The sequence below is a fragment of the Paenibacillus chondroitinus NBRC 15376 genome (genome assembly GCF_004000765.1).
Lineage (GTDB): Bacteria > Bacillota > Bacilli > Paenibacillales > NBRC-103111 > Paenibacillus_E > Paenibacillus_E chondroitinus.
Map to the genome: position 1 here is coordinate 115,344 of NZ_BILW01000016.1, position 47,596 is coordinate 162,939.

Annotated in this window: 43 protein-coding genes, 1 pseudogene and 1 other annotated feature (1 of these 45 running past the window's edge); of the genes and pseudogenes, 23 read left to right on the forward strand and 21 right to left on the reverse strand. The window is 48.0% G+C overall.

Translation table 11 applies throughout. The features are described from left to right. The 3 genes from PCH02S_RS18950 to PCH02S_RS18960 all read left to right on the forward strand — a co-directional run. Positions 1–1,158, forward strand: partial view of a B12-binding domain-containing radical SAM protein gene (locus PCH02S_RS18950; protein WP_127455505.1) — the 3' portion only. The gene continues 606 nt to the left of window position 1, outside the view; 1,158 of the gene's 1,764 nt are visible here — the last part of the coding sequence; the start codon falls outside the window, past its left edge; it ends in the stop codon at positions 1,156–1,158. 141 nt (positions 1,159–1,299) lie between these two features. Next, positions 1,300–1,722 (forward strand): pyridoxamine 5'-phosphate oxidase family protein, encoded by a 423-nt coding sequence (locus tag PCH02S_RS18955; protein ID WP_127455506.1) that lies wholly within the window; start codon positions 1,300–1,302, stop codon positions 1,720–1,722. 96 nt (positions 1,723–1,818) lie between these two features. Continuing rightward, positions 1,819–3,318, forward strand: coding sequence for an IMP dehydrogenase (locus PCH02S_RS18960; RefSeq protein WP_127455507.1), 1,500 nt, complete (start codon positions 1,819–1,821; stop codon positions 3,316–3,318). An 87-nt stretch (positions 3,319–3,405) separates the two neighbouring features. Here PCH02S_RS18960 and PCH02S_RS18965 read toward each other — a convergent pair whose 3' ends face one another. The 4 genes from PCH02S_RS18965 to PCH02S_RS18980 form a co-directional block, all read right to left on the reverse strand. After that, the gene (locus tag PCH02S_RS18965; protein WP_127455508.1) at positions 3,406–4,371 is read right to left on the reverse strand and encodes a type I phosphomannose isomerase catalytic subunit; all 966 of its coding nucleotides are present in this window, start codon (positions 4,369–4,371) and stop codon (positions 3,406–3,408) included. Positions 4,372–4,451: 80 nt separating this feature from the next. Continuing rightward, positions 4,452–5,030 carry a class I SAM-dependent methyltransferase gene (locus PCH02S_RS18970; RefSeq protein ID WP_127455555.1) on the reverse strand — a complete coding sequence of 193 codons (579 nt, stop codon included), beginning with the start codon at positions 5,028–5,030 and terminating at the stop codon, positions 4,452–4,454. 40 nt (positions 5,031–5,070) lie between these two features. After that, complete coding sequence (locus tag PCH02S_RS18975) at positions 5,071–5,658, reverse strand: c-type cytochrome (RefSeq protein ID WP_164819624.1); 588 nt, start codon at positions 5,656–5,658, stop codon at positions 5,071–5,073. Positions 5,659–5,743: 85 nt separating this feature from the next. Continuing rightward, positions 5,744–6,703, reverse strand: a complete 960-nt coding sequence (locus tag PCH02S_RS18980) for a TIGR01212 family radical SAM protein (RefSeq protein WP_127455510.1) — start codon at positions 6,701–6,703, stop codon at positions 5,744–5,746. Between the two features lie 152 nt (positions 6,704–6,855). Between PCH02S_RS18980 and PCH02S_RS18985 the strand changes: the two genes are divergently transcribed. The 3 genes from PCH02S_RS18985 (at position 6,856) to trmB (ending at position 8,844) form a co-directional block, all read left to right on the forward strand. Continuing rightward, entirely contained in the window at positions 6,856–7,467 is a 612-nt protein-coding gene (locus PCH02S_RS18985) for a WGxxGxxG-CTERM domain-containing protein (RefSeq protein ID WP_127455511.1), read from the forward strand. Positions 7,468–7,833: 366 nt separating this feature from the next. Beyond that, positions 7,834–8,034, forward strand: coding sequence for a hypothetical protein (locus PCH02S_RS18990; protein ID WP_127455512.1), 201 nt, complete (start codon positions 7,834–7,836; stop codon positions 8,032–8,034). 75 nt (positions 8,035–8,109) lie between these two features. Next, positions 8,110–8,844 carry a tRNA (guanosine(46)-N7)-methyltransferase TrmB gene (trmB, locus tag PCH02S_RS18995; RefSeq protein WP_127455513.1) on the forward strand — a complete coding sequence of 245 codons (735 nt, stop codon included), beginning with the start codon at positions 8,110–8,112 and terminating at the stop codon, positions 8,842–8,844. Positions 8,845–8,925: 81 nt separating this feature from the next. On the opposite strand, the gene PCH02S_RS19000 is transcribed toward trmB, so the two are convergent. Together PCH02S_RS19000 and PCH02S_RS19005 are read right to left on the reverse strand one after the other, a co-directional pair. Beyond that, a complete protein-coding gene (locus PCH02S_RS19000) occupies positions 8,926–10,053 on the reverse strand; it encodes an MGDG synthase family glycosyltransferase (RefSeq protein WP_127455514.1) in 1,128 nt (375 codons plus the stop codon). Between the two features lie 5 nt (positions 10,054–10,058). Beyond that, positions 10,059–10,586: a phosphatase PAP2 family protein gene (locus PCH02S_RS19005; protein ID WP_127455515.1), complete on the reverse strand. Its 528-nt coding sequence runs from the start codon at positions 10,584–10,586 to the stop codon at positions 10,059–10,061. An 811-nt stretch (positions 10,587–11,397) separates the two neighbouring features. Here PCH02S_RS19005 and PCH02S_RS19010 point away from each other — a divergent pair. The 4 genes from PCH02S_RS19010 (at position 11,398) to rplT (ending at position 14,002) form a co-directional block, all read left to right on the forward strand. Then, positions 11,398–12,633, forward strand: coding sequence for a glycosyltransferase family 2 protein (locus PCH02S_RS19010; protein ID WP_127455516.1), 1,236 nt, complete (start codon positions 11,398–11,400; stop codon positions 12,631–12,633). Between the two features lie 30 nt (positions 12,634–12,663). Next, positions 12,664–12,809 (forward strand) — a sequence feature (ribosomal protein L20 leader region). A 50-nt stretch (positions 12,810–12,859) separates the two neighbouring features. Next, on the forward strand, positions 12,860–13,360 hold the full coding sequence (gene infC, locus PCH02S_RS19015; RefSeq protein ID WP_127455517.1) for a translation initiation factor IF-3: 501 nt from the start codon (positions 12,860–12,862) through the stop codon (positions 13,358–13,360). Positions 13,361–13,390: 30 nt separating this feature from the next. Further along, positions 13,391–13,594 (forward strand): 50S ribosomal protein L35, encoded by a 204-nt coding sequence (gene rpmI, locus PCH02S_RS19020; RefSeq protein ID WP_127455518.1) that lies wholly within the window; start codon positions 13,391–13,393, stop codon positions 13,592–13,594. A gap of 48 nt (positions 13,595–13,642) precedes the next feature. Next, positions 13,643–14,002: a 50S ribosomal protein L20 gene (gene rplT / locus PCH02S_RS19025; protein ID WP_127455519.1), complete on the forward strand. Its 360-nt coding sequence runs from the start codon at positions 13,643–13,645 to the stop codon at positions 14,000–14,002. Positions 14,003–14,057: 55 nt separating this feature from the next. Here rplT and PCH02S_RS19030 read toward each other — a convergent pair whose 3' ends face one another. Genes PCH02S_RS19030 through PCH02S_RS19040 form a run of 3 tightly spaced genes read right to left on the reverse strand, consistent with a single transcriptional unit; the run spans position 14,058 to position 17,981 of the window. Beyond that, positions 14,058–15,179, reverse strand: a complete 1,122-nt coding sequence (locus tag PCH02S_RS19030) for a GerAB/ArcD/ProY family transporter (protein ID WP_127455520.1) — start codon at positions 15,177–15,179, stop codon at positions 14,058–14,060. A 33-nt stretch (positions 15,180–15,212) separates the two neighbouring features. Further along, a complete protein-coding gene (locus PCH02S_RS19035) occupies positions 15,213–16,436 on the reverse strand; it encodes a Ger(x)C family spore germination protein (protein WP_127455521.1) in 1,224 nt (407 codons plus the stop codon). A gap of 24 nt (positions 16,437–16,460) precedes the next feature. Further along, entirely contained in the window at positions 16,461–17,981 is a 1,521-nt protein-coding gene (locus PCH02S_RS19040; RefSeq protein ID WP_246069155.1) for a spore germination protein, read from the reverse strand. A 517-nt stretch (positions 17,982–18,498) separates the two neighbouring features. Here PCH02S_RS19040 and ilvB point away from each other — a divergent pair. The 6 genes from ilvB to PCH02S_RS19070 all read left to right on the forward strand — a co-directional run bounded on the left by ilvB (position 18,499) and on the right by PCH02S_RS19070 (position 25,735). Then, positions 18,499–20,244, forward strand: a complete 1,746-nt coding sequence (ilvB, locus tag PCH02S_RS19045) for a biosynthetic-type acetolactate synthase large subunit (RefSeq protein WP_127455523.1) — start codon at positions 18,499–18,501, stop codon at positions 20,242–20,244. After that, on the forward strand, positions 20,244–20,735 hold the full coding sequence (gene ilvN / locus PCH02S_RS19050; protein ID WP_127455556.1) for an acetolactate synthase small subunit: 492 nt from the start codon (positions 20,244–20,246) through the stop codon (positions 20,733–20,735). The genes ilvB and ilvN overlap by 1 nt, the downstream gene beginning before the upstream one ends. A gap of 167 nt (positions 20,736–20,902) precedes the next feature. Next, positions 20,903–21,895 (forward strand): ketol-acid reductoisomerase, encoded by a 993-nt coding sequence (gene ilvC / locus PCH02S_RS19055; RefSeq protein ID WP_127455524.1) that lies wholly within the window; start codon positions 20,903–20,905, stop codon positions 21,893–21,895. A 330-nt stretch (positions 21,896–22,225) separates the two neighbouring features. After that, a complete protein-coding gene (locus PCH02S_RS19060; RefSeq protein WP_127455557.1) occupies positions 22,226–23,773 on the forward strand; it encodes a 2-isopropylmalate synthase in 1,548 nt (515 codons plus the stop codon). A gap of 90 nt (positions 23,774–23,863) precedes the next feature. Then, the gene (locus PCH02S_RS19065; protein ID WP_127455525.1) at positions 23,864–25,060 is read left to right on the forward strand and encodes an aminotransferase-like domain-containing protein; all 1,197 of its coding nucleotides are present in this window, start codon (positions 23,864–23,866) and stop codon (positions 25,058–25,060) included. A 219-nt stretch (positions 25,061–25,279) separates the two neighbouring features. After that, the gene (locus tag PCH02S_RS19070; protein WP_127455526.1) at positions 25,280–25,735 is read left to right on the forward strand and encodes a DUF2269 family protein; all 456 of its coding nucleotides are present in this window, start codon (positions 25,280–25,282) and stop codon (positions 25,733–25,735) included. 92 nt (positions 25,736–25,827) lie between these two features. Here the strand turns inward: PCH02S_RS19070 and PCH02S_RS19075 are convergent, their stop codons facing one another. After that, positions 25,828–26,685 carry an SDR family oxidoreductase gene (locus PCH02S_RS19075; RefSeq protein WP_127455527.1) on the reverse strand — a complete coding sequence of 286 codons (858 nt, stop codon included), beginning with the start codon at positions 26,683–26,685 and terminating at the stop codon, positions 25,828–25,830. 100 nt (positions 26,686–26,785) lie between these two features. Continuing rightward, positions 26,786–27,205 (reverse strand): Rrf2 family transcriptional regulator, encoded by a 420-nt coding sequence (locus PCH02S_RS19080; protein ID WP_127455528.1) that lies wholly within the window; start codon positions 27,203–27,205, stop codon positions 26,786–26,788. A 230-nt stretch (positions 27,206–27,435) separates the two neighbouring features. On the opposite strand from PCH02S_RS19080, the gene leuB reads away from it, so the two are divergent. The 3 genes from leuB (at position 27,436) to PCH02S_RS19095 (ending at position 30,016) form a co-directional block, all read left to right on the forward strand. Further along, entirely contained in the window at positions 27,436–28,515 is a 1,080-nt protein-coding gene (gene leuB, locus PCH02S_RS19085) for a 3-isopropylmalate dehydrogenase (protein ID WP_127455529.1), read from the forward strand. A 487-nt stretch (positions 28,516–29,002) separates the two neighbouring features. Further along, the gene (locus PCH02S_RS19090; protein ID WP_127455530.1) at positions 29,003–29,551 is read left to right on the forward strand and encodes a peroxiredoxin; all 549 of its coding nucleotides are present in this window, start codon (positions 29,003–29,005) and stop codon (positions 29,549–29,551) included. A gap of 81 nt (positions 29,552–29,632) precedes the next feature. Continuing rightward, a complete protein-coding gene (locus PCH02S_RS19095) occupies positions 29,633–30,016 on the forward strand; it encodes a glycine cleavage system protein H (protein WP_164819625.1) in 384 nt (127 codons plus the stop codon). 202 nt (positions 30,017–30,218) lie between these two features. Here PCH02S_RS19095 and PCH02S_RS19100 read toward each other — a convergent pair whose 3' ends face one another. The 8 genes and pseudogenes from PCH02S_RS19100 to PCH02S_RS19130 form a co-directional block, all read right to left on the reverse strand. Beyond that, positions 30,219–32,183, reverse strand: a complete 1,965-nt coding sequence (locus tag PCH02S_RS19100) for a glycoside hydrolase family 15 protein (RefSeq protein ID WP_127455532.1) — start codon at positions 32,181–32,183, stop codon at positions 30,219–30,221. Between the two features lie 193 nt (positions 32,184–32,376). Beyond that, complete coding sequence (locus tag PCH02S_RS19105) at positions 32,377–34,392, reverse strand: 1,4-alpha-glucan branching protein domain-containing protein (RefSeq protein WP_338112932.1); 2,016 nt, start codon at positions 34,390–34,392, stop codon at positions 32,377–32,379. A 39-nt stretch (positions 34,393–34,431) separates the two neighbouring features. Next, positions 34,432–35,346, reverse strand: a pseudogene (locus tag PCH02S_RS36995) (1,4-alpha-glucan branching protein domain-containing protein); the annotation flags it as partial. Further along, positions 35,301–35,861, reverse strand: coding sequence for a DUF4912 domain-containing protein (locus tag PCH02S_RS19110; RefSeq protein ID WP_127455534.1), 561 nt, complete (start codon positions 35,859–35,861; stop codon positions 35,301–35,303). The pseudogene PCH02S_RS36995 and the gene PCH02S_RS19110, both read right to left, overlap by 46 nt. Before the next feature lie 121 nt (positions 35,862–35,982). Further along, positions 35,983–36,195, reverse strand: coding sequence for a hypothetical protein (locus tag PCH02S_RS19115; RefSeq protein ID WP_246069161.1), 213 nt, complete (start codon positions 36,193–36,195; stop codon positions 35,983–35,985). Positions 36,196–36,268: 73 nt separating this feature from the next. After that, positions 36,269–38,677 (reverse strand): sugar phosphate nucleotidyltransferase, encoded by a 2,409-nt coding sequence (locus PCH02S_RS19120; protein ID WP_127455536.1) that lies wholly within the window; start codon positions 38,675–38,677, stop codon positions 36,269–36,271. A 96-nt stretch (positions 38,678–38,773) separates the two neighbouring features. Further along, a complete protein-coding gene (locus tag PCH02S_RS19125) occupies positions 38,774–41,608 on the reverse strand; it encodes a 1,4-alpha-glucan branching protein domain-containing protein (protein ID WP_127455537.1) in 2,835 nt (944 codons plus the stop codon). A gap of 9 nt (positions 41,609–41,617) precedes the next feature. Further along, positions 41,618–42,028, reverse strand: a complete 411-nt coding sequence (locus PCH02S_RS19130; RefSeq protein WP_164819628.1) for a DUF4912 domain-containing protein — start codon at positions 42,026–42,028, stop codon at positions 41,618–41,620. A 220-nt stretch (positions 42,029–42,248) separates the two neighbouring features. Here PCH02S_RS19130 and PCH02S_RS19135 point away from each other — a divergent pair, with 220 nt between their 5' ends. Continuing rightward, a complete protein-coding gene (locus tag PCH02S_RS19135) occupies positions 42,249–42,671 on the forward strand; it encodes a hypothetical protein (protein WP_127455539.1) in 423 nt (140 codons plus the stop codon). Positions 42,672–42,743: 72 nt separating this feature from the next. Here the strand turns inward: PCH02S_RS19135 and PCH02S_RS19140 are convergent, their stop codons facing one another. Further along, the gene (locus PCH02S_RS19140) at positions 42,744–43,601 is read right to left on the reverse strand and encodes a LytR/AlgR family response regulator transcription factor (RefSeq protein WP_246069162.1); all 858 of its coding nucleotides are present in this window, start codon (positions 43,599–43,601) and stop codon (positions 42,744–42,746) included. 352 nt (positions 43,602–43,953) lie between these two features. Between PCH02S_RS19140 and PCH02S_RS19145 the strand changes: the two genes are divergently transcribed. After that, positions 43,954–44,325 carry a hypothetical protein gene (locus tag PCH02S_RS19145; RefSeq protein ID WP_127455541.1) on the forward strand — a complete coding sequence of 124 codons (372 nt, stop codon included), beginning with the start codon at positions 43,954–43,956 and terminating at the stop codon, positions 44,323–44,325. Here the strand turns inward: PCH02S_RS19145 and PCH02S_RS19150 are convergent. Beyond that, positions 44,296–44,937 (reverse strand): helix-turn-helix domain-containing protein, encoded by a 642-nt coding sequence (locus PCH02S_RS19150; protein WP_127455542.1) that lies wholly within the window; start codon positions 44,935–44,937, stop codon positions 44,296–44,298. The two genes, PCH02S_RS19145 and PCH02S_RS19150, sit on opposite strands and share 30 nt — an antisense overlap. Before the next feature lie 196 nt (positions 44,938–45,133). Here PCH02S_RS19150 and sigI point away from each other — a divergent pair, with 196 nt between their 5' ends. Then, entirely contained in the window at positions 45,134–45,913 is a 780-nt protein-coding gene (gene sigI, locus PCH02S_RS19155; protein WP_127455543.1) for an RNA polymerase sigma factor SigI, read from the forward strand. A gap of 29 nt (positions 45,914–45,942) precedes the next feature. After that, a complete protein-coding gene (locus PCH02S_RS19160; RefSeq protein ID WP_164819629.1) occupies positions 45,943–47,367 on the forward strand; it encodes an anti-sigma-I factor RsgI family protein in 1,425 nt (474 codons plus the stop codon). The last annotated feature ends 229 nt before the right edge of the window (positions 47,368–47,596 follow it).

Sequence of the window (47,596 nt, forward strand, 5' to 3'; positions counted from 1 at the left end):
TATTTTGATATGGAACGGACGAAGTCGGATCTTCTGTATTTAATCGATTCAGGCGCGAAGCTTATCAAGTTCGTCGATCGGACGTTTAATATCAAACGGGACTACGCGATGGAAATTTTTGAATTTCTGATTGCCAATCACCGCGGCGTCGTGTTCCAATTCGAGATTACGGCAGACATTATGCGGCCGGAGGTTCTTGATTATTTGGCTGAAAATGCGCCGCCGGGCACGTTCCGTTTTGAAATCGGCGTGCAGTCTACGAATGATACCACCAATGAGCTGGTGCAGCGCAGACAAAACTTCATGAAGCTGAGCCGAACCGTCTCCAAGGTGAAAAACAGTTTCAAGATCGATCAGCATCTCGATCTGATCGCTGGTCTTCCTGAAGAGGACTACCAGTCATTCCGTAAGACGTTTAATGATGTTTTTGAGCTAGGGCCGGAAGAGCTGCAGCTTGGTTTCCTCAAAATGCTGCGCGGCACCGGGATGCGCAAAGACGCGCATAAATATGGCTACGTGTATATGGATCATGCGCCGTATGAAATTCTGGGCAACGACATTCTCCCGTTCACGGATCTAATCCGCATCAAGCGGGTAGAGGACGTGCTCGAGAAATATTGGAATGCGCACCGCATGGACCATACGGTCAAATATTTGATCGCTCATGAATTCGACTCAGCCTTTGATTTCTTCCAAGAGTTCGGAGACTACTGGGAAGGCCGCGGCTGGCAGAAAATCGGGCATCAGCTGGAAGATCTATTTACCCGCCTGCGCGAGTTCCTCCTGGGGCGTGAAGCGAAGAACATGCCTGTTATCGAAGCTCTCATGAAGCTGGATTATTTCCTGGGGCATAAGTATAAGCCGCGTAAAATCTGGTGGGATTTCACATTGGAGAAATCCGAGCAAAACGCTTACCTCAAGCTTCTGTCCGAGCAGCCGGAGCTTGCAAGCGGCGACTTCCATCTGCTTCGCATTAATGAAAAAGATCTCCACAAGCATGCGATGCTTGAGGTGCTGCCTTTCGCTTTGCAGACGTATCTGCAAACGGGTGAGATCGACAGCTCCAGTCAGGAGCTGCTTATCGTACACTTCCCGCCGGATGCCCAGCTTCCGGCTAGCTGCTACAGTATGCCGCTGCACATGGCGGCGACTGTCTAGAAAAAAGCTCCACGCCCTTCGTCATGATGAGGGGAGCGGGGCTTTTTTCGCATAAAAATAGGCCTTTTCAGGGTAATCTAGGGGAGTTGACCCATAGGCTGCTTGCTAAACTAGCACCTGATCTGAAAGGAGATTTGCTGCATGATTGAAACGAAGAATAAATTGGAAGAACAGATTGAACAAGTTCTCGACGCTAATAAAATTTGTTCGTTTGCCACGGTTGAGGGAACGAAGCCAAAAGTGCGCTATATGGCGCTGCATCATGAAGGGCTGACCTTGTATCTAACTACGAATCGGAAGACGGATAAAGTGGACGAGGTGAAGGACAATCCCAATGTCCATATCCTGGTTGGGTATGATGGGAGGAAGTCCTCTGACATTTTGCAGATTCAAGGGACAGCGACGATAAGTAAGGATAATACGCTGCGTGAAAAGCTGTGGACAGACGAGATGGCAAAATGGTTTGACGGTCCGCAGGATCCCAACTACGTCGTTCTAGACATCACGCCTTCGTACATGGAATATATGAGCAGTGGCACTGAACCGCAGATCTGGAAGGGGTAAATATACGTTTTCCTGAAAAAACCATTGACCACAGGTGAGGTTCAATGATACGATTGAAAAAATTTACCTATGGATCGATGAGGAGGAAATTGTAAAGTGGCTACGTATTACTTGGAACCATCCCGCACATTCAGCGAGTTTCTGTTAATTCCTAACCTGACAACAAAATCTTGTACACCAGCGAATGTTAGTCTTAAGACACCGCTTGTCAAGTTCAATAAAGGCGAGGAGCCTGCAATCTCGCTGAATATCCCGTTTTCATCTGCTGTCATGCAAGCCGTATCCGACCATGGAATGGCAATTGCTTTGGCGCGTTGTGGCGGGATTTCATTTATTTTTGGCTCGCAGTCGATCGAAGCGGAAGCACAGATGGTACGGAAAGTGAAAGGGTACAAGGCTGGCTTTGTCGTAAGCCGCTCTAACTTGACGCCCGATCATACATTAAGCGATGTGCTGGCATTGAAAGAAGAGACGGGGCATTCCACAGTAGCGATTACGGACGACGGTACAGCGAACGGCTTGCTGCTGGGTATTGTAACTGGCCGCGATTACCGCAAAAGCCGTGATCCGCTGGATCGTCCGATTCGTGAGTTCATGACGCCTTTTGATAAACTGATTTACGGAAAGTCGGGGATTACTTTATCGGAAGCAAACAATTTAATTTGGGATCACAAGCTGAACTGTTTGCCGATTGTCGATGAGCAATTGAAGCTTGAAACGCTTGTTTTCCGCAAGGATTACGATGAGCACAAAGAAAATCCGATGGAGCTTCTTGATGCTAACAAAAGTTATATTGTTGGTGCGGGAATCAATACCAAGGATTATAAAGAAAGAGTTCCTGCTCTTGTTGAGGCGGGAGTCGACATTTTAGTTATCGATTCCTCTGATGGTTACAGTGAATATCAGCGTGAAACGGTTCAGTACGTGAAAGAAAACTTCAACGTGAAAATCGGGGCCGGCAACGTTGTCGACCGTGAAGGCTTCCTCTACCTCGTGGAGTCGGGTGCGGATTTCGTGAAAGTAGGAATCGGCGGCGGTTCGATTTGTATCACACGGGAACAAAAAGGAATTGGCCGCGGTCAAGCTTCCGCCATCATGGAAGTCGTCGAAGCGAGAGACGAGTATTTCAGAGAAACAGGGACATATATTCCGATCTGTTCCGATGGTGGTATCGTGCATGACTACCACGTTACGCTAGCTCTAGCTATGGGCGCTGATTTCGTGATGCTCGGCAGATATTTCGCTCGTTTCGATGAAAGTCCAACCAGAAAGCTGAAAGTAGGCAACAACTTCGTGAAAGAGTATTGGGGCGAAGGCTCCAATCGTGCCCGCAACTGGCAGCGTTATGACACAGGCGGCAAAAGCAAGCTTTTATTCGAAGAGGGCGTGGATTCCTATGTCCCTTATGCGGGTAGCCTGCAAGAGAACTTGGATAAAACGCTTGGCAAAATTAAATCCACCATGTGCAACTGCGGATCGCTAACTTTGGATGAGCTGAAAAGCAAAGCCAGAATTGCGCTTGTTTCGGCAACCAGCTTAGTAGAGGGCGGCGCACATGACGTTATTTTAAAAGAAAGCTCCCTGTCGGAAGAATAGGCGGCACTCCTCAATAAAAAAGCGCTCCACCACATCGAATTGATGTCGGTTGGAGCGCTTTTTGTATGTGGCTGGTACCCGTTAAGATTAAGGCAAGTAGCTGCGAATTACCGTCATGTTTCCTTCCAGTGCGTAGCTGCCCAGATCAGCAGGAAGCAGGAAGCAGTCGCCCGGCTTGGTGGAGATGCTGCCATCCTCCCATTGAAGCGTTCCATTTCCGTCAGCAATGACGAGAATTAGGAAGCTTTCAGGTGATGTGCTAAGCTCCCACTTAGGTCCTACTAAACCTTTTTCGACGATGAAAAAAGGAGACTTGGCTAGCGTCAGCCATGCGCCGGTTTCGCTTAGGTTCGTTTTCATGCGCGTGGAGCCTGAACCTTCATAGGCAATAACGTTCAGTGAGTCTTCAATATGAAGATCACGCGGTTTGCCATCCAATCCCGGACGGTTGTAGTCATACAGACGGTAAGTCGTATCGGAGTTTTGCTGAATCTCCGCCACCAATACGCCAGCGCCAAGCGCATGAACAGTACCGGCAGGGATGTAGAAGGAATCGCCGGCTTCTACAGGAACTTCCTGCAGGCAGTCCAAAATACGATTTTCGCTAATGGCTTGCGCCAAACTTTCGCGTGTAACGCCTTCCTTCATGCCATATATAATTTTGGCGCCGGGTTTGGCGTCTAGGATGTACCACATTTCGGTTTTGCCTAGTTCTCCCGCGGCCAAATGTTCATAGTGATCATTGGGGTGAACTTGAACGGACAGATCGTCCTCACAATCCAAAAGTTTAATCAGGAGTGGAAAACGTCCGTTTTTTTCGGAGAAGCCTTTGGTGCCGAATAACGTTTTACCGTATTTTTCGCGGATTTCGTCCAACCCAAGGCCTTCAAGCTCTCCGTTAATCACTTTCGTTGTTCCGTTCGGGTGATCGCCGATCATCCAGCCTTCGCCAATCGCGCCTTCCGGCAGCTGAAATCCAAACTTCTCCAGGGCTCTGCCTCCCCAGACACGTTCTTTCATTTCAGGTTGAAATTGAAGCGGGTATGATTTCACTGCTATCCCTACTTTCTCTCTATGTATTTAATTGGTAGTAAAGGAGTAAACCTACTACTCTCTAGCATTATACCATGGGTCTATCTTTTTTCTAGAGCCAAGAGATAGGGGGCATGCGCACTAGTATTCATAAATTGATAGCGCAGCACCTGATAGGCTGCGAGCGGCAGCTGCTGTGCCCAGGCTTCGACGGCTGCAGCTTCTTCAGAGCCACCATCGTGCCCGCTATACAGCACGATGGTTACAATGCCGCCTTTGCGAAGCAGGCGGAGCGCGGCTTCCAAAGCAGGAATTGTCGATTCCTGCTTCGTGATCGTTGCCGGATCGGCCCCTGGAAGGTAGCCGAGGTTGAAGGTGACCGCGGCTACCTTGCCGTGGCGGTCCTCCGGCACAGCCGTCTCCATGAGCGCGTGGCTGCATAGGCTCATGTGCACAGAAGAAGATGCGTCCGGGAGTTCTTTCTCCAGACGCATCTTCGTTTGATCCAGCGCTTGCTGCTGGATGTCAAAGCCGTACACGCGGCCGCGGCGTCCCACCAGCTTCGCAAGGAAGACGGTGTCAACGCCGTTGCCGAGTGTCGCGTCAATGACGGTATCGCCTGGTTGAACACGCTGGCCGATTAGTTGATGAGCGTAACCTAAAACAGAAACAAAACCCATATGAAGTAAGCCTCCATGCTGATGTGCCGGTGAGCGACAGTTATTTTTTGGCTGCCAGCCAGGTGGCCAGCGTTTCGATCTCTTCGGCCTTAAAGGTTTTCTGGAAAGGTGGCATATCGCCACTGCCCTTGATGATTTGCTGCACAATCTCATCTTTGGTTTTGCGCGAGCCGACCTTCGTCAGGTTCGGCCCGAAATCTCCTTCAAGGCCAGCCCCGTGGCAGGCCATGCAGTTGTTCTTGAACAGCGCCTCTGCCTGCGCTGCTGCGGTAGTTCCCCCATCCGCAGCCTGCGGCTTCGCGGATGGCGTAGGCGCCGCGCTCGCAGGCGCGGGCGTCGGTGTAGGCACCGGCGTCGGCTTCGCCGTAGCCGACGCCACAGGCGCAGCGGTTGCTGCCGCTGCGCTAGGTGTCGCCGCCGGCACCGGTGTGGCCGGCGCTATGGTCGCAGCCGCTGGCGTGGCCGCGGCTGTTGGTGTCGCCGCCTGCGCCGTTGGGGCAGGCGTTGCACTTGCCGTCGCGGACGGCGACGGCGATACAGAAACCGGCGCCGATGTTTCCGGCGCCGCTCCGCATCCTGACAGGACTAGCATGAACCCAACAAAAGCTGCTCCAACCCTTTTCTTCATCGCACCCATCTCCTTCATATAAGCTCTCACTATATAATAGGAAACGGTTCAAAATCGAAATGGGTTTGATCCCAGCCGTTATTTATTAGTTGGACTTGCCTTTCCAATACTTGCCTTGCCATGTATTTCTTTCTGCTAATAGTTTATCGAAGCTATTTAGCACTTCCCACTTTTTAAGGCTCCACATCGGTCCGATCAGCAAATCGCGAGGAGCATCTCCGGTTAGCCGGTGAACGATCATTTCCGGTGGCAGAAACTCGAGTGTATCGACAATGAGCTTCACATATTCGTCTTTTTCAAGAAATTGGAGCAGTCCGGCTTCATATTGTTTCACCATAGGTGTTTTACGCATTAAATGAAGTAAATGAATTTTGATGCCCTGCACATCCATTTGAGCGACAGCTCTGCCGGTGTCCAGCATCATGTCATGGGTTTCCCCAGGCAATCCGTAAATAATGTGCGCACACGTGCGGATATTATGCTTCCTGAGTTTAGCCACAGCATCCAAATAGCACTGAGTGTCATGTGCACGGTTGATCAACTGGGACGTTGACTCATGAACGGTCTGCAAGCCCATTTCGACCCAAAGATAGGTTCGCTGGTTCAGCTCAGCCAAGTATTCAATGACATCATCCGGCAAGCAATCGGGCCGCGTTGCAATGGATAAGCCTACTACGCCTGGCTGTTGTAAAATAACTTCATAATACTCGCGAAGCTGCTCCACGGGTGCATACGTATTGGTATAAGCTTGGAAGTAGCCGATATATTGGGCATCCGGCCACTTTTGGTGCTGGAGATCTCTGATCTTGTTAAACTGCGTAACGAGATCGTCGCGGCGGCTTCCAGCGAAATCGCCTGAGCCACGCGCACTGCAAAACGTGCAGCCGCCGGTTGCAATATTGCCATCGCGGTTCGGACAAGTGAAGCCTGCGTCCAGCATGACTTTAAACACTTTGCCGCCGAACGCTTCGCGCATTTCATAATTCCATGTATGGAAACGTTTATCCCCCCAGAGCTGAGGCGATTCTTGTATCATTGTAGACATCAGATTAGAACTCCTTTCCTTCCACCCTATTGTAGCGAAAAATAAACATGAAAGCGACCCCTGCCTTTCCACCAACTTCCCCGTTAAAAGAGGGCTGATCGGAGCATGATAACTTTGCATGACGATCATATGCCGAGAGGGGAAATGAAAAAGTGAAAAAGTTTCGTACAGTGACATTGGCGGTAGCTTTGACGACAGCATTGAGCTTTGGGGCAGTTGGGGCGCACGCTAACATGAGTACACCGACAATGAACACTCATACGGGTACTTCAGGGACTATGGGGACGGGGACTACGACGACATCGGGCTATACGGGCAGTACTTACGACGCTACGACGGGGACTAGCGTCGGAACAGGTTTGTTGAACGGAACGGGAACGATGACCAACACGAATACGTACAATGGAGTGGCAACTCCGATTACAAGTCCAAATGCTGTGGCTCCAACTGCTCAACCACACAGAATTGATGGCTTGTACAGACATGACGGAACAACGACTAACACGTATACGGGAAAAAGTACCGGCACGGGTACTGGCGTTTTAGGCCAAATCAATGGCTATGGCAATAACCTTATGGATCGGATGAGCACGACAAGCACAACGGGAACGAATCGCGGCAATTATGATACGTCATCTTATCGCGCTTATGCGACCACGACATCTGACAGAAGTATGAATTGGGGATGGCTTGGATTGTTAGGATTAATAGGATTGGCGGGATTAAGAGGTGGCAATAGAAACAGAGACGAGAGTTATAAATAACGAGTAGATAATGGCGCCTTCCTGACGGAGGGCGTTTTTTCTTGTACATTGCATTTTATACATCAAAATGCTTGATTTGACGGCGAATGCAGTCTTTCATTGCACAAAATACATCGATTTGTTGCGAAAAGGTGAGATATAAGCAGTTTAATGCCTATATCGTTGTATGAAGTACAACATAGGGACCGGCTAAGGCCCAATTACAGCTAAATGATTGCAAAAAATACAACATTGAACACTGCTGTAACGCCCTTACACTTCAGCACGGATCTGAATAAGTTTTCTCTCATGATCTGCCATTCATAAACCTATCTCTCCAAACCGAAACTACCATTAAAAGCTGAATAGGAGAGCAGGTGAAAATTCATGATGACTTCTACTTTATCGACAGACACTTTGTCCGTTGAACTTACTGTGAAGGAAGCTCAAGCGTTAAGCAGCGGGGTGAAATTTGTGGCCGATCCGAATGTATCCAAGGAAGCCAGACAAAAACTGATTCGTTCCCTGGATCGCAAGTTGTTCCCCGCCACCTCCAAAACCATCAATTATCACGAACTGGAAGTGTAATTCCCTTTGATTTTTTCCCAAGAATGGTCTATGATTTGTATTCGATAGCTTGTACGTGTAGGAGGCAAATAATAGATGCGGTTACGGGGAAGAAAAGGAATTCGAGAAGATATTGAACGCCAGAAGGAACTCGTTGTTCTCAATGCCAAAGATTATAAAGGCAAGTGGGCGGAGTTATTTGGCAATAATAACCCTATTCATGCTGAGCTTGGGATGGGGAAAGGGCGTTTCATCAGTGAAATGAGCAAGAAATACCCCGATATTAATTTCATTGGCGTCGATATGTATGATGAGCTGATCCGCAAAGCGAGTGAGAAGGCGAAGATCGCTCATGAGATTCATACCGAGGAAGAGTCTGAATCAGAATCAGTGACTATCCCGAATTTGAAGCTGATGCTGTTCAATATCGAACATATTGAAGAAGCTTTTGCTGAAGGGGAGCTGGAGCGGGTTTATTTGAACTTCAGTGATCCGTGGCCGAAGAAAAAGCATGCTCGCAGACGGTTGACACACCCAGGTTTCGTGGCCAAATATCAGCAAATTTTGAATGCAAATGGCGAGATTCATTTGAAAACCGATTCACAATCGCTGTTTGAATTCTCGTTGAACTCTTTTGCCGACATGGGTTTAAGAATGCGCAATATTTCCTTGAATCTGCATGCTGAAGGGTTTCACCCGGATCATGTTATGACGGAATACGAAACGAAATTCGCCACAAAAGGCATGAATATCCATCGTTGTGAAGTGGTGATTGGTCAGGACGTGCTGGCCGCTCATCTCGATCAATTGAACAAGGCGAAAGCGGAATAAACTTATCGTTAATCAAAAAAAGAGGCTCTCCTTGGTCATTCGACGACTTTAGGGGCAGCCTCTTTGTACGTTTCATGATGGTTAGCCCATCACTTGAAGAATAACCTCTGAACAATCCGCTGAAGGCGTGTTCATTCGTTGACGGTAATTCCATACCCGTCTGGCCTGAACATCCGTGTAACGGCTGACGAGCATCGTCAACCAGTTCGAGATCGTATCTGCGGACCGGATCGGTTCACCGAAACCTTTTTCGGTAAAGTAGTGCACGTTCTCTTCTTCCTGTCCTGGGATCGGATCATAGAAAAGCATCGGAATAGACTTGGCAAGGCCTTCTGAACAGGTCATTCCACCTGGCTTGGTAACCAATAAGTCTGAAACTTCCATTAATTTATCAATGTCTGGCGTAAATCCGAGCAGGCGAATGTTCGGGTGCTGATACCGTTCGTCAGCGGAAAGTTTCGTTAATATTTTGGCATTGTTTCCTAGGCAAAAGATGAACTGCACGCGGTCTCTCCATTCAACGAGATGTTCGCTGAGCGAATCGCCCCCGATTAGCCCCCAACCGCCGCCCATGACGAGTACAGTAGGCATCGCGGCTAGTTGGAACTGCTGTCGGATGATGGCTTTATCGTGCGCCACACGGAAACTCGGGTGGACAGGAATCCCTGTAATTTCGACTTGAGCCGCGGGTATTCCCCGGCCAAGCAGCTTGTTTTTGACATCCTCTGTCGAGACCATATATTTATTCACTTCACGACTGACCCATGTTCCGTGTACGTCATAATCGGTGATGACGGTGCACAGCGGAATGGCAAGGCCTGCTCGTTTGAGCCGGGACACGACAACGCTGGGAAAAGGGTGTGTGCAGACGATGGCTTGGGGAGCCCAGTTCTGGATAATCTCCGCGGTCTGTGCATAAAAAATGCGGTGCAGTGCTAGTTGCGTCAACGGATTTAACGATTTCTTGTACTGAGAGCGGTATAACCGGCCATAAAGCTTGGGATTTGTGGTCAGCGTCTTTTTGTAAGCCTGGATAATCCATGGCGCAATAGTCGGATGCAGGAAAGACCCCAGTTCCAATACACGTGTTTCAATCGTTGTGCAGCGCTTTTCTAAGCTTACAGCGAGTGCATAAGCTGCTTGCGTATGACCTGCTCCGAAACCTTCAGAGAGGATGAGAACCCGCTTTTTACCCTGCCCAGCATCCATTCATTTTACCCCCATAGAGCTACAGTTGTTAGTGATGCTGCCGTACCGATCAAGCTGCCGACTAAACAATCCGAAGGATAATGCAGCCCTAGGTAGATACGTGATAGACCGACGATGAGAGCAAGCGGCAAAAGTATGATGCCAAGAAGAGGCATGGCTGCAATGAACGGAATGATGATCGAGAAAATAGCGGTTGTATGTCCGGACGGAAAAGAATGATCCGTTAATGGATTTTTATACGTGATCGTTTGAGGATGTACGAGATAAGGGCGAAGCCGCGGATATTTCTTTTTAATGATAGCAACCGGAATATGACTGATGGTTAAGGCGATTAGCGCTTGAAAACCAGCGGTTTGCAATGCTCCTTGCCCAAATAAAGCACAGCAAAGTGAAATCACGATCGTCGCCGTAGCTCCTCCTAAATGCGTAATTCTAGAAAAGAAGTGATCGAGGAAGAAGTGCTGAATACGTTGATTCACAAAGTGGAACATGCGTGTTTCATGATGCTGAAGCCAGTTCACGACTCTGCTCATGAGTAATAGCCTCCTTCGAAACTTGAGATATCTGTTATTTCAAATTATAAAGATCAATTATTAAAGGGAGATTAACGCAGTAATAAATTTTTAGAAACCATACGTTTACACTTTTAAGCTCGGGTAAAAAGAAGGAATGATGGAAATAATGGTAGAGTATTCCTTTCATTTTACCCTAAATATCGAAGGGCTATCCCGTTCCATTGGGCCTAGAGCGATTGTTTTGTAACCCCTTTCAAATTGGGATTTATTGGATTTGATGTCGACACAGCGCAGTTCAGGCTGAAAATGAACGAAAGAAAGTCAGTGCTTAGGTCGTATGGCATCGACGTTGCGAAGTCCGTTATGCTGTAAGTCGGGTGTTATGGTTCTTGTGAATGAGTTTTTCTGAAGACGGACTCTCTGCGTGGAAACCCAGCGAATGTTATGAAGGATACCTCAGAAAAGCTCGCAGGAACGGTTGCTTGATCGAGCCCGGCAAAAGTTGTCAGGGGAAGCTCGGGTGAATTATAATAAACCCGAAACACATGAGGGGTTGCTGGTTGGTCTAAATGGTGAACTTTTTGTACACAATAAAATGAAAAACGTTGAAAACAGGACTTTAACGATCTGATTTCAAGCACATGCGGCAAAGTATGTGTCCGTTCCCCTTAAATCTCTGAGAACTGGCTATTTTTCGGTTTTTGTAGACTTTGACAAATAGGGGGAAAGAGAGGAAAATCAAGAACGGTTAATTCACCTGTACATAATTGCGCACTATGCGTATAAAAAGATAGCTTGTGTGCATAAACAAAAAGGGGGACTTTGCTTCATGCTTGACAAGATTGTGCTTACGTTTCAGATTGGCTTGGCGCTCGTAGGTGCGTATCAGTTTTTCTTAACCTTCTTCGGATGGTACCGTCCAAGAAACAAACAGAAATTTGCGCCGCAAAAATCGTTTGCTGTCCTGGTTGCAGCTCATAACGAGGAGCAAGTCGTTGGCGCATTGATCGAGAATCTGAAGTCTTTGGATTACCCCAAAGAGCTCTACGACATCTTCGTGATTTGTGATAACTGTACGGATAACACGGCTGCAATTACGCGCAGTCATGGCGTTTATGCCATGGAGCGCCACAACCCGAACCTGCGAGGCAAGGGGTATGCGATCGAATGGATGCTGAAGGAGCTTTGGAAGCGCGAACGCCAGTATGACGCGGTTGTCATGTTCGATGCCGACAATCTCGCCAGTCCGGACTACCTGATTCACATGAACAATGATCTTTGCTCCGGCTCCAGAGTTATTCAGGCTTATTTAGATAGCAAGAATCCGAACGATTCTTGGGTTACAGGTTCTTACGCAATTTCGTATTACTTTGCAAACCGTTTCTGGCAGATGCCCCGCACGAACTTGGGTCTTGCCAACTACCTAGGCGGTACGGGCATGTGTTTTGAGTCCAAGCTGTTGAAGCAGATTGGTTGGGGAGCTACCAGCCTTGTTGAGGATTTGGAGTTCTCGATGCGTTGTATCAAGATGGGAATCAGACCGACTTACAATTACGAAGCGTTCGTTTACGATGAGAAGCCGCTTACGTTCAGGGCATCTGCCAAACAGCGTTTGCGCTGGATGCAAGGACACTTTGACGTGGCTAAACGTTACTTCTTCCCGCTATTGTGGCAAGGGATCAAAGAAGGCAGTTGGACGAAGATTGACGCGGCTATTTACTCCGCTAACGTATATAACTTTTTCTTCGGAGCGATTATCACCGTGCTGCTGTGGATCAAATCCATAACGCCGGGCTGGTCCGAGACGCCGATGCTTGCTGACATCAATCCGGTTTTCTTTAACTCTGTAAGTTTCGCTATTTTCGTGCTGCTGCCAATCTCTATGATGATTGAGAAGGCGCCGCGCCAAGTTTATAAATATTTAATTTTATATCCTGTATTTATGGTCTCATGGTGGCCGATTACGTTCTTTGCGTTCTTTACGCAAAACAACAAGCAATGGAGCCACACGGAGCATACACGCGTCATTCGCCTGGATGAAATGAAAAGCAAACAAGTCAGTTGACTTTTCTACACCAAGATGATATTATACTTCAAGTAAAAGCAGAAGCGCCCGCTTCTCACCTGACCAACTACGCTGTTGGCTGGTTTGAATGAATCATCATGAATGCTCAATAGGTTGCTTAAACCTGTTATTGATGAAGATGTGGGCCGTTACCGTGCCCACATCTTTTTTATATTGGATAGAGGTACATACTTTCTGGAGGTGGAACACTATTAGCAAAGACCATATGATTAATGATGAGATTCGTGTGAAGGAAGTACGCCTGATCGGGGCGGACGGAGAACAACTCGGCATTACGCCGATTCGCGAAGCTCTTCAAATCGCACAAGACGCGAACCTGGATTTGGTAAATGTGGCACCAACGGCGAAGCCGCCGGTATGCCGCATTATGGATTACGGTAAATTCCGTTACGAAACACAGAAGAAAGAGAAAGAAGCTCGTAAGAACCAGAAGATTGTGGATATCAAAGAGATTCGCTTAAGCGCGACAATCGATGAGCATGACTTCCAAACGAAGCTTCGCAATGCGATTAAGTTCCTTGGCGATGGCGATAAAGTAAAAGCCAGCGTCAGGTTCCGTGGGCGCGAAATAGCGCACTCGGAGATTGGTCGCAGAGTGCTTGAACGTCTGGCTACTGAAACAGCCGACATTTCCTCACAGGAGCGCGCTCCTAAGCTTGAGGGAAGAAGCATGATCATGATCTTAACGCCGAAAGCAACTACTTAGGCGGTATACTAAATTAGGAGGAACAACACCATGCCGAAAATGAAAACACACAGCAGCCTGAAAGGCCGTTTCAAAATTACTGGCTCAGGCAAAGTGATGAGATACAAACAAGGTAAGAACCACTTGCTTTCCGGTAAATCATCGAAGCAAAAACGCGTTTTGTCCACGAACCCAGTTATGGCTCCTGGCGATGTACGTCGTTTGCAACAACAACTGACACTAATCAAAGGTTAATTTTTTAGCATTCGAACATTATTTATACATCCCAGGAGGTAGTTAACAATGGCAAGAGTCAAGGGCGGATTTATTCGCGCTCACCGTCGTAAGAAAATTTTGAAATTGGCAAAAGGTTATTTCGGTTCCAAACACCGTTTATTTAAAACTGCTAAAGAACAAGTAATGAAATCTTTAGTGTATGCTTACCGTGACCGTCGCCAAACGAAACGTAATTTCCGCAGACTGTGGATCACTCGTATCAATGCAGGCGCTCGTCAAAACGGCTTGAGCTACAGCAAATTGATGCACGGCCTGAAATTGGCTGGTATCGACATCAACCGCAAAATCTTGGCTGATTTGGCTGTAAACGATGCTAAAGCGTTCAACGATTTGGCAACAGCTGCAAAAGCAAAAGTAAACGCGTAAGCTTTGCTTCGCGTACTGAAAGCTTGTCCCCGCAAGGGGGCAAGCTTTTTTTATTTCAACATGCATTCTCGCGGGGGGCTGGGGTTTCCCCTGATGGTGGATTTTTCTTAAGCTTGCGGAATAAAATGGCGATGAACATGGCGAGAGGGAGCAGAATTTGAAAAATGGGGAACAACTTAACGCTCACCGCTAGACCTAACCAGATGTGATAGGTGTAGTTAGGCTCAAGAAAGGAAGAGGCGAAAATCACAGCGCCGACTATGCCAATAGACAGCTTGGCTCTGCAGCCTGTGAGCTGGGAAACCCCATAAGAGGCCGCCCAGAAGAACGCAGTGAGTTTGACGAATAGGCCGAGAAAAAGCAGCAGAGTCACGAAGACATCCAGCCGTTCAAAAATATCGCCAACCTGGATTAACTGCACGGTCTGTAAAAAGGGCAAGGTGCTGTTGCCAATCAAGGAAGGGCCAAGCACCAACACATTTATCATATTCATCCCAACGAGGAATACCGCTACCCCAAGATAGGTGAAAGTGCTGATACGTTTCACTTTATTGTTGTCTGCCATGAGGTGCCAAAACATCAGAAAGACGACCATTTGGCCAAAAGGGAAAGAGACCAGATCGGGAAAAGCTGCCGTTAGAATGGGCTTGATGCCTTTTTCCATAATGGGTTGTATCCGCTCAAGCTTGACTAATTTGGAACCAAAAATGAGGAGACAGAGGATGCTATAGCTAAAAAGTATGGGTAATATTAAACTTTCAGCAACGCGGCAAAAGGTTTCAATGCCCATAATGATTGTATAGGCGGCCAGCAGGATGACGAGCAGCATGACGACAAATTTGGGTGTTCGCGTGAGCAGGGTGACGCTCGTGATTTCGCCGAAGTCTCGCACGTTTCTCATGGATTCATAAGCAAAATAAATAAGAAAGCAGCAGCTTAGAATACCGCCTGCTAATTTGCCGAAGCAGATCCGCATTAAGAAGATGAGAGACTGATTTGGCGCGATGCTTTGGATATAGAGGAACATCCGCAGCAGGATTAAGCCAATGATTGCCGCGACGATCATAGCAACCCATGAATCCTGTTTCGCTTTGCTGCCAATGGCAAATAAAGGTGTGCTGCCGATTTGGAAAAGAATAATCATAACGGCAATCTGGTAGTTGCTGATTCGTTCCATGCGGTTAGACTCCTTCTTCTTCCGAGTGTGCCATTAGTGATTGTCGTTCTCAATAAGCTGCTTCACGGACTTGCTGTTCATGCCGATGTTCTCAATGTCAATTTGGAAAGAGGACTCCATCTGGATTTGGGCAAAATACTCTTCCCAGTCTGGCTTTAACTTCTCCCAAGCTTTCGGATCCTTTCGATGGATGAGACCTGCAAATCCAAGGACATCCGCTTTCATGCTTTGGGCTTTACGCAAGGAAATTGACATAAGCTCCGAGATGGTTTCTCCGATAAGCTTCTCCATTTCGCGACTGCCCTCCGGCTTTGAGGCATCAATCAGACATCCATTTTCAAGCAGTTGTCCGCTAGCTTTTACCGCAGCCTGGATGACCCACTTTCCTTGGATATTTACGGGAGTCAGCTTGGTTGAAGCCTTGGTAATCCGTATGGCGGAGCGAGATTTCTCACTTTTCTCCGTGCATCCGAAAAATAAGGTGGTCTGACTGATCTCTCCTTTCAGCCAGCTGAGTCCGTAACCTTCATGCCCAGTCATCCAGCCAACGAGCTTATCTTTTTGAAAAACGCCAATACGTCCCATTTTGAGCTTGGTATCGAAATTGGTGCCCTTTAAATTTTCAATCGAAGTCGATTCGACACCTTGGCCTGATATAAACACTTCCGGTATTGTGGAATAACCCGAATCACTAGCCATTCTCATCGCGAGCTGATAAAGCATGACTTGCTTGAGGTTGCCATCGGTTTTGTCCTCGTTGAGCACCATGTTTCTCAAGGCTGCGCCTGGTATTTTTTCTAACGGTAAAATTTGCTCCAGGATTTTTCGCCCTTCGTCTCTGCTCACGAGCAGGCTTACAGTTTCCCTGGAGTTGGCGCTTCTTAAATAAACGTCGATGATGGGAGAAATGCCTTTGCGAGCAGCGCTTTCGCCAATGACGACGACTCGGTTATGAGCGAAGAACATCGTACGGGGCATTTCTAAACTGGCTCTTTGAACAGCAGATTGGATGGAATCCCCGTTCGTAGAAAACACCAATACAGGAGCCTGCTGAATCGCCATTCCACCCGTGCTGGAAATGGACTGAGGAATGACGACTTGATAAGAGACTTTCCAGTGATCATCCTCCCAATCGACGGCGGTTGCTGCGGTGATGGCGATCTTGTTTAGCTCAGTTCGGTCCCAACAGCTCGTGCATAAGCAGCAAATAACGAAAGAGATCAGGCCTGTCAACACCACTCGGCGTTTGGTTCGCATGCATCCAGTCTCCTCCGTGTGCCGTTATTTTTTCTTTGGATTTTTTGCTGTTGGACGCTGTCTATAAACATTTTTGGTCAGCGCCAACGGTCGCTTGATTAACTTCCACCATGGAAGCCGGATGAAGATATCTTTCACATTCGACGGAATAAACGGAGAAATCGGCGCCATGTACGGAAGGCCGAACGATTTAATTGAACACATGTGAATAAGAATGAACATACAGCCGAATAAAATGCCGAATAGTCCGAGCAAACCGGCTAGCATCATTAGCATGAAGCGGATGAGTCGTGCTGCTACAGCCAAGTTAATCGCGGGCGTGACAAAATTGGAGATGGCTGTAAATGACACAACGATGACCATCGCTGCGGATACGAGACCGGCTTGTACGGCTGCTTGTCCGAGGACAAGCGCGCCTACAATGGAGATGGCGGGCCCGACAACGCGGGGCATCCTCACCCCTGCTTCCCGCAGTACCTCGAACGTGATCTCCATCAGGAAGGCTTCCACAAGCGCAGGGAAAGGCACACCTTCCCTCTGCGCAGCGAGGCTGATGAGCAGTGTTGTGGGCAACATCTCCTGATGGAACGTGGTAATCGCGATATAGAGAGACGGGAGCAGCATAGAGACGAAAAAAGATGCGTAGCGGATCAGACGCACGAAAGATGCGATATCATATCGCTGGTAGTAATCCTCACTGGATTGCAGGAACTTAAAGAACGTCACGGGAGCCATTAAGGCGAAGGGTGTTCCATCGACCATAATGATAATTTGTCCTTCGAGCAAACCGGCTGCTGCAGTGTCAGGTCTTTCGGTGTTCATCATGGTGGGAAAAGGCGTATAGCCCTTATCCTCGATAAATTCTTCAATATACGCGCTCTCCAGAATGCTGTCCGTATCTATGAGCTTAAGTCGTCTGCGCGCTTCAGCCAGCACTTTTTCATTGGAGACGCCTTCCAGATAGGCCAAGATGATCTCCGTCCGGGTGTAACGTCCAATCTTCATGCTTTCAAAGCGAAGATCAGCCGACTTGACTTTTCTGCGGAGCAGAGTCAAGTTTGTTCGGATGTCCTCTGTAAAGCTTTCCTTCGGTCCACGAATCACAGTTTGCGATTGCGGTTCTTCGATCGCTCGTTTCTCCCAGCCGTTCGTGCAGGCGAAAAAGGCCTCGTCGAATCCATCGATTAAAATAACGGTGCTGCCCTCTAAAATAGCATCCAGCAGCTCACTGTCATATTTGGCTTCATAAAGTTCGCCAACGGAAACGGTTTGCTGCAGGATTTCGTGAACTCCGCAATATTGCTCGCTTGTCTGCTCAGTTGCTTGAACATTTAATAAGGGCTCTATGAGGTGCTTATGGATAGATTCTGATTGGACAAGCCCATCTATGTAGAGTAAAGCAATAGAGAGGTGATCCTGTGTAACCTGCATATCGAGCAAGCGAATAATGATGTCCGGAGAATTGCCAAGCGCTTCTCTCAGTCTCGAGATGTTCGTATGCAAATCGGTCGATAAAGGGAGAGCGGGTTTCTGAGAAGATGTCATCAGCGAAGCCCTCATTTCCTGAATTGGTAGTATATTCCCTCACTTTCGTTTGTTTTATTCGATATGCTATTGACTAATGCTCCGGGGATGCATATAATAATCTCTAATATCATCTTAACGGATGGTGTTCACGAATAAATCGGCTATGAAGAGGAAGAAGTCATAAGGGCACTTATGCGCAGAGAGCGTTGGGCTTGCTGAAACCATCGCCTTAATCCCTTACGTACGAAGTCACCTCGGAGCTGTTTTCCTGAAGACTTACGGCATTGTCTGTAAGCACTAGGGAGAATCGGAAAAGCACACGTTATCGTGCTGAGGGTATTGTTCTAGGCGAACATACCTGCTAAGGCTGTATGCTGTGAGGCATGTAGCAAATTTGGGTGGTACCACGGAAGCTTAAACCCCTTTCGTCCCGTTTAACACGTTACGTGCGTGTACGGGATGAACAGGGGTTTTTCTTATTGTCTAAGAAAGCTCGAAGTATAACATGGACTTACTTTTTGAGAGGAGGATCACAATGAATGTTCAAACTGAACCAAAGAGGTCAAAAGAAGAACTGATTGACAAGCTGATGAAGCCGGATCTGATCACAGGATCTGAGATTTTGCTAAGAAGCTTATTGCTGGAGGGTGTGGATTGCGTCTTTGGATATCCGGGCGGCGCTGTTCTGTACATCTACGATGCGATGCATGGCTTTTCCGATTTTAACCACCTACTGACAAGACATGAGCAAGGAGCCATTCACGCTGCCGATGGATATGCACGTTCCACAGGCAAGGTTGGCGTATGTATCGCTACATCAGGGCCGGGGGCTACGAATCTCGTCACGGGGATAGCTACCGCCTATATGGATTCTGTTCCGCTCGTTGTTATTACAGGGAACGTTGCAACGAACTTTATCGGTACGGATGCTTTCCAAGAGGCAGATATTACGGGGATTACAATGCCGATTACGAAACATAGCTACTTGGTTCGTGATGTAGAAGATCTGCCGCGCATCATTCATGAAGCGTTCCATATTGCGAACTCAGGTCGTAAAGGTCCGGTTCTCATTGACATACCAAAGGATGTCTCCGCTCATAAAACGATATTTAAGCCGGTAACCGAAGTAAACATCCGCGGCTATAATCCGACTGTTCAGCCTAACAAGCTGCAAGTTGACAAGTTGCTCAAAGCGATCGAAGAAGCTGAACGTCCAGTGATCATCGCAGGTGGCGGCGTTGTCTACTCAGACGCTTCCAAAGAGCTGATCGAGTTCGTGAATGCTACGCAAATTCCGGTAGCAACTACGCTGCTTGGACTCAGCGGATTCCCAAGTGCCCACGAGCTATGGCTCGGTATGCCGGGGATGCACGGAACGTACACGGCGAACACAGCCATTCAGAATGCGGATCTCCTGATTTCCATCGGTTCAAGATTCGATGACCGTGTGACAATGAACTTGGACGGTTTTGCACCGAAGGTGAAAACAATCGCACATATCGATGTGGATCCTGCGGAAATCGGCAAAAACGTCAAAACGGATATCCCGTGTGTTGGCGATGTGAAAGCTGTTCTTGCTTTAGCGAATCTGAAAGCGAAGCCTGCGAAAAGCGAAGCTTGGATTGCTGAAGTTCAAGCGAACAAAGAGAAGTTCCCGCTTAAATACGGTGATACAGAAACCGAATTGAAGCCTCAATACGTGGTTGAAATGATCAGCGAAACGACAAACGGTGAAGCGATTGTAACAACTGACGTTGGTCAGCACCAGATGTGGGCTGCTCAATTCTACAAATTCAAAAACCCTCGCTCCCTGGTAACGTCCGGTGGACTTGGTACGATGGGCTTTGGATTCCCATCCGCGATTGGTGCGCAAATGGGGAACCCGGATAAACTGGTTGTATCCATCAATGGCGACGGCGGCGTTCAAATGTGCGCGCAAGAGCTTGCGATCTGTGCAATTCACAACATTCCGGTGAAAATTGTTATTTTGAATAACCAAGTACTTGGCATGGTTCGTCAATGGCAGGAAATCATCTATGACAACCGCTACAGCCATATTGATTTGGCCGGCAGCCCTGATTTCGTGAAGTTGGCTGAAGCTTACGGCGTGAAAGGCCTGCGTGCCACGACGAAAGCAGAAGCAAGAAAAGCTTGGCAGGAAGCGCTTGATACACCTGGACCGGTCTTGATTGATTTCGTCGTACCAAAAGGAGAGAACGTGTTCCCGATGGTTAAAGCGGGCGATACAATTAGCGACATGTTAATGGGGGATTCGGAATGATGACGACAACTAAACATACAGTTTCCGTACTCGTAAACAATCAGCCTGGTGTTCTGCAGCGAGTATCCGGTTTGTTCGGACGCAGAGGCTTTAATATCGAAAGTATTACTGTAGGGGAGTCCGAAGAACTCGGACTTTCCCGAATGGTTATTGTAACAACGGGGGATGACAGCACTTTGGAGCAAATTTCCAAGCAGCTGTACAAGCTGATTGATGTCATTAAAGTCATCGACCTCAGCTCCAACCCGATGGTCGCTAGAGAATTAGCACTTATTAAAGTAAATGCTGAACCTATCATGCGTCCTGAAATACTCGGAATTGTCGAAACATTCCGTGCCGCGGTTGTCGATATTGGTCCATCTTCAATTATCGTGCAAGTTGTCGGAGATTCAGATAAAATAGATGCTATGGTAGAATTGCTTCGTCCATACGGTATCCGTGAGCTCTCCCGTACGGGAGCAACGGCGATGATTCGGGGCTCAGTTAAATAAATAATAGTCAACAATGTGAAAAAGTAGGGAAAGCCTCCTTGAGTGGGGCTTTGAGCGATGGACTCTTTAGCGCTTTAAAAGGCTAGTTGTTCAGAGTTAATCGTTGAAACACCCACTCAAGGGGTAGACAATACGGATTCATCATATTAAAGGAGGATTTATACGAAATGGCAGTTACTACTTACTATGAAAAAGATGCAGACTTAGCGGTACTTAAAGGCAAAACGATTGCAGTTGTTGGTTATGGTTCCCAAGGGCACGCTCAAGCGCAAAACTTGCGTGACAGCGGTTTGAACGTAATTATTGGTCTTCGTGAAGGCCGTTCCTGGAACGCAGCAAAAAATGACGGTTTCGAAGTTGTATCCGTTGAAGAAGCAGCAGCACGCGCTGATGTTATTCAAATCTTGATGCCGGATGAAACGCAAGCTCGCGTATACCGTGAGTCCATTCAACCGAACATGAAAAAAGGCGCAGCTTTGATGTTCTCCCACGGGTTCAACATCCATTTTGGCCAAATCGTAGCTCCTGAAGGTACAGATGTATTCTTGGTTGCTCCTAAATCCCCAGGTCACATGGTACGTCGTACTTATGTTGAAGGCTTCGGCGTTCCTGGTCTGATCGCGATCGAGAAAGACGCTACAGGCAACGCAAAAGCAATCGGACTTGCTTATGCAAAAGGTATTGGCTGTACGCGCGCAGGGGTTATCGAAACTTCCTTCCGCGAAGAAACAGAAACGGATCTGTTCGGTGAGCAAGCAGTTCTTTGTGGCGGTGCTTCTGAACTGGTTAAAGCAGGTTTCGAAACATTGGTTGAAGCTGGATATGCGCCAGAAATGGCTTACTTCGAGTGCTTGCACGAATTGAAATTGATCGTTGACATGATGTATGAAGGAGGAATCTCCTCCATGCGCAGCTCCATCTCCAACACAGCGGAGTATGGTGACTATGTAACAGGACCTCGCATCATCACAGCTGAAACGAAAAAAGAGATGAAAGCTGTTCTTGCTGACATCCAACAAGGTAAATTCGCTCGCGACTTCATCTTGGAGAACCAATCCAACTTCGCGTTCATGAACGCGACTCGCCGCAACGAAGCTCAACACCCAATCGAAGTTACGGGTGCTCAATTGCGCGAAATGATGCACTGGATCAAAAAGTAATGTAATGCCTTATTCAATCATATAGTTATTCATCCCACAGGGAGTGATTGCGGAGAATTTCCCAGTCACTCCCTGTGAATACTATGTAGACGAGTAAAAATTTAGGCGTAAATTTTTAAAACCTTCTTCGAAATGCCCAGTGGAGAGCTCAGTGTTTGTCGGAGAAGCGAAGCGTTCGTATTTGAAAACATGTCCCGACCTTTTGTTTAATTAAGATGAGGGGACATGGTTTCAAGAAACGATCGGAGACAAATACTGAAGATCGCAACGGTCAGCAGTTTGAATTAGGTTTTAACTCATTTACTAGAAATCTTTTAGGAGGTGACCATGGTGCGCAAAATCTACATCTTTGATACAACGCTCAGAGACGGAGAACAATCGCCAGGCGTGAACCTGAATACACAGGAGAAGGTCGAAATCGCGCTTCAACTAGAGAAGCTGGGTGTCGATCGGATGGAGGCCGGCTTCCCGGCTGCATCACCTGGTGACTTGGCAGGCGTTAATGCTGTAGCAAGAGCGATTAAGAACGCCTCAGTAATCGGGCTGTCCCGCTCGAAGGAGACTGACATCGAGGCTGTCCGTGAAGCGCTGCAGGGCGCTCAGGACCCATGCATTCATTTGTTCCTGGCGACGTCCCCAATCCATCGGAAGCATAAGCTGAAGATGGAGAAGCACCAAGTGCTGGAGACAGCGGAAGCTGCGATTAAATATGCGAAGAAGTATTTCAGCAAAATCGAGTTTTCACTCGAGGATGCCGGACGTACGGAGCTTGATTTCATCGCAGAAGTAACGGCAATGGCGATCCGCGCCGGCGCTTCGGTCGTGAATATTCCGGATACAGTCGGTTATATGACACCGTACGACTACGGGAATATTTTCAAAATGCTGAAGGACACGGTCCCAGGCATTGAGAAAATCCAGCTGAGCGCGCACTGCCATGACGATCTTGGCATGGCGACAGCTAACGCGCTAGCGGCGGTTCTGAATGGTGCCGATCAAATCGAAGGCACCATCAACGGCATTGGCGAGCGAGCAGGGAACACCTCGATCGAGGAAGTTGTCCTGGCGCTGGAAACACGCCAGGACTTCTACCAAGCGAAAACATCGCTTGTGTTGAACGAGATCTACCGCACCAGCCGTTTGGTCAGCAAGCTGACCGGCATGGTGGTGCCAGGCAATAAAGCGATCGTCGGCGCTAACGCGTTCGCGCATGAGTCCGGCATCCATCAGGATGGGATGCTCAAAGAGAAAACGACCTACGAGATTATTTCCCCGGAGACCATTGGGGTCAAGGAAAGTAAGCTCGTGATGGGTAAACACTCCGGCCGCCATGCGTTCCGTGAGAAGTTGATCGACCTCGGCTACGACCTCGCAGACGAGCAAGTGAACGTGGCGTTCGGCAAGTTCAAGGATTTGGCCGACCGCAAGAAGCAGGTGGAAGACGAAGATATCCGCGCGCTGATCGAAGAGAAGTTGATCGAAACGCCGGAAATTTATGCGCTTGGCACGCTTCAAGTGGCTTACGGCAATCAAATGACACCGACAGCGACTGTGCACATTCGTTTCCAAGACGGCGGCGAAGTAACGGAAAGCGCTGTGGGTAACGGTTCTGTTGATGCGATTTACAATGCCATTGACAAAGCGACGAAGGAAGAAGTCGAGCTGGATGACTACTCCATCAAGTCTGTCTCTCACGGGAAAGATGCGCTCGGGGAAGTGCATGTCGTTCTGAAACAGAACGATGTGTCCGTTCAAGGACGCGGCATCTCCACAGATATTCTGGAAGCAAGCGCCAAGGCTTACCTGGACGCTGTGAACAGACTTATTGATAAACGCAAAACCCCAACAAGCAATAGAAGCAACGTTACGTTGATTTAATAACCTAAGTCCACGGGACTGCTAGATAAGCACCTCACCTCCAAACTAGAGGAGGGGTGCTTTCTACAAATGCGAAAGGATGCGTCCATTATGAAATATCGATTTTCCAAATCGCTAGAAGGTTTCTCATCCTCGGCGGTAAGAGAAATTCTGAAGCTGACTCAAGGAAGCTCAATTATTTCTTTTGCTGGCGGATTGCCAGCGGAAGAGTTTTTCCCATTGGACGCGGTAAGCGATGCGTTTAAACGAGTTGTTGGTGGCGGGAAATCAGCGCTGCAGTACGGATTAACCGAAGGGTACAAGCCGCTGCGCGAGTCCTTATGCAAACGTATGGCTGCCAAAAACATGCACGTCACGCCAGACGAGATGCTTCTAACGACAGGTTCCCAGCAAGCGATTGATTTGTTGACGCGCGTATACATTGATGAAGGCGATGTCATCTTGGTCGAAAGACCGACTTACTTGGCGGCGATTCAAGTTTTCCAAGCCAAAGGCGCGAAGATTTACTCCGTTGATAGCGATAACGACGGTATGATTCTTGAGGATTTGGCTGCAAAGGTTGCTGAACATAATCCTAAGTTGGTTTATGTCATTCCGACATTTTCGAATCCCGCAGGCCGTGCGTGGAGCTTAGAGCGCCGTCAAGGATTGCTGAACATTTGCCGCGAAGCGGATGTCCTGATTCTTGAGGATGACCCTTATGGTGAAATTCAATTTGATGAGAATGAAACGTATCCATCCATTTTCTCGCTTGGCGGTAAAGCCGAGGGCGGTAATGTGGTGTACACGAGCACCTTCTCCAAAACGGTAGCACCTGCTTTCCGGACAGGCTGGGTGATGGGGGATGAGACGCTCATTCGTCAAATCGCTCGTTTCAAACAGTCGGCGGATCTGCACTCCAGTACGATTGATCAGCAAACGCTGTATCATCTGCTTGAGCATTTTGATCTTGACGCGCACATTTCTCTGATTCGTGAGCAATATTTGGATCGGATGAAGTTCATGTCGGGTCTATTGAAAGAGTTGAATTGGCCGGGTCTGAAGTGGGAAGAACCGAAGGGCGGCATGTTTATCTGGGTGGAACTTCCGCCAGGTATTCGCGCAGAGGATCTGCTGAAAATTGCGGTAAAAGAAGGCGTGGCTTTTGTTCCCGGGTCCACATTTTATGCGGAGAACCCACAGTACAACACGATGCGTCTGAATTACACGCACACAGATCGTGAGAACACGATTCTTGGTATGCAAAAACTGGCGAAAGCTATGGAATCTTACCTACAAAGCGTATAAAAAGAAGGGACTATCCCGAGAGTAGATGTTTCTACTGTTGAGATAGTCCTTTTGTTATTGGCTTGCCAAATGGCTGCGAATCTAAATTTGATGAAAACTTAATCATTTAACTGGATTGGGAGACCAGATCTAACAGATTAAACATGGATGGTACAAATCCTTCGATTGTATGATGAAGCAGTTCGTTGTCTTTATATTACATTTGAAAGGGTGTTTGGAATGAAGCTTCTGGTTCTGATCCATGTGCTTTCAGCCATCATCGGGGTAGGCCCGACGTATTTCGCCCACGTGCTTCTTAGGAAAAATCAATCGCTGGATGAACTTCGCTCGTCTTTACGGGTAGGGGCACGGCTTGAGATTTTTCCGAAAATAGGAGGAACGCTTGCTGTATTGACAGGATTACTGCTGATTTGGCTGGGCGATTACGGCTCCTTCATGCAAATTTGGCTGTTCGGATCGGTGGTTGCTTACGTGCTGATTCAAATTATTGCCATTGGCTTCGCCACGCCCTATCAGAAAAAGCTCGGAGGTTGGGTACTCGATCCAGCCAATCACAAGGCGTCGAACTTGCCAGCCGAGCAGCTCATGCAATGGATAAAGGCACGCAACTATTTCTATGGTGCATCGGCTATTGGTCTTATTTTGTTCATTTTTATGATTGTAAAGCCCAGCTAGTGAAAGGTGAAAATTAAACGTGTATTTGTATAAAACAGAGCGGCAATAGGGATGTATGTTCCCAGACTGCCGCTCTGTTTTTCAATTGTAAATTAAGGGTTCACGATCTGAGCCAAGGCTTCACGGATTGGCGTTGCCGGGCGCCCGAGCAGCTTCTCGAAATCATCGCTTTTGATCTCCAGCGTACCTTCCCGAATCCCTTGTTGAATACCTAGAAGGATAGGGACGACGAAGTCGGGTACTCCTACGCTTTTCATAATATCCCCATATGTGGCGTCATCGACCTGCTGGACAAGAACTTCCTTGCCTAGTACCTCACCAAGAGCGGACGTGAGCTCAGCTTGCGTGTGTAATTGACCTGAAAGCTCATATATTTTATTCTCGTGTCCGTTCCCTACTAAAACAGCTGCTGCCGCCTCTGCGTATTCTTGCTGCAGTGCCCAACCTACCTTGCCGGAGCCGGCAGAGGTCACCCACGGAGCTCCAGCCACCACGCCTTGAATACTCGACAGTTCATTCTCCAGATACCAGTTGTTGCGCAGGAAGGTATAAGGAATGCCGGTTTTGACGATGGCTTCTTCTGTTGTACGGTGCACTGGGGCCAAGAAATTAGTGCTGTTACTTGCATTAGCTATGCTGGTATAAGCAATAAATATAACTCCAGCAAGCGCTGCAGCAGCTACAGCATTGGAGTGCTGTCGAATTCTTGTTTCCGTATCTCCATCCGCCGATATAATCAATAAGCGATCGATTCCTGCAAAAGCAGTTTGCAAGGTTTCTGGACGATCAAAATCCCCTAGGCGAATGTCTACGCCGCGAGCACGCAATCCTTCAGCTTTCTCCGGATTACGGACACTCACAGCCAGTTGACTTGCTGGTACTGTTTTCAACAATGTTTCTACTACTTTCGAGCCTAATTTTCCTGTCGCGCCAGTGACTAAAATTTTCATGTTATAATCCTCCTAAAATTTTTGTTGTAATCATTTTTGTTATAACAATAACTGTTACAACTTATATATAAAATAAAAGCTCTCTATATGGAGCTCCTATTTATTTGAATTTCACGGTAAGTTGACTCAAAGTCGTCTGTGCCAGCCTGTGTTCCATAGCGGATTGAGCCTCGCTTAGCTCCGACTGAAGAACGGATTCGATGTTCCGCCCGACGGGGCATCCCTCATTCGGATCTTCGTGAAACCGGAATAATTGGTTATCTTCAATGACGTGTACAGCCCGGTAAATATCCAGAAGCGTAATGTCCTCCGGTGTTTTGAGCAGAGAAGCGCCTCCAACTCCTGGGCGTACTTCCACTAATCCTGCTTTTTTCAACAAACCCATAATTCTTCGGATCACCACAGGGTTGGTATTCACACTTTCCGCAATGTAATCGCCTGTACAGTCCTCGCTCGAACTGACGGCAATCAAGCAAAGTGTATGTACAGCAATTGAAAAACGCGAACTGATTTGTTTCAAAATCATTCACCACCGTTGTAACTATTATAGTTACTACTCGGAAAGGTGTCAATATCCTTATTTTTAAAAGGAGCTTGAATTCTGTTATATAAGGTTATAGGAGGAACCTATTAAAGCAATAGCTTTTATATCTAATGAAAAGGGTTATCTTATGTTACAATGAGAGCATCATATAGTCGATAGAGATGCTTACCAAGCAGCTTTACTAATTGAAGGAGTGAATGACAGTCATGGCAGATGTGAAAAAAATTGCTGTAATCGCTGGAGACGGCATTGGTCCAGAAGTCGTTGCAGAAGCGGAAAAAGTATTGAAACGTACCGAAGAACTTTTCGGTTACCAATTTGAAACAGAACATGCTTTGTTCGGTGGAATTGCCATTGATCAAACAGGTACACCGCTTCCGGAAGAAACATTGAAAGTTTGTCAATCCGCAGATGCAGTTCTTCTAGGAGCTGTAGGTGGACCGAAATGGGATAACAACCCGAAAGAAACGCGTCCGGAAACAGGTCTTCTAGGTATTCGTAAAGCGCTTGGTTTGTTCTCTAACATTCGTCCGGCTTTCATCTTTGACTGCTTGAAAGAAGCTTCCACATTGAAACCGGAAGTACTTGAAGGAACGGATTTGATCGTTGTTCGTGAATTGACAGGCGGTATCTACTTCGGTGAGAAATTCCGTCGCGAAACGGCAAACGGTCAAGAAGCTGTAGATACTTGCGCGTATAACGTTTCTGAAATCGAGCGTATTGCTCGTCAAGCGTTTGACATCGCACGCACACGCCGCAAAAAGCTTGCTTCCGTTGACAAAGCAAACGTTCTGGAAACTTCTCGCCTATGGCGCGAAACGGTTAACCGTATTGCGGTTGACTATCCGGATGTTGAGCTTGAGCACGTGTTGGTAGATAACTGTGCAATGCAATTGCTTCGCCGTCCGTCTTCCTTCGACGTTATCGTGACAGAGAACATGTTCGGCGACATCTTGAGCGACGAAGCTGCAATGCTGACAGGTTCCATCGGGATGCTGGCATCCGCATCACTTGGCGAAGGCAGCTTCGGCTTGTATGAGCCGGTACACGGTTCTGCCCCTGATATTGCAGGCCAAGGTATTTCCAACCCAATCGCAACGATTCTATCCGTTGCTTTGATGTTCCGCTTGACTTTCGGGTACCACGATGCAGCGGATTCCATCGAACGCGCCGTGAAAGAAGTGCTTGATGCAGGCAACCGCACAGGCGACATCGCTGTCGATAAGAGTAAAGCAATCGGAACATTGGCTATGGGCCAACTGATTGTAGACGCTATGCGCAAATAAGAATAAGAGCTTGTCCGCTAAGCATTTGTGCTGCAGCGAGCAAGCTCTTTTTTTAGTGTTGCTTGGGGAAAATGAGTGGGCAAACGTAGTCTACGTTGCATTTTGTACATGATAGATACGCATTTACTAGGTTATGCTCTCCTTCATTGTACAAAGTACAATCACTAGAGGACAAAAGAGCGAATATAGGCGTTTTCACGCCTCTAAGTTGCATAAAGTACAGCAAGGACGCATTTCTAGTACCTAATTTAGTGAAAATGTTGTATAAAATACAACATAGAGTGAGACTGTCTATGCTATGCGCATAGGTATACGATGGCAGCACAGCGTCAACCTGGATGGAAAAGGTAGCGCCATTAAACGTGTTCAAGGACCTTTCATATTTTAAAGTAATTATTATCTTGTATGTGGTCTAATTATTGACTTTCATCTATTCGAATGATACCATTTTATACGAAGAAGATAGATTTGAGGAGGAATTATACACATGGCAGAGCGTTTAGTTGGTAAACAAGCTCCAGATTTTACAATGGAGACAGCTACAGGTGATGGTACAGGGTTTGGCAAAGTATCTTTGTCCGACTACAAAGGCAAATGGTTAGTATTGTTCTTCTACCCATTGGACTTCACATTCGTATGTCCGACAGAAATTACAGCGCTTAGCTATGCTGCTGCTCAATTCAAAGAATTGGACACTGAAATTCTTGGCGTTTCCATCGACAGCATCCACACACACAAAGCATGGATCAATACACCTGTTAACGACAATGGTCTTGGCAAATTGGAATTCCCACTTGCTGCTGACATCACGAAATCCGTAGCACGTGACTACGGCGTTCTAATCGAAGAAGAAGGTATCGCACTTCGCGGTCTATTCATCATCGATCCAGAAGGCGAATTGAAATACGAAGTTGTTAACCACAACGATGTAGGCCGCAGCGTAGAAGAAACACTTCGCGTGCTTCAAGCGCTTCAATCCGGCGGATTGTGCCCAATGAACTGGAAACCAGGCGACAAAAACCTTGTCGTAAAATAAGCTTTTTTTACATAGACAAGCTCCTCTTGGCTGGCATGCGAATGCGGCGGGGGGAGCTTTTCTTCATGAAGGAGAATGAACGTGACCGTACCAACGCAGCTGCAATATACAAGAGATCATTATTGGATACGCATGGAAGGGAATGAGGCTGTCGTCGGCCTAACGGAAATAGGTTTGCTTGCGTGGGGGATGGTTTTATTCATCGAGCTTCCGGAACGTGGAGCTGTACTTGGGCAAGGTGATTATGCCGGCTCCTTGGAGACCGCCGAAAATGAGCATGACTTACTTGCGCCGTTATCCGGCGAGGTCATCGCTGTTAACATGCTGCTGGAGCGGGCAGTGATGATGCTGATTGAGTCACCTTATGATAAAGGGTGGCTGTTCAGAGTGGCATGCAGCGAGCCATCGGAGCTGGAGCAGCTGTGGGATGCGCAGACGTATGCGTCGAGTTATTCGTTTGAGTGAGGGGGCAATCGCAAGCCGCAGGACTACTTAACAGGGTCTTGCGGCTTTTTTATTGGCGAAGACGGCTGCTCTAGTTCTATTTAGGCAGTCTGCATGAGATTATGTCCAAAGCAAAGGTTTGAATCGAAGTTAATGGAATCAGCAAAAAAACCGCCGGGTAAACACTTAATCAAAAAGTGTTTACCCGGCGGTTCCGGTTACATTATTGTTTGGAGAGCTGTTTGTATTTGTTCAAGTACTTCACAACGGCAAGCACATAAGTCGCATGCGACCAGGTAAGCGGGGCGACAGAGACCGGATCGCCGGAGAAAGGATCCAATTGCTCCGACAGGACGCCGCTTTCCATAGCGTGTTTGACGACCCATTCTAATGTCTGGCGAGGCGCTTCGAGATCAGCGAGTGTTTTGGCGTATTCGATTTCCCACTCAGCGATCCAGAGCGTACAGATGATCCAAGGGTTTCCGGGTACATTCTCGATATCGGTGGAACGTTGGAAGTAATAATCATGATGATAGCGGGCAATGCCACCGACGTTTGTTTTAATTCTAAGACCTTCTTTATTCGCTTTCATGGTACCGACAACTCGCTCGTCGTCAGCAGGCAGGACCCCGAATTCAAAAATACCGTAAACCGAGCTTTCGAGCGTCATATCTTTGACCCATTGGCCGTCCTCCATATACAAACCGCGAACGAATCGGCCTTCATTCTCATCCCATAGATGCTTGAGAATACCGGCTTTAATTTTCTCCGCCGTATGCTTATAGCGGTTGCTGCGCTCTTCATCCCCGAAGAGGTTGCTGAAGTTGGAGGCTGCGATCAGTCCGCCATACACCGCTGAGGCGGTAAAGGTATAGATTCCGTAACGTTCTTCCCATAGATCGTAGCTCGGCTTCGGCAGGTTCAATTCCTGATCGATATAAGTGGACATGAATCTGGCCGCTCTGCGAATTAAATTGCGATAGAGAGATTGGGCAAACTCAAGGCTTCCATTTTTCTGGAAATCAGCCCAGAGAGCGAAGAGGACAAGGGCTGTTTCATCTTCTTGAATAGGGAGCTGGACACGTCCGGAATGAATATAAGGATGCCAACTGGAGCCTACGGTGCCGTCCGGATTATATTTATGATGCAGGTAACCTTCGGGAGACAGCACATTCGCACAGAAGTTGAAGAAAGGGATAATCATCCCTTGGTAGCCGGCCATGGACATGGAGTAAGCGATCAAGGCGCCGTCCCGAGGCCACATGTAGCTGTAATGATCGCGGTTGCTCTGCATGATGTCCGAATCGTTCGCGGCGATAATCGCGCCGTTCACATCGGTTTGCGTCCTGACAAGGAGCAAGCTTTGTTTGAAAAGGCGCTGCACATCGGGATTCAAATCTCCGTAATCCCTCTCGATCTTATTCGCCCACCGCTGCCAGTAAACCGTTACGCGATCGAGCAGCTTGCCGGGGTGGCTGTCTTTGACGTAGGCGTCAAGTTTCTTGACTTCCTCAAGTGTTTTGCCTGCACCCATCCAGTAGTAGAGCGTTTGGTCGGCATTTGGCGGCACAAACATGCGAAAGGAGATCGTGCTATCGACCGACCCTTGCGCAATGGCGTTGCCCATGAGATGCCCGTCTTCCGCATCGCGCCACGTGCCTTCCGCGTTATAAAATCTTTTGACACCTGTAGAGTATTGATAAATGCCTTCAGTTCCTGTGCTGCCATTGAACATGAAATATCTGTCTTTTTTATAGTGGAATACCGTATTCGTCAAAGGATAGAAGGCAGCGGTATCGCCGACCTCGGTTTCATTAATGAGCAAGTCCTGATTGAAGAACATTCTCACTTCGCGAACGGTATGTTTGTGATTCGTAATTTGGATCCGTTTGATATAAATATCCTCTCGCTGATGAACGCCGTCATTCATGAGTAAAGTGATGCCAAGACCAGGATGCGTAGCTCTTACTTCAGTAACAAGCGAATCTTCCACATAACCAAGCTGGAACTGCCACTCGGGGGAATTCAGCCAGGCAAAGTCACCATCCACCCAAATACCGACACGGCACTGATAACCGCCAATATGATTAAGCTGGCCTACGAAAGGATAGTACAGATCTCGCATATAGGAATGCTGATCGAGATTAATAAGAAATTTTCCGTTTCCGATGACCAGATGTCTAGGCAATACAATCACTTCCCCACTCTTTTGTTTGATTGTTCAGCAAGTTCAACCAAGTGCAAAATCTGTTCAAAACCGAGCACTGCTAGCACAAGGCCTGCCAATAGGTTACCTAATTATTACCAAGGAATCAATGTTTCTTTGAAAAAATTCTGAAAATTTCAACTGGTCACGCTTTCATTTGGCATAGATGTCCATATTATTTGATTATTTCCTTTTGATGCGGGATTATACCCGATGACTGTTCGTGTGCGATTAATTTCGTGTACAAAGCAGCCGTGATGGCACCGATCTGCTCCCATCCAAAGTTGTCATGGATTTTGGCCAAAGCCTGAGAGGCAAGTTCAGAAGCGGCAGCGGGATTTTGTAAAAGCTGAACAATTTGCCAAGCAAGCAGGTCAGCATCGCCTGCAGGAACCTTATATCCGTTAATTCCATGGTCTACGATGTCGGACAGACCTCCCGTATCCGAAACGATAAGCGGTGTACCGCTGGCCATCGCTTCCAAGGCCACAAGGCCGAACGGCTCGTAGAGGCTGGGGAATACGCAAAGTTCAGCATGGTGTAATAGCAGGCTTTTGTCCCGTTCGTCCAGGAAACCGGTGAAATGGACACTGTCGCCGAGTGGGGCGGCCGAGAGTTGGAGCGCTTCAAGTTCCGGTCCCGTACCGGCAATAACCAACTGAGCCATAGGATACTCCTTGTGAACGTGCTGCATGGCGCTAAGGAGGAGGTGCACGCCTTTCTCATAAACAAGCCTTCCGAGGAAAGCGATAATGGGACGAGCAGCATCTCCATGCGGAACCGAAAGTACGCGGGAAAGCTCCGGGTTAACCGCTGAACCATGAGCACCCGGTACCCGAAATGGCATAACGCCATTAGGGATATGGGTCATTTTATGAAAAGGAGTATGAAAAAGGTGCATAACTTCTTGCAGCATATAAGGACTGCAGACCACCAGGTGATCGGCTTCGTGCGTTAATTTATGTTCCAGGGCATGAATGCGCTTTTGCGCCGGCGTATCCAGTTTACCCAGATTGCGTCCCGATTCCGTTGCGTGAATCGTGGCCAGCAGCGGGAGGTGCAGGACCATCTTGCACTCTTTGGCGGTATAGTAGACGAGCCAATCATGAGCATGGATGATATCAAATTGTTGTCCTTGAGCAGATAAGCGCTGGACGGTATCCGAGAAAGCCAGGTTCATTTGAAACACCCAATCCAGGAAATGAAGAGGTTCAGTTGAAGAAAATACGTTTACACGATGTATATGAACGCCGTCGAGCAGCTCGTAGGACGAGCATTCAGGCGCCAAGCATGTGACGACATGGATCTCCAGACCACTCGCAGCAAGCTGAACAGATAGGTCACGAACGGCTCTGGCGAGACCCCCGATAACTCGTGGCGGATATTCCCAGGCAAGCATCAGAACGCGTGGTGGCCTAAGCGTATCCGGCTGTGAAGGGGCATGGCATGAACGCTCGGAGGCATCAGGGAAAAAGCTGATCGATGAAGCGGGCTGAAAAAGACGGTAATGCGCCTCAGGTAAAAAAGGCGTTTGACGTTCCAGCGCAAGCACAAGCTCGGAAAGCGTTTTATCTGACATTTCAGCTTTATCATCGTTGTCAAAAGTATCTAACAATTTATGGAAAGAAGCGAGATGCGTCTCAATTCGTTTTACGGCGTAGCTGGTTACCGTATCCGCATCCAGGATGAAGGTCCAGTCGCTGCTTTGCGCGAGCATCAACTCGCGCGCGGCTTGATTCAACGCACGAATCTGCAGGCCGCTGAGCAGCTCCGGCTTCCGGTGCTTAAACGCCGCAAGCACCAAGCGATCCTCCGCCGCGTGCAGCAGCGGATGCACCCACTGGCTGCGCGGCTGCAGCCAGACCTCGGCGAAGCCGCCACGGCCCCAGCTGGACTCCGGCAGCGTGGCCGCCGTGGTCGGCGCATAGGCGGCTGCGTAGCCGCCTAATGTCGCCGTATCGCAGCGCGCAGCGGCAAGGCCGCGCAGCACGGCCTCCAGCCACTGGTGGCCTTCGTGCCACCAGTGCCCGAACAGCTCGGCATCGTATGGACATACGATGACCGGCGGCTGCGGCGGCTGCTCCGCGCAGCGCCGAAGCTGCGCCACCCGGCTGGCGACGAAATGCTCAGCATGCTGCTGAGCTTTCTGCGCGGCCAGCGCCGGGTGGTAGGGCGCTTTGGCGTCACCCATGCCGGTGACGCGGTGGTACTTGAAGCCCGTATGAACGCGTGCGCCGTCCGGCAGCACATAGGGCTTCAAGTACTCCCACTCGGCCCCGCCGCTGCGGCCGAGGTCAAAGCCGATATCGCGGTAATATTCGCGATAGTCGGGATCGCTCGGGTAACCGCTTTCGGCGCTCCATACCTGAGCGCCGGCTTCGAGGTCCCGAGCGTAGGCGCACGCGCCGTTTGGCGTGCGCAGGGGATAGCTTGTGGATGCCCCAGACGCGGCAAACGCATGGGCATCCACAACGAAATAGCGCAGCCCCAGCGCCTGCAAGTGAGGCTCCAGGGCAGGCGTATAGCCGCACTCCGGCAGCCAGATGCCTGCCGGAGCGGATCCGAAATGCCGCCTGAATTCCTGGACGGCGGCTTCAAGCTGCGCGCGCAGCGCGGCGTCGTTCTTGACCAGGGGCAAGAAGGCATGTGTCGCGGCGCACGTGATTAACTCTAAGCAGCCTGAGCTTCTCAGGCTGCGGAATTTCCCGATGAGATCGCCACGCAGGCGATCGTACAAAGCAAGCAGCCGATGATAGTGATCGGCGTAGAGCCTGGCCGTGGGGCCGAAGTCGGCATGGCCCCATAGGCGAATCACCTCGCGCTGGGACAGCTCGCAGAGGGAGGCCAGATGCTTGCGAAGCCGTTTCTGCAAGCCGGTATCTTCCAGCATAGCAAGCAGCGGCGGAGAGAGGGATAAAGTCAGCGCGAAGGGCACGCCTTCCTCAAGCAGCCGATCCATCATTTCAATGAGAGGCAGATAGCTGTCCACAACCGCTTCGAAAAACCAACGTTCTTCTAACGTAATTTCCGCTTTATGATGACGCACGTAAGGGATATGGGCATGCAGGAGCAAAGCAACATAACCGTGTACGTTTGAGCTCAATTGAGATCGCCTCCGAATTCCGAATCTGCTGGGGGTGTGCACTTGGGTAAGTACACGGAATAGGCCGAGAAATACTCATGAGCTATAAGAGCCTTAAGCTGAATGGAAACGGCAGCAGGCCTGTAGGTAACTTGGTTTTCCAGTGTTGCAGCGTTTGAAGGAAATTCTTGATTCGTATGTATATGGGGAGTCTGAATCGTATTAGAACGCAGAAGCGGGAGAAATTGTCCCTGCTCATTCTTAATGCCGAGTTCTGCTAAGTACAACCGGCCTGGTAGAAAACCGTTCAGGAAGCAGCATTCTCCTTGTGGAAGGGGGAGTTCAGAAATCGTATCTGACAGGGGAGTGCTGACGGCTTGTTCGACAGTTGTTTCATAAAAACGCAGAGTGGGCTGAAGCAGGAGCCAGTCCGCTCCGAAGTGATCCTGCACCATCCTTTTTTTCCTCGAAGAGAGCTGCCAATAAGCAAAAAGATTAGCCGATGACTGCACCAGCAAGTGGAGTGTGTCCCTGTCATTGGAATGGGCAGAGAAAGCTTGAGTAGGAATCAGACTCACCTTTTCTTAGGTCGTAATGGGAAATAAATGGGATCAACCATTCGGACAACATTGTAGCATACGCACCTAGGAAACGAAAAATCTCCTCCTTTCAAGAAAGGGGAGATCTCCTGTATGTGCTTTACTTGATTGGAGGTTGACCTTCCATGTACCGGGTCTCCGTAAGCCTCATTAAAGAATCATATCGATTGACAGAACTTAGAATCAACAGATAATCATCCTGATTAATATTCGTATAAGATGCCTTGAAACCGGTATGATATTGAACCGTCATACTGGAAGATTGATCGTCATACTGCACAAAAGCGATCTGCCTGGAAACACTTGGAATCATATTCACGCCGCTCTCCCCTTCATCTTAAGACTTCGGATCACCCGCTAATGGATATATCTGTCATATAGTATGCTTATTGCAACACATTTAGAATGTGGTCTCGGTAGGAATGGACAAGCTCTTCGGCAAGAGCCGGATTCTGAGACTGGGCGACAAGCCTAAAAACAGGGTCTTCACTATCGGGCAGCAGCAAAATCCAACCATTTTCGTGATGAAATTTGATCCCGTCCACCAAATCAACAGGCGTATCCTTCGCCTTGTTCATCATGCTCCGCATCACTTCGCCCTTGGCGTCCCAAGGGCAATCGATTTGCTCGCGGTGCAGATAGAAACTAGGAATCAGAGATAGAAGCTCTGACAGCGGTAACCCGGTTCTGCCCAGATGAAGAACGACTAGTCCGATGGCAAAAAGCGAGTCGAACAAAGGATGCATCCGCGTCTGCTCCGTGGCTTCTAGAATGGCGCGTTCCCATTCCTTGGTGCGAACGATTGTTGCGCCTAGTCCCTCGGCCATGCTCTCCAGAAGCTCAGGAGCGCTGACAGGAGCGCCGACTGTTGCTCCCGGCCGACTGTGCAGGTAGCAGAGGTATAAGAAAACGGTTTGTAAATCCGTATCGACAAGCATTCCCTTCTCCGTCACTAGCTGCAAGCTGCGGCCGTCGTCCGACATGCGCAAACCCAAATTGGCCCCGGATAGCGATGTGAACAGGGGAAGTGGTTCCTGATTATTTGCCGTGGTCACATGAATCGCCTCCAGTCCCAATCTCTCGAAAAACGGCACCAGATAAGGCTGCAGCCAAGGGCTGGCTTCAATGACGATCTTCATTTTCGATAGGGGCAATTCTTCTCCTTCATCTGCGATTTCTTCAGACAAAGTACGCACATAGGTCTCAAACCAATGTGTTTCATCTTTATAGCTGCCAAGGCGCTCTATGGATGCTCGCCCATAATCCTCTTGCCAAAAGCTGTTTTCCACTTTGCGCTCGGCGGATCTTGTAATTGGCAGCCCTTCGGCATCCATGCAGGCCAGCAGGCACCGTTCGTTCTCCTTGCCGGACCAATCCAGATGGATACCACCTGCGGCACCCAAGTGACGAATGGCAAACGAAGCTGCCGGAGCCAGGCAATCTCCCAAATCAATGACATGCGTACCGACGGATTGCAGGCTTGCCGTCAAAGCGCGCTTGAGCAAACGAGTGAAGGTATGCGGGGCGCAGCTTACTGTGAGCGTTTTGCCGACAGCAAGGGTTGCCCCGTAAGCCGTGCCGAACTTGGCGGTCATCTCGGGCGTTAGTTCGAGATTGGGAAGTCCGCTGACTCCGCGGGTTTTGAATAGCGTTTTGGCAGCATGTTCCCCCCATATATGAGAAGTATGAAGGCGGGTTTTATCGCGAATTTGTTTATGGGGCCATATTTTCACATGAGGCTCGATCCGGCTCTTTTCCCCAATAATGACATGATTGCCAACGACCGACCCTTCGCCGAGATATGAGGCTTCTTTGCAAACAATGCGGCTGGTTAGCGTCGAACCGTCTAATTCGTTATGGGGGGCGATGTGGTTATGGTCCCATAGTACGCTGCGCGTGAGCTTGCTGCCCTTGGAAAGCCGATTATTTTCCCCGACGATGCAGTATTCTCCGAGTTCCACCCCGTCCTCAAGCTTGCTCCCTTTACCGATAAAAGCAGGTCCAACGACGTTGGCTGTTTCACTGGTTTCTACATCGTCCGCAATATATACGCGAGGCCGGATTTGGGTGCCGTGGATGTGGAGTTGTACCTTGCCATCGAGCATATCGAACTGGGTTTGCCGATACTGCTGTAAATTGCCGATGTCCATCCAGTATCCGCTGCTGACATAGCCGTAGAGCCCTCTATTTTCTTGAAGCAAGGCCGGGAAAAGCTGCTGGCTAAAATCAAATTCCTGGCCCGGCGGCACGCGCTCCAAGAGCTCTGGCTCCATGATATAGATGCCGGTATTCACCGTGTCGCTGAACACTTCGCCCCAGCTTGGTTTCTCCATGAAGCGGGTAATCAGGCCGTTCTGATCGGTCATGACCACGCCGTATTCCAGGGGATGAGGGACACGGGTCAGGAGTAACGTAGCTTTGGCTTGTTTTTCTTTATGAAAAGCGAGCGCCTGTTCCAAATCGAAATCGGTTAAGGCATCACCGCTAATGACAACGAAGGTATCGTTGAGAAACTCGTGCGCCTGCTTGACGCTTCCGGCTGTACCCAAGGGGCTGGTCTCTTCAAAATAGTGGAGATTAACGCCAAACGCTTCTCCATCGCCAAAATAGTCGCGAATCACTTCAGGTTTATACTGCATCGTGACGGCAATGTCTTGGATGCCATGTTTGTGCAGCAGCTCAATAATATAAGCCATGCACGGTCTTCCCAGGAGAGGCACCATGGGTTTGGGAAGATGGCAAGTAAGGGGGCGAAGCCGCGTGCCTTTGCCTCCAGCCATAATAACAGCCTTCATAGTGGGTCCTCCTTAGAGTTTTCGTTAGAAAACTTGCTTCGTAAGCATTTGCTTGAGTTTTCGTTAGAAAACTTGCTTCGTAAGCATTTGCAGTTGTTAGCTTTTTACTGTAACCGGGATATCGGAGAGCTTGTTGGTCAGTTTGCGATAATCCTCCTGCACATTAGCAGCGATGTGGTTCCATTGGTAGTTTTTCTGCAGCAGCTGGTAGGCGCTGTCGGCCATTTTGGCGGCTAATTTAGGATGCAGCAGCATTTCGGTAATATGCCATGCCAGCGAATCAACATGTCCCGGCAGAGCTTTGTAGCCGTCCACGCCATGCCGAATGATTTCGGCCAGACCGCCTGTATCTGAGAGCACGAGGGGCCGCCGACTGGCCATAGCCTCCAAGGCAACAATTCCGAAAGGCTCATATAGGCTCGGTATGACACAAACATGGGCATATTGATAGAGCTGGGTACGGTAGCTATCATCTATGAAGCCAGTAAACAAGACGCGATCTCCTAAATGGGCAGCTAACGTGCGAAGTTCGTTTTCCATCGGTCCTGAACCGGCAATGATGAGTTTTGCTTGCGGCACATGGGTTAAGATGCCTGGCATGGCATGGATGAGCGTCTGAATTCCCTTTTCATAAACAAGCCTGCCAATATAGAAAATGACTTTATCCTGCTTCGCAATTTCACGAGGACGTTTCACTGTTTCCTTACCGGATGCCAGAGAGAGCTGAATGCCATTCGGATGAACAATGACTTTATCCGGGGGCAAGCTGAAAATGCGGACAACTTCCTCTTTCATATAGGAGCTGCAAACAAAAACGCGGTTGGCCTCATACGTCAGTTTCCACTCTAACTGATGAATTTTGCGCTGTAGGTCAGAACCCAAATCCCCTTGATTTCTTCCCCATTCCGTCGCGTGAATCGTCGCTATCAGAGGGATGTTATAACTCATTTTTATTTCTCTCGCAGCGTGAAAAACCATCCAATCATGGGCATGCAGAAGATCGATGCGGCCGCCGTTCTCCACCCAGTTGACCAGATGATCCGTCATGGCCAGATTCATTTCGAAAGTCCAATGGTAAAAAGAAGTATCACCGGAATGCTGAACAGGCAATCGATGGACATAGACGCCATTTTTATACTCAAAAGCAGGTGCGCCGTCATTGGACGTCGTGATGACATGCACGATTTCTCCGAGGGAAGCAAGGGTTTCCGACAATTCATGGACGGCTTTCGATAAACCGCCGACTTGTTTGGGCGGATATTCCCACGCCAGCATGAACACATTGTGGCGATGTTTTGTAGCTTCGAGCAAGCCTTCCCATTCACTTCTGCTAGGAATAATAGGAATAGGCGATTGGATGCTGATGCTTCTGAAAGCTTGATACTCGACATCCGGAAGAAAATTATCATGTTCCTCCAGTGCAGCAAGGAAATCCTCATCGATCTGGTTGCGATTCAATTGATCACAGAGCTGGTGGAAGCAGCCAAGATGCTTTTTTATCCGGCGGCTGGCATAATCCGAGTAGGTTGCCGAGTCCATCATGAACGCCCAATCGCTGCTCTGAGCCAGCATGAGCTCTCTGGCGGCTTGATTCAAAGCGCGCTTGAACACATCGGCAGTTGCTTTCTCAGCTTGATGAAGATGCTCCTGATTTGTGGCGAAGTGAATCATCCGCTTCTCCGCTTCATGAAGATGACGGTAAATCCAGTCATTGCCTGCTTGCAGCCAGGTTTCAGAGCTGTGGTTGCGGCCTGCGCTGGAAGGGTTCAATTGGCCAACGCCGGCCGAAGGATACTCATCCAGATACTCGCTTGGCGTTATCATTTTCACCGCCGTCTGATCGAGAAACATTTTGCGGCATAGCTGCTCTAGAAAGTGGGGACCTTCATACCACCAATGCCCAAAAAGCTCCGCTTGAAAAGAGGAGACGATAACCGGCTTTCGATCCAGCCAGCGAAGCGCTTGTTGCACCTGTTTTTGGCGATGTTTGAGAAAATCATCCGCATGCTCTTCCGCTCTTTCCGAGGCGAGTGCGGGATGATAGGGCATTTTGAGTCGGCCTTTACTGGTATTGCGGTCGTATTTGAATCCTGCATCATTTGCCGAATAATAATCGCGATAAAGAAAGTCGCTGCTATACCCATCCTCAGGCGAGCAAATTTGGTGCATAGATGCTACATCACATGGAAAAGCCGTCACGCCGTCAGTGGCCGTCAGCAGCGGAGCCAACTGTTCCCGGTGAGGGTGAGGGGATGCAAAAGCAACAGCGGTGGCGTCCGTGAAAATATACCGGATGCCGGCTTCGCTTAAAATCCGCTCAATCCCCGGCGTATAGCCGCATTCGGGTAACCAGAAGCCGCGTGGCTTTTGATCGAAATAACGCTCAAAGTCTTTCACTGCGGTTAGAATCTGAGCCCTGATGGATTCTTCCGTTTGCATCAAAGGCAGATAGGCGTGCGTAGCGGCGGATGTTACGATTTCTATGTGTCCTAGTTCTTGAAAATGTTTGAAGGCGACAATGACATTTCCTTCATAACTCTCGTACAGATCCAGCAGCTTTTGGAACCTCTGCGAATACTGGTAGGCAGCCGGAAGGAGGACGGGGTCCTGTTGCAACCGAACCTGTTCGCTATCTGCCAGCGTAATAAGTTTTTGGAGATATATCCGATATTTGGCTTGCCAAAACGGATCGCTGAACAGAGATAACAGTGTCGGAGTTAAGGAAAAGGTCATGCGGAAATCAATTTGATCTTGCGAGAGCTGCTGCATGACTTCCAATAATGGCAAATACGTTTCGGTCATAGCCTCAAAAAACCAGCGTTCTTCCAACGCAGTGTCCGGACCTTGGTGGCTGATATAAGGAAGATGAGCATGCAGGACGAGGGCGAAATACCCCTTAATCTCAGGCTTCGATTTCAAGCGATTAATCAAAACTTATCGTCACCTCGGTTCTCCCCAATTCTCTTCCGAATCTTTGGGGGTTGCGACACAATTGGATCGAAGTAAAGGGATAAACTCATGCTCCCACGTATACGTCCCTACATCCACGATATAGCTGCGATTAGCTCCAGCTTGATGCAAGTAGGCATGCGTAGTTTCGGGCGGCACGGTTGTATCCCAGAAGGTATGGGCATTATGTCCATTAAAGAGTACATGCGTCACATCGTACAAACGGATGACACACGGCATAGCGGCGAAGTCACATTCAAAATGCTGGGACACCAGCCACCTGCGCCTGTCAGATATTTCCCAATATGCATAGAGCGAATTTGTACCAACAACCATAAGATGAAGTAAGTCCTTGTAATATCTTCCAGGCACCTCATACTCCGAGATTGGTGAGGTTTTCAAGGCTATTCCTCTTTTCTGGGCATTCGCATTTCGGGCGACCATTTTCTTGTAAAAGCATTCGCTTTTCAACAGAAAAATATGCGTGGATTGCTAAAATCTAGATGTCTCGTAAAAAAGGAATTTCACACTTTTAGGGCGAATATATTGGATTAATCCGGGTGACAAAGATGATGCTATGATGCAAGTTTTCCTCACGGAAAACGCAAAGGGAGTGATATCGATGAGTTTTTGTTGTGGCGCTAGTATGATTGGAACAAAAGGTACATTGAAGCACATCCGTACACAAATTCATAATGTGCCGATTCTCTTCTGCCCGGTATGTCACCACATTGAGGTTCACTATCTGGTAGAGAACGAATACGAGATACTGGCGGAATACGCCCACGGTGATGGGGCTGCCGAGGTTGATTTTGTAGAATACGTAGATGGGAAAGACCATCTGCTGCATGACAATTGTGTGAATCATGAAGGCGAAGAGCCTATGGATATTGTACGCAGCCAGATCGATATGGCGCTGGATCTGCTCATGGTGGCGAAATCCTTGGCGGATGCCGAGTGGGAAGAGCAGCTCATGAAACGACTGAAAATGCTGAGTGTACGCCGCGATAAGCTGAAAAACAAAAAAACCTCCAAGCCCATGTAGAGGTTAAAGATAAAAGCCGCTATCTTTTCCTAACGGAAGAGGGAGCGGCTTTTTGTTTTGATGAATTTAGATTTACTCATGAATCTCATGGAGCAACCGCCCGAATTCTTTTTGCAGACTTCTGCTTAAAGGGATTTTTATGGGCGTATGATTCAAGTGAATAAGAAATCTGCGGGATGTAGGAAATCCGCTGTCCTTCACGTAGCTGACAACATGCCGCATATTGACAAGAAAGCCCTTGAAGGGGCTGAACATCAATGGCGAGCTCTGAGATAAGATATCCGATAAGTTGGTGCTGGAATCCATCTGTGCACCATTCTTGAGATGAATTCTGGATAATCGCTTGTCCTCTTTCTCGATGAAAAGAATCGATTCCTCCGAGATCGGTAACTGCGATTTTTGATTTTTTACAGTAATCCAATTTGTTTTCATTGAGCCTGGCGTTTGCTGCATATGACTGCGTTCCAATTGAATCTCGGTAATGGCTTTGCGGATGGCTGCTTGAAACTCAGGCAGCATCACGGGCTTTGACAAGAAATAAACAGAACCGAGGTCATGAAAACTCGTGAGGATATGATCGATATTGGTCGTTCCGCTAACCATGATGACCTTCTGCTGATAACCGGCTTTGCGTAAGGTCTGTACCATGGCAATGCCGTCCAGATTGCCTTCCAGGCCAATATCGACGAGCAGGATATCCGGGAGAAGCTGTTCATACATTCGAATGAATTGTTCGCCGTCCGTGGCGATCGAAACGACATCTAATTCGCACTGCTGACAATAGATTTCAAGTAATTTACCAACCCAATGATTATCTTCCACAATAGCAACGGTGTAAGGATGCCCCATACGATCATCGCACTCCATTTCTCTAAGACCATCCATGCATTCTGTCAGCTTATGCTCAGAAACAGCCAACTTAGTCCACATTGAACGCAAACGATCTATTATCCTGTATAATTCTAGTTGCAGAGTTAATTGATGTAATTTCTGAAGAGCAAGCTTAGAAATGAGGGGTTAGTATTTGTTTACATGGGCGATATTTATCTTGACCTGTCTTGATTTTGTTCCCATGATTCTGTTCTCATTGGTTCTATTCAGACAAAAAATAAAGCCGCACGGGTTGCCGATTGCTTTGGCTTTCCTGGCTGGAATGTTGGTCACATACCTAGGCCAAAGGCCTATTTTATACATATGTATCATCTGTGTGCTACTAGTATCTGTTTGGAGATTTTTTCCGATACCTGCCGTCATTCTCGCATTATCCGGATACATCCTGTCTGTGATTGTATCGACTGGCGTTTATGCAATATGGGAACTGACTCCGCTCACTTCGTATGCGGCAATGAAAAATAAACCGGATGAGTTCGTTATCGTCCTGCTTCTGGTATTAGGCGCGAAATGCGGTATTCTTGCAGGCATACATAAACTTCGCCTGGGTTTTACGTTCTTGACGCATTACACGCGAATAATGCCAACCAAAGAAAATGCAGGCTTCTATCTTTTCATTATTGTCGTAATCGTTGGAATTATTTACCGACATTCCTATCCAAACAGTGTGCTAAGCGCACTGATGCCGATTCAATTGCTTGGTATCGCAACAGCTCTATTCATCTATGTTATGCTAGGTAAGGAGCTTAGCTTTCAACGATAAGGGATGGCCATCACCATCGGCCTGAGCAACAGCGCCAGTATTGCGAGCCACATAATCCACAAGGGTTTGATGATGTTTCATCTGCGCCATGGCAGCGATGGTAACATAAGGTCCATCTTCATAAGCATCAAAATAAAGTTTGCCTTCTGAGGGGGCATACTTTTTTATTTTATTCAAATTGACGAACAGGTGCATATCCATTTTTGCAAATTGAAGATCCAATAATGCTTCTATGAAACTAGTAAAAGCCACGAGTGATTCTACGTTTTCTTCCACCATGCCATCTTGCGAGACGTACTTGATCGATTTCGTACCGAACTCTACATACCAGACATTATCTAAACGGATTTCGTTAGGCGTCTGCCAAGATGACGCCTCCTCCAGATATCCGGCTTTCATTAAAAGATCCGTGTAAGGATATTGATAAGCTTGCGAAAGCTTCCTTAAGGTGTCAGGGGATGGCTTGATGATGTCATTCGTGGTACGATTACGTCCGAGCTCTAAGTCTCGAATGTACGCATGAGACAGGCCGCTTTTGCTGGCAACCTTGCGCAAGGACATCTTGCCTCGCAGCGTCTCGAGAAACTTGCCAAATTGATTACCTTGTTCCAAATGAAACACCTCCTTACCATAATTGTAAAGGATTCTAGTTTAAATTGAAATCGTCTACAGAGGTTTTATTTCCCAGTAGGTGCTCATTTGGATATCTATGTTATAATAAATTTGCTTTTTATTTCTGCTTTATATATGTTGTACCCCCCGAATTGATATACATAAGGACGAATTTACTATACTGTGAGGTGGAAAGGTGCTACTGGTACTATTCAAAAGGTTCCTTGGAAAAAAGGAATCCCAGGGTCAAAGTGAATCCTATGCCTCTTCCCTTGAGGTTACCATACATCAAATTCAATCAGGAGACCTAAGACTTAGGAATCAATTTATTTCCGACTATCAGCCCTATGTAGCTAAAGTGACAAGCAGGTTCTGTAAAAGATATATAGATCCGGCCAGGGATGATGAATTCAGCATTGCTTTAGGGGCATTTAATGAAGCCATTAATCAATATTCTTCTGTGATGGGGAGATCTTTCCTCGGGTTTGCCGAAACCGTCATGCGGAGAAGGTTAATTGATTTCTTGCGTAAAGAACAACGTTTCAAAGGACAGATTCCTTATAGTTCATTCGATCAGGAAGATGATGAAGATAACCTACTCAATCCGATTGAGGTTCATCAAGCCATAGAAGCTTATGAAAAGCAAAAAGGACTTGAAGAACGGCGAAGTGAAATTATGGATTTCAGTCGCTGCTTAAGTGACTTTGATATCGATTTCTCTGAGTTGACGGAAGCCTCTCCTAAACATGACGATTCCAGACAGATGCTTTTCGGCATCGGTCGGACGCTGGCACAGGATGCGGAACTAATGCGGACTCTTCTAACGAAACGGCAGCTACCCATTAAAGAGCTGCTGGAGCAAGTACAGGTTTCTAGAAAAACCTTGGAGCGCAACCGTAAATATTTGATAGCTATCGCTCTCATTTACAACGGTCCATACCCTTACTTGCGGGATTATTTACATATTCGAGAATGAGGACGGCATTAAGAAAGGAAGAGCAGCGCATGAACAAGGGAATCGTAATGGAAATAAGCGACACCTCCATTATTGTCATGAGTCCAGAGGGTCGGTTTGAGAAGCTCCCTAGGGGAACACGAAATTGTGAAGTAGGAGAAGAAATCCTGTTCGCACCTGCGATAAGACGCTTCCGGGTACCGCAAATAGGGATTCTTTCTGGTTTGGCCGCCGCAATTATCGTGTGCTTCGTCTTGGTATCCACTTTAACGGGAAGTGTGCCAGGTGGCCAAGTGGTTGCTTACGTAACCATAGATATCAACCCAAGTGTCGAAATTGGGATTGATGACAAAGAGGTTGTTCAAGATCTACAGGGATTAAATTCAGACGGCGATGAGTTAATCAGCACCTTGGAGTACAAAGGCAAGTCGTTGGAAGCTGTTACCTCAGACATCTTGGATAAAGCGGAGCAGGGAGCCCTTGCCAAAGGGGAAGGCGATATAATCATCTCATCTACAGTCGTAGAGCAAAAAGCAGCTGTGAGTGATGAGGCGATTGCCACTAAATTAAAGAATCAGGTTAGCAAGCATATTGAGCAATCGCACCCCGATCAAGTCAAGAACTATGAAGTGACGGCGTTCGCAGCACCGCAAGAAGTGAGACAAGAAGCCAAGGCCAGCGGTGTATCTGCAGGGAAATATGCCATCTATCTTAATGCCGTAGACAACGGGGCAAATGTATCGCTGGACGACATCAAAAGCGTCTCCATTCATCAGCTGGCCAAAGAAAACGGCGGGATCGACAAGCTGGTGCCATCATCTAAGCCTATTGATAAGTCTTCACTGCAAAGACTTGTCGCCGATGAAAAATCAGGAAAATTGAGTGAGCGAATTCAGCAAATTCAAAATGACCGAGATAAAGGCAAAAGCAATGCCAGCAGTGATAAAAACGATAAGAATGACAAGAACGATAAAAATGGCAATGGTAATAATAACAATACCAAGATCGGTAAAAACGAGAATAATGGCAAGCCTAGCGTGAAGCCGACACCTACGCCTACGCCAAGAAACAACCGCAATGATGACAAGAACGGCCAGAATGTTAAGAACGGTCGTGACGATGATGATGACAAAAATGGCAAGAACAACAACGATGATAAGAACGGCAAAGATAACAATGGCAGGGATAACAACGGCAAAGATAATGAAGATGATGACAAAAATGCATCCAAACCTGGCCGTAAGGACGACAATGACGATGATCCGAAAAATGGATCATCGTCAAAGCCACGAGAGACCCCTAAGCCTAGTGTAAAGCCTACCGTCAAACCAACAAGCCCGAGCAAGCCGACGGCAAAACCGACAGCGAAACCAACGGCAAAGCCGACATCGACTCCGAAGTCAGAAGATAACAATTTCAATTGGAATTGGGGCAATCGGGATTGGGGACAGAAGAAGGACGGCAAGGATGATTGATGAGCAGTAACCCTGAGACACTTGGTCTCAGGGGTTTTTATTTTGGGGGAGGGGAAACCGTCTACGCCGATCATTTAAGGGAACTAGAGGCCACTTTTTGCTGCAAAACAGGCGTTTGGTTGATGTAAGGGAACTCTGATCCCTTATTTTTCTAGTTTGCGACGAATTGCTGCTCATTTTGAGAGAATAGCGCCTTGTAGTTCCCATACACACTCTAATGTGCTGCTTT

What these genes read in the sequence shown, in the direction of transcription:
- PCH02S_RS18955 (WP_127455506.1), top strand. Translation starts at nt 1,300, where the DNA reads ATGATTGAAACGAAGAATAAATTGGAAGAACAGATTGAACAAGTTCTC.
- PCH02S_RS18970 (WP_127455555.1), bottom strand. Translation starts at nt 5,030, where the DNA reads ATGGGTTTTGTTTCTGTTTTAGGTTACGCTCATCAACTAATCGGCCAG.
- PCH02S_RS18975 (WP_164819624.1), bottom strand. Translation starts at nt 5,658, where the DNA reads ATGAAGAAAAGGGTTGGAGCAGCTTTTGTTGGGTTCATGCTAGTCCTG.
- PCH02S_RS18980 (WP_127455510.1), bottom strand. Translation starts at nt 6,703, where the DNA reads ATGTCTACAATGATACAAGAATCGCCTCAGCTCTGGGGGGATAAACGT.
- PCH02S_RS18990 (WP_127455512.1), top strand. Translation starts at nt 7,834, where the DNA reads ATGATGACTTCTACTTTATCGACAGACACTTTGTCCGTTGAACTTACT.
- trmB (WP_127455513.1), top strand. Translation starts at nt 8,110, where the DNA reads ATGCGGTTACGGGGAAGAAAAGGAATTCGAGAAGATATTGAACGCCAG.
- PCH02S_RS19000 (WP_127455514.1), bottom strand. Translation starts at nt 10,053, where the DNA reads ATGGATGCTGGGCAGGGTAAAAAGCGGGTTCTCATCCTCTCTGAAGGT.
- PCH02S_RS19005 (WP_127455515.1), bottom strand. Translation starts at nt 10,586, where the DNA reads ATGAGCAGAGTCGTGAACTGGCTTCAGCATCATGAAACACGCATGTTC.
- PCH02S_RS19010 (WP_127455516.1), top strand. Translation starts at nt 11,398, where the DNA reads ATGCTTGACAAGATTGTGCTTACGTTTCAGATTGGCTTGGCGCTCGTA.
- infC (WP_127455517.1), top strand. Translation starts at nt 12,860, where the DNA reads ATGATTAATGATGAGATTCGTGTGAAGGAAGTACGCCTGATCGGGGCG.
- rpmI (WP_127455518.1), top strand. Translation starts at nt 13,391, where the DNA reads ATGCCGAAAATGAAAACACACAGCAGCCTGAAAGGCCGTTTCAAAATT.
- rplT (WP_127455519.1), top strand. Translation starts at nt 13,643, where the DNA reads ATGGCAAGAGTCAAGGGCGGATTTATTCGCGCTCACCGTCGTAAGAAA.
- PCH02S_RS19030 (WP_127455520.1), bottom strand. Translation starts at nt 15,179, where the DNA reads ATGGAACGAATCAGCAACTACCAGATTGCCGTTATGATTATTCTTTTC.
- PCH02S_RS19035 (WP_127455521.1), bottom strand. Translation starts at nt 16,436, where the DNA reads ATGCGAACCAAACGCCGAGTGGTGTTGACAGGCCTGATCTCTTTCGTT.
- PCH02S_RS19040 (WP_246069155.1), bottom strand. Translation starts at nt 17,981, where the DNA reads ATGACATCTTCTCAGAAACCCGCTCTCCCTTTATCGACCGATTTGCAT.
- ilvB (WP_127455523.1), top strand. Translation starts at nt 18,499, where the DNA reads ATGAATGTTCAAACTGAACCAAAGAGGTCAAAAGAAGAACTGATTGAC.
- ilvN (WP_127455556.1), top strand. Translation starts at nt 20,244, where the DNA reads ATGACGACAACTAAACATACAGTTTCCGTACTCGTAAACAATCAGCCT.
- ilvC (WP_127455524.1), top strand. Translation starts at nt 20,903, where the DNA reads ATGGCAGTTACTACTTACTATGAAAAAGATGCAGACTTAGCGGTACTT.
- PCH02S_RS19065 (WP_127455525.1), top strand. Translation starts at nt 23,864, where the DNA reads ATGAAATATCGATTTTCCAAATCGCTAGAAGGTTTCTCATCCTCGGCG.
- PCH02S_RS19070 (WP_127455526.1), top strand. Translation starts at nt 25,280, where the DNA reads ATGAAGCTTCTGGTTCTGATCCATGTGCTTTCAGCCATCATCGGGGTA.
- PCH02S_RS19075 (WP_127455527.1), bottom strand. Translation starts at nt 26,685, where the DNA reads ATGAAAATTTTAGTCACTGGCGCGACAGGAAAATTAGGCTCGAAAGTA.
- leuB (WP_127455529.1), top strand. Translation starts at nt 27,436, where the DNA reads ATGGCAGATGTGAAAAAAATTGCTGTAATCGCTGGAGACGGCATTGGT.
- PCH02S_RS19090 (WP_127455530.1), top strand. Translation starts at nt 29,003, where the DNA reads ATGGCAGAGCGTTTAGTTGGTAAACAAGCTCCAGATTTTACAATGGAG.
- PCH02S_RS19105 (WP_338112932.1), bottom strand. Translation starts at nt 34,392, where the DNA reads ATGGGTGACGCCAAAGCGCCCTACCACCCGGCGCTGGCCGCGCAGAAA.
- PCH02S_RS19115 (WP_246069161.1), bottom strand. Translation starts at nt 36,195, where the DNA reads ATGATTCCAAGTGTTTCCAGGCAGATCGCTTTTGTGCAGTATGACGAT.
- PCH02S_RS19120 (WP_127455536.1), bottom strand. Translation starts at nt 38,677, where the DNA reads ATGAAGGCTGTTATTATGGCTGGAGGCAAAGGCACGCGGCTTCGCCCC.
- PCH02S_RS19135 (WP_127455539.1), top strand. Translation starts at nt 42,249, where the DNA reads ATGAGTTTTTGTTGTGGCGCTAGTATGATTGGAACAAAAGGTACATTG.
- PCH02S_RS19140 (WP_246069162.1), bottom strand. Translation starts at nt 43,601, where the DNA reads ATGTGGACTAAGTTGGCTGTTTCTGAGCATAAGCTGACAGAATGCATG.
- PCH02S_RS19160 (WP_164819629.1), top strand. Translation starts at nt 45,943, where the DNA reads ATGAACAAGGGAATCGTAATGGAAATAAGCGACACCTCCATTATTGTC.